This window comes from Streptomyces sp. NPDC028928, from assembly GCF_055564915.1.
Window position 1 is genome coordinate 668,426 of the sequence record NZ_JBVHVI010000002.1, and the last position, 50,087, is coordinate 718,512.

Sequence of the window (50,087 nt, forward strand, 5' to 3'; positions counted from 1 at the left end):
GGCCGTGCCCGGGAGCGTTCCGGTGTCCGCTGCGGACGACGGCCTGGTGGCCGCGCCGCCCGACACCAGCCTCTCGGTGCCCGCCGCCCCGGACGCCAGCCTCTCGGTGCCCGCCGCCCCGGACGCCAGCCTCGCGGCGCCCGCCGCCCCGGACGCCAGCCTCGCGGCGCCCGCCGCCCCGGACGCCAGCCTCTCGGTGCCCGCCGCCCCGGACGCCAGTGCCTCGGCCGTCGTTGTCTCCGATGCCGGCAGCCCGGCCGCAGCCGTCCTCGACATACGGGTCGCTCGTCCCGCCGAGCTGGACCAGGTCGAGGCGCTGTGGCTGGAGGCGAGTCGCTGGCTGGCCGGTCGGGGGCTCGACCAGTGGCAGTATCCGCCGCGTCGGTGGCGCATGGCGGAGTCCATCGAGGCGGGGGACTGCTACCTCGCCTTCCGGGGCGGCCGGCCCGTTGCCACCATCACCGTCCACGAGCGGGGGGATCCGGAGTGGTGGCGTCACGACGACCCCGCCTCCGCCCTCTACGTGCACGACCTCGCGGTCGGCAGGGCCGTCGCCGGCCAGGCGCTCGGCGCCCGGCTGCTGGACTGGGCGGGCGCGCTGGCGGCCCGGCGGGGCAAGCGCTGGCTGCGTCTGGAGGCCTGGAAGACCAACCGCGAGCTGCACCGCTACTACCTGGAGCAGGGTTTCGAACTCCTGCGGATCGTGGACCTGCCGCACCGCAACTCCGGTGCCCTGTTCCAGCGCCCGGCCACCGCGTCCCCCGAACCGGAGGAGAGCCGACGATGAGCAGCACGGTGCGTCCCGCCGACGCCGGGGACGACCTGTATCCGACGCGCACCCCGGGGCCCACGGCGCCGTTCCCGCGCCGCCACCCGGTCGTCTGGGCCCCCGACGCGGACGGTCCGCTGTCCGCCGCCGAACTCACCGCCTACGACCGCGACGGATGCCTGCACTTCGAGGCGCTGCTGTCGGCGGGGCAGACGGCGGCCTGCCTGGCGGAGACCGCACGGCTGACCGCCGACCCCGCGCTGCGCGACGCGGGGCGGGTGGTGCCGGAACCCGACGGCGACGGCATCCGCTCGGTGTTCGAGGTGCACGCGCTGAGCGAGACGTTCCGGGAGATCGTCCACTCCGCGAGGCTCGCCGGCATCGCCCGCCAGATCCTCGGCTCGGACGTGTACGTCCACCAGACCCGGGTCAACCTGAAGTCCGCGTTCGAGGGCTCCGGTTTCGGCTGGCACTCGGACTTCGAGACCTGGCACTCGGAGGACGGCATGCCGGCGCCGCGCGCCCTGAGCCTGTCGGTCGCCCTGACCGACAACGCCCCGCACAACGGCCCCCTCATGATCATTCCGGGGGCGCACCGCACCTTCGTGCCGTCCGCCGGTGAGACACCGCCCGACTACCATCAGACGTCCCTGCGCGGAAAGAACCTGCCCGCGGGCCCGGCGGACCGCCGCGCGGTGGCCGCGCTCGCCCGGAAGCTGGGCATCCGTCAGTTCACCGGCCCGGCGGGCTCGGCGGTGGCCTTCGACTCCAACAGCCTGCACGCCTCCGCCCCGAACGTCTCGCCGTTCGCGCGCACCAACCTGTTCGTCGTCTACAACAGCGTGGAGAACGCCATCGGGACGCCGTACGCGGCCCCACGCCCGAGGCCCGCCTACCTGGCGAGCCGCACCTTCACGCCGGTGCCGCGCGGCGACTGAAGGGCCTTCACGCCGCCGGCGCGGGGAACCAGGAGACCATCTCCTCGTACTCCCGCGGGACGTCACCGGCGGGGGAGAGCCAGTCGGTCTCGCCCTGGCGCCACTCGTAGGCGTGGTGGCGGGCGCCGAGTTCCTCGACGAGTTCGGCGGCCAGCCGGGAGGCCTCGTACAGGTCCTGGTCGGTGGTCTGGGAGCTGGCGGCGACGATCAGGCCGCGCACCTCGGCCGAGTGCCCGTAGCGGAAGGCACCGGTGCCGAGCAGGTGCGGGTCGGTGTGCACCGAGGTGCCGTTGTCGCCGCCGAGGCGCCGGTGGGCGGCCGCCTTGGCCGCCGCCTTGGGCAGGAAGCGGCGCGCGTCCTGCCCGACCGTGATCGCGCCCAGCACCGCGTCGGCGGGGGCGGTGCCCGCCTCGGCCGTCGGGTCGAGGACGACGAAGCCCATCGCGGGGCGCGGGTAGGGGCCGCGCGGGGCCTTGCCCTCGGGGGCGGAGTGGTTGCGCAGGATGCTCTCGGCCCGGCGCCGGCCGAGGTCCGCCAGCAGGTCGGTCAGCTCGCCGTCGGTGAGCATGTACGTGTAGGGGTTGCGGCGTACCGCCGCCTCGACGCGGAGTGTGCCGGCCGTGCTAGTCACGCCTGATCCTCCTTGCTGGACATGCCAGTTGGGCGTTGCCCGGAGCACCGTAGCCGCCGGATGATCAACGCGCTATAGGTCTGGACCAATTTTCTGATCACTGTTGACCTCGGCGCGCGGGGCCCCGTAGATTCCCGTCCCGTCTTGATCAATGGTCCAGACCAAGCTTTCGACGGTGTGCTGGGCTTTCCATTCGACGATCCCCCTTCTCGGGGTGCGCTGTGCTCTCAGGCTGCTGGGAGAAGGGGCGAAGGGGATGTTTGTCTTGACGACGCAGGTGCTTTCCGACCTCGCGCAGAAGTTCACGGCCGACGGATTCGCCGCCGTCGGAGAACTCGTATCCCCCGGTGAACTCGCGGTTTACCGGGACATCTACGACCGTTTCCTCAGCGGGGACATAGAGGCGGGCGACAAGCGCTCCGACCTCGGTTCCCACGTACCGCGCAAGGACGGCGTACGCGAGAACATCACGCAGATCATGTGGCCCTCGGCCCTCCACCCGCCGCTGCGGGAACTCCCCCTGCACCACAAGGCGCTCTCCGTCGCCCGCGAACTCATCGGCGACGACGCGGAACTCGACTTCGACATGATGATCCACAAGGATCCGCACACCGCCGTCCCCACGCCCTGGCACCAGGACGCGGCCTACTGGATCGACATGCCCGACCACCGGGCCGTCTCCGTCTGGGTGGCGCTGGACGACGCGGACGTCGACAACGGCTGCATGTGGTACGTGCGCGGCTCGCACCGGCAGCCGCTGCGCCCGCACCGGCCCACCAGCGACGGCAAGAACATCGAGTGCGACTGCTCCGAGGACGAGCCGGGCGCGACCCCGGTGCCACTGCGGGCGGGGGAAGCAGTGGCCCACTCCGGCTTCACGCTGCACTACTCGCGGGGCAACACCACGGACGGCACGCGACGCGCCTACATCCTCAACTACCGGCCCGCCGCGATGATCCGGCACGAACGCGCACAGGGCGCGGACCACGGACTGGGCGAGAACGTACGGCAGGTCCGCAACGCGGGCTTCGCCGAGGACTGACCGACCGGGCCGCCGCCACCTCCACCGCCGGGCCGGCCCCACCACCGGCCCGGCCCTCCAACAGCCAGACGGGAACGCTGTGAACGCTGTCATTCTGACTGGTGCCGTGATGACCCACCCACGACGCCGCGCGGCGGCCGAGGCCATCGCGGCCAAGGACCCCCGAGGGCGCGTCCGGGTCGTCACCGACCCCGACCCCTCCGGCCCGCCCACCGCGCTGCGCACCGCCAACCCGTCCTGGGCCTGCGTCGGGACGGACGCCACCCATCACGTGGTCTTCCAGGACGACGTCCTGATCGCCGAGAATTTCTTCCCCTACGCCGAAAAGGTCGCCGCCGCCGTACCCGGCGAGGCGGTCGCCTTCTACGAGGGCTGGGAAGGGAGAAACAGCGGTGTCGTACGCCTCGGGGCACTCACCGGCGCACAGTGGGCCTATGCCATCGACGAACACGTCCCCTCGCTGGCCCTCATGCTCCCCGCCGAAGCCGCCCGCGGATACGAGCGGTTCGCGGCGGAACACGGCGGCGGCTGGCCGTACGACGTGGTGATCCAGCGGTATCTCAAGGCGCTGGACATTCCGGTGCGGCTCGCCGTCCCCAGTACGGTCGACCACGACGACGTGCCGAGCATCGCCGGAAACAGCACCCACGGCTGGCGCCGCGCCACCTACTTCACCGACCGGGCGGAATTCCTCCCCGAACGGCAGCAGTGCGCCGCATTCCCCGTGGTGCCCTTCTACCAGTACGGCGAGTCCAAATGCGCGGTACGGCAGGGGGAACGCCGGGAGTACCTGGACACCGACCGGTATCTGCGGCGCGTCGGACTGCTCGACCGCTGCGAGGCCGGCCTCGCGGAAGCGGACCTGCCCGAACTGCCCGGCACCGTCTGCCGGCAGGTGTGGCTCACCGCCTTCGCGACCGGCGCCGTGGTGGCCGGCCTGACCGACCGCGAGCCCGAACCCTCCGTGGCCGCCGCCGTGTTCGACGCGCTCGGCCCCGGCGGCCTGTGCGAGGAGTACACCGGCGCGGAACTCCTGCCGATGATCCCGCTCGTCCGCGACCTCGCCCTGGCCGCGTTCGCCGCCGGCCGGGCCGCCCACCGCGCCACCGCCCACGCCCCCCGCCCCGCCCCCGTACCCGGCGTCGTCGTCACCGGCGGCGACCCCGCCTTCGGCGCCCAGCTGGCGCGGCTGCTGACCGACGCGGGCCGCGCCGCCGTCCACACCGAGCGGCTCGACCCGGCGGCACCGGGCCTGCCGCAGGCACCGGACGCCGTGATCCACCTCGGCACCCCGCACGACACCCGCTACCCGCTGGCCGACCTGCTCGCCGACGCCGAGAAGCTCGGTGCCCGGCGGCTCGTCCACGCCGGTTCGGCCGCCGTCTACCGCGGCGGCCCCGCCGAGGACCGCACCGAGGACTCCGTCACCGAGCCGCCTGAGGACGCCGAGGCACGGCTGTGGTGGGACGCGGAGCAGCAGTGCCGCGCCTGGGGCCGGCAGAGCGGGACACCCGTGCAGATCGTGCGGTTCGCCGAACCGGTGGGGCCGCACGCCCCGCTCACCGGGGTCCTCGCCGACTGGATGCTGCGGGCCTGGACCCGGCGCCCCATGCCCCTGGTCGAGGGCCGCCGGCACCAGATCACGGACTACCGCGACATGGCCGAGGCCCTCGCCGCGCTCCTCGCCCGCCCGGCCGGGCCGGAGATCTGCAACGTCGCCTCCGCCGGCTACGACGAGACCGCGTTCGCCGAGCTGGTCACCGAGACCGCCCGCCGCACCCCCTGGGAGCAGGCACCCGCCGCCACACCGCACACCCCGCTCATGTCCACCCGCCTGATCACCGCCGAGACCGGCTGGCGGCCCTCGGCACCCGTGCTGAGCGGGGCGCGGGCCCAGGCCCAGTGGCTGGCCTGCGACACCCATGACGACCTCGTCGGACTGTGGGCCTGACGATGGCGGAGAAGCAGGCGGCGCCCGAGTCGGCGAGCACCACGGAAGGCGGGATCTTCGCGCCTGCCCACCTCGCCGCCACGCTGACGTTCGCCGTGGTGATGTTCCTGACCGGGTTCGCCGCGCTCGCCGTGGTGCCCACCCTGCCGACCGCGGCCCGGGAACTGGACGGCGTGTCCCTGTTCCCGGTCGTGGCGGGCTGCTTCGTCGCCGCCAGCCTGTTCGGCGGGGTGCTGGGCGGCCACTGGGCGGACCGGGCGGGCGCCCGGCGGCCCCTGGCGCTCGGCATGGTCCTGTCGGTGCTCACCCTCCTGGTGTCCGCGTCCAGCGTCTCCGTCTGGCAGCTCGCCGCCGGCCGGTTCGTGGACGGACTGGCCGCCGGCATGGTCGCCGTGTCGGTGACCACCGCCATCGGCCAGGCCTACCCCGAGCACCTGCGGCCCCGGATGCTCGCCATGATGAGCGCCAGCTGGGTCATCCCGTCCCTGCTCGGCCCGCCCCTCGCCGGCCTGGTCGTCCAGTGGTGGTCCTGGCGCGCGGTCTTCTACGGCCTCGCCGCCCTGACCGCGCTGCCCGCCGTCGCCCTCGTCGTCGTCCTGCGCAAACCGTCGGCCGAGGGCGCGGAGCCCGCCGGTGAACGGGCCGCCCGCCCCCCGCTGCTGGTCGCCGCCATGCTCAGCCTGGGCGCGGCCCTCGGCCAGTACGGCGTCTCCGACTGGGACCCGCGCCACCTGGCGTTCGTCGCCGTCGGCATCGTCCTGCTCGCCGTGTTCGCCCCGCGGCTGCTGCCGCGCGGCACCTGGCGCAGCGCCCGGGGCCTGCCGACCGCGGTGCTGCTGCGCGGCCTGACCTCCGGGACGTACTTCACCATCGAGGCCCTGGTGCCGCTGATGCTGATCACCGAACGGCGGGTCGCCGCCGTCGTGGTCGGCGTGGCGTTCACCGCCTCCGCGGTGCTGTGGGCGGGCGCCTCCTGGGTGCAGGGCAAGGCGCTCCAGCACGTCGCCCGGCACCGCCTCGTCACCGTGGGCGCCCTCGTCATGACCGCCTCCGCCCTCCTCGCGGTGGCCGGCTGCTCCGGCGGGCTGCCCGCGGCCACGGCCGCCGCGGCGATGCCCCTGTCCGCCATCGGCATGGGCCTGCTCGACCCCTGCGTCACCGTGCTCTCCCTGAAACACAGCGAGCCGCACCGGCAGGGCCACACCACCAGCGCCATGCAGACCAACATGAACCTCGGCCAGGTCGTCGTCCTCGCGCTCGCCTCCGCGGTCCTCAACGCCTGCCTGGCCGCCGGCGCCGGCCCGCTCGGCGGCTACCGCGTCGCCTTCGCGCTGCTCGTCCTGCCGACCCTGCTGGTCGCCCTGCTCGCCGTCCGCGCCCGCGGCGACTGAGCCCCCTTCCGCTTTCCTTCCGTCCGCACCCTCCCACCCGAAAGGGACCGTTGTGCGCAGTGACCTTGTCGTCATAGGCCTCGGCTACGTGGGCCTGCCCCTCGCCGTGGAAGCCACCCGTGCCGGGATGACCGTCGTCGGCCTCGACAAGAACCCCGAGATCGTCGCCCGGCTCGACCGCGGTGTCTCGCACGTCGACGACATCGACGACGCCACCGTCTCCGGCGTCCGCGCCCAGGGCTTCACCGCGACCACCGACGAGAGCGCCGTCGCCGAGACGGACACCGTCGTGATCTGCGTGCCCACCCCGCTGTCCGAGCACGGCGGGCCCGACCTGACCATGGTCGAGAGCGCGTGCGCGGCGATCGGCCGCCACCTGCGGCCCGGCACCCTGGTCGTCCTGGAGTCGACCACCTACCCGGGCACCACCGATGAGATCGTCCGACCCCTCCTGGAGAAGTCCGGGCTCACCGCCGGCCGCGACTTCCACCTCGCCTTCTCACCGGAACGCGTCGACCCCGGCAACAAGGTCTACGGCATCCGCAACACCCCCAAGGTCGTCGGCGGCCACACCCCCGCCTGCGCCACCGCCGCCGCCGCGTTCTACGGCAAGTTCGTCGACACCGTCGTCCAGGCCACCGGAACCCGCGAGGCCGAGATGGCCAAGCTCATCGAGAACACCTACCGGCACGTCAACATCGCGCTGGTCAACGAGATGGCCGTCTTCTGCAACGAACTCGGCATCGACCTGTGGGACGCCATCTCCTGCGCCGCCACGAAACCCTTCGGCTACCAGGCGTTCCGGCCCGGCCCCGGCGTCGGCGGCCACTGCATCCCCATCGACCCCAACTACCTCGCCCACAAGGTCCGCACCCTCGGCTACCCCTTCCGCATGGTCGAACTCGCCCAGGAGATCAACACGCGCATGCCGCGCTACGTCGTGGAACGCGCCCAGCACCTCCTGGACCGGGCCGGGAAGACCCTCACCGGCGCCCGCGTGCTGCTGCTCGGCGTCACCTACAAGGCGGACATCGCCGACCAGCGGGAGACCTCCGCCCGTGACGTCGTCAAACGGCTGCGGGCCCGCGGCGCCCACGTCACCTACCACGACCCCTACGTGCCCGAGTGGTCCGTCGACGGTACGGCCGTCCCCTCGGCCGCCGACCTGCCGGCCGCCCTGGAGGCCGCCGACCTCGCCATCCTCCTCCAGCAGCACCGGATGTTCGACCTGGACGAGATCCAGCGGCGGGCCCCGCTGCTCCTCGACACCCGCGGCGCCGCCCGCCCGCAGCCGCACGTCGAACGCCTCTGACCGACGGCCCCGCCACCTCCCTCTCTCACACCCCAGGAGTGCTTCCATGTGCGGTATCGCCGGGTGGGTCGACTTCGCCCGCCCCGTCGACCACGACCTCGCGCGCGCCATGACGGACACGATGGCCCGGCGCGGCCCCGACGCGGAAGGAGTCTGGACCGACGGCCACGTCGCCCTCGGCCACCGGCGGCTGTCCGTCATCGACCTCGAAGGCGGCTGCCAGCCGATGGCCGCCGACGAGGGCCCCGGCGCCCGCGCCGCCCTCACCTACAGCGGCGAGACCTACAACTTCCAGGAACTGCGCACCCAGCTCACGGGCCTCGGCCACCGCTTCACCACCCGCAGCGACACCGAGGTGGTGCTGCGCGCCTACCTGGAGTGGGGCCCGGCGTTCACGGACCGGCTCGAAGGCATCTACGCCTTCGCGATCTGGGACCGCGACCGCGAGGAACTCCTCCTCGTCCGCGACCGCATGGGCGTCAAGCCCCTCTACTACGCCGAGACCCCCTCCGGTGTCCTCTTCGGCTCCGAACCCAAGGCGATCCTCGCCCACCCCGCGTTCCGGCCCGTGCTCGACGCGGACGGCCTGCGGGACATCCTCTCCGTCGCCAAGGTGCCCGGACACGCCGTCTTCCGCGGAATGCGCGAGGTCCCGGCCGGCTGCCTGGTCCGCGTCAACCGCACCGGCCTCGCCGAGCAGCGCTACTGGCAGCTGCGGGTCGCCGAGCACACCGACTCCCTGGACGACACCATCCGCACGGTGCGCGAACTCCTCGCCTCCGTCGTGGAACAGCAGATGGTCTCCGACGTCCCCCTGTGCACCCTGCTCTCCGGCGGCCTCGACTCCAGCTCGCTGACCGCGCTCGCCGCGCACACCTCCCGCACCAAGGGCCACGGCCGCATCCGCTCCTGCTCGGTCAGCGACCCCGACCTCGACGGCACCGCCGGCCCCGACGCCAACGAGGACCACATCTACGCCCGCCTGCTCGCCGAACACGTCGGCTCCGACCACAGCGAACTCCCGCTCAAGGCCCCCGACCTGCTCGACCCGGCGCTGCGCGCCTCCGTGCTGCGCGCCTACGACCTGCCCATCGCCAAGGGCGACGAACACGCCTCGCTGCACCTGCTGTTCAGCATCGTCCGGCAGCACTCCACCGTCGCCCTGTCCGGCGAGTGCGGCGACGAGGTGTTCGGCGGGTACCGCTGGCAGCGCGACCCCGACGCGGTCTTCTCCACCACGTTCCCCTGGGTCCACGAGGGCCGCCACAACTACCAGGGCAACGAGGTCGTCTTCACCCCCGACCTGCTCGCCAAGCTCGACCTCGCCACCTACGAACGGGACTGCCACAGCGCCGCCGTCGCCGAGATCGACGCCCACCGGCACCTGGACGACCCCGCCGAGGCCCGCTACCGCGAGGTCACCTACCTCGCCCTCACCCGCCACGCCCAGGTCCTCTTCGACCGCAAGGACCGCATGAGCATGGCCTGCGGCCTGGAGGTCCGCGTCCCGTTCGCCGACCACCGGCTGGTCGAGTACACCTTCAACATCCCCTGGGCGATGAAGGGTTTCGACGGCCGGGAGAAGAGTCTGCTGCGCGCGGCCATGAAGGACCTGCTGCCCGCGGCGGTCGCCCAGCGCGTCAAGACGCCGTACCCGTCGATCCGGGCCGAGGCCTACAACCGCACCCTGCGCGAGCGCCTCGCCGACCTCGTCCGCACCGGCACCGGCCCGCTCGACCCCTTCTTCTCGCCCGACCTCAGGACACGGGTACGGCGGGACGGAGCCGCGGCGCTGGAGGAGGGCATGAGCCGGGCCGCGCTGGAGACGACCCTCCAGCTGGACGAGTGGCTGCGCGCGTACGACGTGGACATCGTGCTCTGAGCCGTACGGCCGCCGGACCCGGGCCGTACCCCGGCTGGGCATGGACGGGCCAGGTCCGGCGGCCATACTTGTCCGCATGGAACGCATCGGGGGATACCTCGTCGAGCGCCGGCTCGGCGAGGGCGGCATGGGCACGGTCTATCTCGCACGGACGCGCGGCGGGCGGGCCGTCGCGCTGAAGGTGGCCAAGGCCGAACTGGCCGCCGACCCGGTGTTCCGGGAGCGGTTCCGCAGCGAGGTCGAGGCGGCCCGCGCGGTCGGCGGCTTCCACACGGCGCCGGTGGTGGACGCCGACGTCGACGGCGACCTCCTCTGGCTGGCCACCGCCTACATCCCCGGCCCCACCCTCGCCGAGCGGCTCGCCGCCGAGGGCGCCATGGACGAGCCGCGACTGAGGTCCCTGGGCGCCGCCCTCGCCGAGGCGCTGGAGTCCATCCACTCCTGCGGCCTGGTGCACCGGGACCTCAAGCCCGGCAACATCATCATGGCCGACGACGGGCCCCGCGTCCTCGACTTCGGCATCGCCCGAGCCGTGGAGTCCACCCGCCTCACCGCCACCGGCACCGCCTTCGGCACCCCTGGCTTCCTCGCCCCGGAACAGGCCCTCGGCCACGATGTGACCGGCGCCGCCGACGTGTTCGCCCTCGGTGCCGTGCTGGTCGCGGCGGCGGGCGGCGCGGCCTGGGGCGAGGGCACGCCGATGGGGCTGATGTACCGCTCGGTGCACGAGCCGCCGGACCTGTCCGCCGTACCGGCCGCGCTGGCGGACCTGGTCTCCGCCTGCCTGGCGAAGGAGCCCGCGGACCGGCCGACGCCCTCCGCGCTGCTGGACCGGCTGACGGGCCAGGCACCGGCGCACCCGCCGACCGTCATCGCGCCCCCGCAGCGAGCGACACCCCCGCAGGGAGTGACGCCCCCGCAGATGGCGACCCCACCGCAGCCGATGACACCCCCGCGGGCGGTACCCGCGCAGGCGTTCACCCCGCAGGCGTTCACCCCGCCCCCACCGCCCGCCACGCCCCCGCACCTGCCCGCGCAGCCCGCCACCCCGCCGCCCGGCTTCGGGCCGCCCATGCCGTACGGCGGCCACGGCGGCTACGCGGGCCACGGCGTACCCGGCGGCCCCGGCGGCTACGGCAGTCCGGAGGCCGTGCTCGCCGACGCGCAGTCCGGCGTGGTCGTGGGCGCCACCGGAGTGCTCCTCGAAGTGGCGGGCGCCGCCGCGGACTTCCCGTGGGAGGAGATCGCCCACGTCGAACGCCACTGGCGCGGCAACCGCCTCACCATCACCGTGCGGCTGTGGGACGGCGGGGTGTACTCCTGCGAGCTGAACGCCCGCCGCAGGGCCCGGCTGACCGCCTGGCTGGCCCAGCTCGACCCGGTCCTCGCCCGGTACCTGACCCGCTAGGGGCGCACGGCCAACCTCCGTGACGCCTTCACGACTTGGCCCGTACAGGCTTGAACCGGCCGGGTCCTGGGCACGCACCTCCTACCGGCGTCCAGCCGGGCGGTGTCGGCACGAGGAGGGCGTCATGGACCGTCGGATCCGGGTACGTGTCAGCCGGCGGCCGGCCGCGCCGCGCGGGCAGGAGATCGACCGCAGGACCCCCTCGGGGCGCATCCTGCCGTACTGACCCGGCGGGCCGCCGCGGCCAGGGCCGTGCCCAACGGCTCCGGCGGGGCCGGGCCGTCCGGCGCCGCGCTCGCCGTGACCGCCGAAGCCACCCGCCGCAGCTTGGTGTTGCACCGCTGGGACGCCTCCCGCAGGATCTCCCACGCCTGTTCCGGGGTGCACCCGTGCGCCGCCATCAGGATGCCGCGGGCCTGGTCGATCACCGGCCGCGAGTCCATCGCGTGCCGCAGCTGCTCTATCTCCAGGCGCAGCACGTCCAGTTGCTCGGCGCGCTCCTGTGCCACCGCGGACGCGCCGCGGTCGGGCACGTCCGCGGGCGGTGCGGCGCCCAGCGGGTCCGCGGGATCCAGCCCCACCAGCTCCAGCACCCGGCGCGGCTGCCCCTGCCAGCCGGTGACCCGTACCGGTACGCCGTGCCGGCGGCCGTACGCGCTCAGCGTGTCCAGGACCGCCAGCCCCGCCGTGTCCAGGAAGGTGATCCCGGACACGTCCAGCTCGACCCCGGCGGCGCCCGCCGGCAGGGCCGCCAGCGCCCCGGTGAGGGCGTCCGTACAGCCGTGGACCAGCTCGCCGCGCGCGGTCAGCAGGGCCCGGTCGCCCTCCGTACGGCCGTCGACGGCCAGGGGGGCCGGCCGTCCGGTGTACGAGGCGCGTGCCGCTGAGGTCATGTCTCTCGTTCCGCTCCGCCGTTCGTCCTTCGACGCTCGCCTGCCCCCGGTGCCGGTACCTACACCCGGCCCGGGGAAGCAGGGCGCATACTGGTCACTCAAGTACCTGTGCGCTGGGAGACGACGTGAGCGGACCCGAGCCGGCGTGGCCCCTGCCGGCCGTCGCCGTGCCACAGCCCGCGGTGCCGCGGCTCGACGTGCAGCCGCTGACCGGGCGGACCGGATTCCGGGCGGCGGGCGAGGTGAGCCTGCCCACACGCGGCATCTGGGAGCGCGCGCTGGAGCGGGCCGTTCGCGAGGGCGAGGACGTGTACTACTTGGAGCTTTCCGCGCTGACCTTCATCGACGTCGCGGGCGTCGGCGCGCTGGCGGACGCCGCTCGCGGCCTCGGTGGACGGCGGCGCATGGTGCTGGAGCGGCCGCCGGACACCGTGCCGCGCATACTGGAGCTGCTGTGGCCCGGCGTGCCCGGGATCGAGGTGGCGCCGTCATGACCCGGACGGCCGAACCCCTGGAGCCCGCCGACCCGTTCGTGCACCCCGCGCTGTTCTACGGCGACACGCGGGAGTACCTGGCCGGCACCGTGCCCTTCGTGCGGGCGGCGCTGGCGGCGGACGAGCCCGTCGCGGTCGCCGTCCCCGGCGAGAACCTGCGGCTGATCCAGGACGAACTGGGCGCCGACGGTGCCGCCGTGCGCTTCCTGGACATGCGGGAGGCCGGCCGCAACCCCGGCCGGATCATCCCCGGTGTGCTGCGCGCCTTCGCCGACGCCCAGCCGCCCGGCCGGCGGGTCCACATCATCGGCGAGCCGGTCTGGGCGGGCCGCAGCCCGGCCGAGTACCCGGCCTGCGCCCAGCACGAGGCGCTGATCAACGCCGCGTTCCGGGGCCGCGAGGTCACCATCCTGTGCCCGTACGACACCGCCCGCCTGGACGAGCGCGCGCTCGCCGACGCCTACGCCACGCACCCGGTCGTCATCCCGGCCGGCTCCGGCGGCGAACGCGCCAGCGCGGCCTACGACCCGGACGGCGTGGTCGCCCGCTACAACGAGCCGCTGCCGCCCGCCCCCGGCCCCGCCCCGGACGTGCTCGGGGTCGCCTTCGACCAGGAGTCCCTGTCCGCGGTCCGGCACCTGGCCACCGACCACGGCGCCCGCCTCGGCCTGTCCGGCCTGGCCCTGGAGAACCTGGCCCTGATCACCGCCGAGCTGACCACGAACAGCGTGGTGCACGGCGGCGGTACGGGCGCGTTCACGGTGTGGCCCGAGGACGGGTACGTGCTGTGCGAGGTCCGCGACAAGGGCCGCCTCACCGACCCCCTGGCCGGCCGCCGCCCCGCGAGCCGGGACCAGCGCGGCGGACGCGGGCTGCTGCTGGTCAACCTCCTCGCCGACCTGGTGCGGACGCACAGCGGACCGGAGGGCACGACCATCCGGTGCTACCTGCGCCGTTGAGGCACCCGTGCGCGGGGCCGTTCAGGCCGCGAGCGGGTTGAGGACCAGGGGTTCGATCCGGCCCTCCAGCATCGCGCCCAGGCCCTGTGCCGCGCACACGTCGGGCCGCTCGGCGATGTGCACCGGCATCCGGGTGGCCTCCCGCAGCATCTGGTCGAACCCGGGCAGCAGCGCCGAGCCGCCGACCATCATGATCCCGCGGTCGGCGAGGTCGGCCACCAGATCGGGCGGGCAGTCCCGCAGCACCTTGCCGATGCCGTCCAGGACGGCCGTCAGCGGGGTCTGGATCGCGTCGCGCACGGCGGCGGTGTCCACCCGCACACTGCGCGCCAGCCCCGTCACCACGTCCCGGCCGTGGATCTCGGTGGACGCCGGGCCGTGCGGGGTGAGCCCGTTGCCGGACAGGGCCAGCTGCAGCGGCCGTACCGCCTGGCTGGGCAGCATCAGCTCGTGCTCGTGCCGCAGGTGCTGCACGATCGCGTGGTCCACGGCCTCGCCGCCCACCGGGATCCGCTCCGCGGCGACGATGGAGCCCAGCGAGAGCACCGCGACCTGGGTCGCCGCCGCCCCGCACACCATGATCATGGTGGCCTCGGGCCGCTCTACCGGCAGCCCGCACCCCACGGCTGCGGCGATCAGCGTGTCGACCAGCTCCACCCTGCGCGCCCCCAGCCCGACCAGCGTCTCGATCGTCGCCCGCTGGGCCAGCGGATCCGCGTCGTGCGGGGCACAGGCCGCCGCCCGCAGCCGGGGCTTGCGGCGCAGCGCCCGGCGCATCTTGTCGCCGAGCAGATGCCGCAGCATCCGCTGGGCCATCTCGATGTCCACCACCGTGCCGCCGGAGATGGGCCGTACGACCCTGATGTAGTCCGGGGTGCGCCCCGTCATCTTCTCCGCGAACTCGCCCACGGCGATCAGCCCGCCGGTGCGCGTGTTCACGGCGGCGACCGAAGGCTGGTCCACGACCAGACCGGCACCCTTCACGTACACCCGGGTGCGGGCCGCCCCCAGGTCGACGGCGAAGTGGCAGCGGCGCAACTGCTCCAGGCTGACGGTCACGGTGGATCCTCCCGAGTGCGGTGGCCTTGGGGCCCCGCCCGAATCGGCGGGCTCACTGGCATCCTGCGCGGGGCCGGGAGCGGGCGCCCGCTGTGCGCGCCCGGGCGGGGCGCCGCTGAACGGGCGTATTTCCCGGCCCCACCGGTGTGTCGGCGGGTCACAGGGCGCGGGCGGCCTCCAGCAGCGGCTCCAGCGACGAGACGGTGACCTCGCTGCCGCCCTCCCGCAGGCTGCGCCGCCCGGCCGCGCTGGGCGCGTACCCGACGAAGCGCAGGCCGAGCTGCTGGGCGGCGGTGAGTTCGGCGACCGAGGAGCTGATCAGCACCCCCGTGCGGGACGGCGTGCCACGCGCCCGCAGGGCGCGCAGCAGACAGTCCGGATGGGGCGTCAGCAGGCTCAGGTCGTCGCGGCGGCCGTGGATGCCCGCGAGCGGCAGCCGGTACGGCTCCAGGTAGCGGTGGACGGCCTGCGTGCACACGTCCGTCACCACGCTCACCCGGCGGCCGGACCGGTGCAGGGCACGGACGAGCGCGAGGGAGCGGTGCGTCGTCGGCGCGTCGGGCACGGCCCGCAGCTCCAGTTCGTCGAGCCGCGCCCGCAGCAGCGGTCCGAGCCGGTCGTGGGCGAAGGCCCGCAGCAGGTCCAGCGGATGCGTGAACGCCTCCCGGCCGGGGGCGCTCACCACGGGCAGCGGCCGGCCCGCCAGCGCGTCCTGCGGATCGCGGTGATCGGCCACGACCGACAGCAGGTCGAGCACGGCCTCGCGCGCCGTCTGCGCGGGGAACAGCCGGGCCAGGGGTCCGTCGAAGCCGATCAGCACCGTCTCCGTGTCGGCGAGCAGCGCCGACAGCCGCCGCCGCGACGGCACCGGTGGCTCCGCCGCCGGCGCGGGCGCCCACTCGGGGACCAGCTGCACGGTGTACGACACCGCGAGCCCCGGCACCGGCCAGTCGTCCACCCCCGCGTTCACCACCCGCTGGGCCGCGCCCGCCCGGCGCAGCGGATAGCGCCGCGTGACCGGGGCCGCCGCGGCCCGCAGATGCTCCAGCAGCAGCCCGCAGACACCGCTGACCTCGGCACGGACGAACGCCACCGGGTCCTCGACCCGCCAGGACAGCTTCACCGCGGCCTGGAACGCGCCCTTCCCCGAACTCGGCAGGGACACGATCTGCCGGGTCTCGTGCGGGGCGAGATCCACCGCGTAGTACGTCTCCGGACGCGGCGGGCGCGTGCCGTAGGGCTGGATCGGGTCGAGCAGCGTGAGCGGGCCGTCGGGCCGCGTGTGCACCACCGCCGTACGGCCCGGTGTGGGCACGCCCAGCTCCCGCAGGTCGGGCGTGATGAACGGCCCCTGGACCAGGTCGCGTTCCCCGGGCTCGGCGGACCCCGCGCCGAGCAGGCAGTACCAGGCGGCCGGCGGGCTGTCCGGCGCGCTGTCGCCGAACACCGGCCGGAACCGCTGGGAGCGCCGGGCGGCGGAGCTGGCGGCGAAGTCGTCGTACAGGGCGGGCGGTACGACGACCACGACGTCCGCGGCTGCCTCCGGCGGCCCGGCGGACGGCTGCCCGAACGTCACCCGCAGCCGCGGCGGGTCGGTCAGCCGGGTGAGCGCGTGGGGGAGTTCCCGCAGTACGGCGACGAGAACGGGCAGCAGATAGGCGCCCGGCTCGGCCCGCACCAGGTAGCCGTCTGGGCGGACGTCCACCTCGTACTGCCGGGTGCTGAGCGATCCGCGCGAGAGGATCTCGTGCACCGCTGCTTCGAGGGTGATGCGCGCTTCCGGGCGGCCGGTGAGGTCGTCGGCGGCGAAGCGGATCTCGGGGCGGTTCTCGGCGGGTTCTTCGAGCAGGACGACGAGCCTGCGGTGCAGGGCGACCAGATCGGCCCGGGCGCTCCGGGCAGCCGGGCCGGGGACACCGGCCAGGGGTTCGCCTCGCCACATCCCCAGTGCGCCTGCCGCGGCTTCCCGGGCCCGCGCCGGGTTCCCGGCGGCCCGGGCCCGCTCGGCCTCGGCGGCCAGCCGGCGGAAGCGGAAGACGTCGACGTCGTAGGGGGTGTGGAGGGCGTCCCCGCTGTCGTCGGTGGTCAGGACGTCCGGGCCGAGGATGTGGCGCAGGCGGCGCAAGGCGGCCGGGTCCGACTCGGCGGCGGGCCGGCCCTCCCGCAGCAGCAGCGTGCACAGGACGGCCTGATCGCGGGGGTCGTCGATGACGATCGGGTGGCCGTCGCGCGTGACCTGGAGCGGGCCGAGAAGGGAGAAGCGCAGGGGGCTCGGGCGGAGGAGTGCGGCGACCTGCTGCTGGACGTGAGGGAAGTCGGGGAGGAGCGCGGCGACGGCCGTGTCCAGCTCTGCCCTGAGCCTGTCGGAGCCGTTGCGGAGCAGGGCACGCATGATCTCCCCGAACGCCTGCAGGACCTCCTCACCGCTCCCGTGGACCAGCGGCGCGGAGTCCAGGCAGGTCAGCACCGGCCCGTCGGGAGTGAGGACGACAGAGCGCGTGTCCAGCACGCCACGCGGCCCGTCCTGCGCGTGCAGGGCCAGCACCGCATCGGTCAACTTCGGGAACAGGGCGGTGACTTCCTCGGCGGGCAGTCCGCCCCCGGCGTCTTCGAGGCGCTGTTGCAGCGTCCGGCCGTCCACGAAGTCCCGTACCAGGTAGGGGAGGCCGTCGGTGAAGCCGTAGTCCCGGACCCGCGCGATCCCGGGGTGGCGTACCGCGCTGAGCTGCCGGCACAGACCTGTGAAGGCGGCGGGGGACCGCCCCGGCGGATACCGGCGCAGTACGACGAGGGCGTCACCTTCCCGCACGTCCCGGGCGATCCACCCCCTGTCCTCGGTCCGCCGCACCAGCCGGTACCGCCCCGCGAACAACCCCTCCGTGCCGTCCGCCGACAGCCGCCGCACGCTGTCCTCGCTGAGCGTGGCGAACGGGTCGCCCTCGGCCGCCGTGCCCGCCCCGCGCGGGGACGGCACCACCGCCCGGAACTCACCCGGGGCACGGCCTGCCCGGCGGTCGATGAACTCGCCCATACGGTCGAGGAGTTCACTGGTGCGGTGGCGGTCGGTGCGGGGCAGGCCGAGGAAGAGCAGCTCGCGGACGCCGTCCCGGAAGGCGTAGGAGCCGGGCGGCCCGCCGGGGACGGTGGTGAGCATGCCGCTGAGGATGACCTCGGCCAGGTGCTGGGGCCGCGGATCCGGTTCGACCGCCGCCTGGACCAGGCGCATGACCGGCAGGTCGGGGCGGCCCACCGCGAGATGGCCGGCCAGCCGGAACGCCTCCGGGGAGGCGGTCGCCCGGAACCGCAGGACCAGTTCCTCGGCGGACAGCAGTCCGACGTCCGTACGGTCCTCGGCGTCGGCCGGCAGCGGACGGCCCAGCCGGGCGGCGGCGCCGGGGATCTCCGCGCCGCCCTGCGTGGTGAGCAGCGCCGCCCAGTTCGCCAGCCACCTCGGCTCCGGTTCCAGCACGGGGAGGGGGACGGCACCGCCGGGCGCGGCGAACTCGTCCGGCACGGGCTGTTCGTACGGCGTGAAGGTGAGCGCGGCCGTGGGCGCGGCGGGGTGCGTGGCCGACAGGGTGCCCGGGCTGGTGGGCAGGGCCGTGTTCCGCCACAGGTGCTCCGGGAGCGGCTGTACGACGGCCAGGGGCATCCGGCGTGCCCAGCGGTGCAGGGTGGCGTACCACAGGGTGCCGGCGGGGCCCTCCCGCCACTGCGGGCCCATGCAGTCGCTGATCAGCAGGGTGACGGTACGGCCGTCGGCGGGGGCGTGCGCGTCGGGCCCGTGCACGGTCCCGTCGGCGGCGGCCCGGTACAGGGTGACCGTGCGGAAGGCGCCCGACTGGGCCAGCACCGTGTGCAGTTCGCGGACCAGGGGGCGCCAGACCGGCATCGTGGGCCCGGCGTCGTACACCAGGTTCAGGCGCAGCCAGCGCTCCCGTGCGGGGCGCAGCACCGGCAGCCACCACGCGGGGTCGGCGCCGAGGCGGGCGATGCGGTCGGCGGTCGCCGGCTCGTCCAGCTCGTGGCCCACGGGCGCGTCGATCCGGCGTGCCAGCGGGCGCAGCGCGCGTTGCAGCGCGAGCGGGTGGCGCAGCATCGGGGGCGCCGGGGCCAGCAGCGGGCTGTGGGAGCGGTCCGCCGCCAGGGCGGGACGGCGGGAGGGGAGGTGCAGGGGGACGCGGGAGGGCGGCCGGGCGGTGCGGCGGGGCTCGGGCGGACGGGCGCCCTCCTCCGGGGGCCGGGCGGGCTCGGGCTGGGGCTCGGGTGCCGCTTCCCGGGGCGCCGGGGGAGCCGGCTCCTCCGGGGGCGCCTCGCCGGTGTTGTCGGGCGCGTCGGCGTCCGGCTCCATCTGCCGTGCGAGCCACAGGACTTCGGCCAGTTCCCGTGGGCCCGGACGCACCCCGTGGGCCGCCGCGGCCAGGATGTCGGCCAGGCGGACCAGGGGATCCGGGGAGCCGGACGGCCCGGCGGGCTCGGCGGGCTCGGAGGGTTCAGAAGACATCGGACTGCGCGGTCGGCCCCAGGTACGGCATCAGCTGCTCGGCGAGCCGGTCCAGGGACTCGGCGTCCAGGTCGGCGGAGCGGGCCAGGTAGATCGCGTTGAGGAGCTGGTCCGTGGCCAGGTCGCCGACGCCCGACCGGGCCAGGAAGCGCTCGATCAGGGTGCGGGCGTACGGGTCCGGCTCGCCCAAATGCGCCCGGACGATCTCGGCGAGGTGCCGGTCGTCCGGCTGGCGCAGGTGCAGGGTGACGCAGCGGCGCAGGAAGGCGGGCGGGAACTCGCGCTCGCCGTTGCTGGTGAGGACGACGAACGGGAAGGCCCGGCAGCGCACCCGGCCGCGGGCCACCGGGACCCGCTCGTCGGTGCCGTCGGCCAGCACCTCGGCGACGCCGTCCGGCGTGAGCCGGGAGGCTCGCACCAGCTCGGGGATCTCGTACTGGCCCTCCTCCAGCACGTTCAGCAGGTCGTTGGGCAGGTCCAGGTCGCTCTTGTCGATCTCGTCGATGAGCAGCGCGCGGGGACGGTCGTAGGGCAGCAGGGCGGTGCCGAGCGGGCCCAGGCGCAGATGGTGCTCGATCCCCGACCGGCTCTCCGTGCCCTCCGCCCGGTCCGGCCGGCCGGCCTCCTGCCGGGCCGCGTACAGCCGGGAGAGCGGGTCGTACTGGTAGAGGCCGTCGTGGAGGGTGCTGCGGCTGGTGATGTTCCAGCGGAGCACCGGGCCGAGCCGCAGCTCCCGGGCGACCGCGTACACCAGCGAGGACTTGCCGGTGCCGGGCGGCCCGGTGACCAGCAGCGGACGGCGCAGGTACAGGGCCGCGTTGACCAGCTGGACCGTCTCCCGGGTGGCCTGGTACGTCTCGGCGCGGTGGGTGCGGTCGGGGGAGACGGCGGAGGCGTCGGCGGTCGCGTCCGGCGCCGCGAGCACCGGTCCGCCGTCGAAGGCCCGCCAGGGCGGCGGCGGGGGCAGCTTCGTGATGCCGTCGTGCGGCTCGTTCGTACCGGTGTAGACGGGCCACAGGGGCATGGGCTCTTCTTCTCCGTGGGGGGCGGTCGGTCGTGCGGTCGGTCAGGCGACGGGCGAGTGCAGGCTCGCGGTGGTCTCGGGGAAGCAGCGCGGGTCGTCCCAGAGCAGCTGGAGGTCTCTCGCCCAGTGCCGGTCGGGTTCGTCGTCGGCGTCCGCGGTCAGCCGCAATGACAGGACGTGCCGGGGGAGTTCGGCGGGCGGGACACCGGTGACCGAGGCGGTGAGCTGGTCGAGGAACGCGGTGCCGGGGCAGGTCGGCTCCCCGGCGGGGGTGTCGGGGCAGGGGGCGTCGTCCTCGTGGCCGGGGCAGGGCGAGCCGGTCCGGGGCCACAGCAGGACGGGGACGGGTACGGTCAGGCCCACCTCGAAGTGCTGCCGGGCCGCCGTGGGCGGGGTCGCGAAGCCCGCCAGCCCGGCCTCGCCGTCCCACAGCCGTTTGCGCAGGCTCGGCGGCCGCTCCCGGGTGCCGCACTCGACGCGGTGCACCTCGACCGCGCCGCCCGAGTCCAGCTTCTGCCACTTCTTGCGCAGCTGGTGGCGCAGCCGGCCGCTGTGGTGGCGGGCGCGGTCGGTCACCACCAGGGGATAGGCGCAGCCGAGGGGCGTGCTGTCGTCCGCGCCGCACTCCCAGTGCGCCACCGCTTCGTTGAGCCACTCGCGGGGCAGGACGAACGTCACCAGCTCGTCGGCGTCCGGGGCGAGGTGGGCCACGGCCTCGTCGATGCGGTTCTGGACGTAGGCCCGCACCGCGTTCCGCGGCAGCCGGCGGGCGCCCACCGGCCGGCGCCGGCCGTCGCGGTACGCGGACACCTCCACGGTCACCTGGTCGGGACCGGCACCGCTGTGGTCGATCTCCACGACGACCGGGGACCAGGCCGGCGCATCGGCGGACGACGGGGCCGAGGAGGCCGCCGCCGGGGCCGCCGGGGGTGGTAACGCCGGTTCACCGTCCAGCAGTTCCCGCAGCCGGCCCGCGAACCGGCTGACCGCCTCCGGGTCCGGGACCTCGCCCTGCACATAGGCGGCGGCCGCCCACAGGGAGGTGAAGCCGCCCGGGGGCAGCGGCGGCCCGAAGGCGCCGACCGCGTCGACGTACAGCCGGTTGGGGTCGCACACCCGCTCGGGCTCGGCGGCGGCCCGGCGCAGCAGGTCGTACAGCCGCTCGCGCGCGTCGTCCCGGTGGCCGGGGCCGGGGCGGGGCACCAGCTCGCCCAGTCCGGGCCAGTACCGGGCCATCACGTCCAGCGGCAGCATGCGGCCCTTGCGCACGTCCGGCGCGTCGGAGGCCGCGGTGACCATGCCGGCCACCCTGCCGTCCGGCAGCGTCGCCGCCGCCCCGCTGAATCCGGCCACGAGCGGCTGCCCGTGCCCGTTCCACGCCACCAGCTCCAGCCACTCACCGGCGATCAACTGGCCCGACACCGCCTGGTACTCGGCGAGCGTGCCCTCGTCGTAGCCCTCGGGGAAGCCGTACGCGATCAGTTTGGGGTACGGCTCGGTGTAGGCGGCCTGGGGCGGCGCGAAACCGGCCGGGGCGAGCGGGACGTCACGGTCCAGTTCGAGCACGGCGACATCGCCGGGGTCGGTGACCTCGCCCGCCCAGCCGCCGTGGACGACGACCGACGCGGACAGCTCGCCCAGCTCCCGGGCGTTCGGGAAGGAGACGGTCACCGCCGCCCGGTCGCTGCACCGGACGACGTGGGCACAGGTGAGCACCCGGCGGCCGGTGACCAGGAATCCGGCCCCCACCTCGTCGCCACAGGCGATGCGGGCGTGCCAGGCGGCGCTGTGCATCACCGGTCGGCGGGCTCCGGGCCGGGCACGGCCGGCGCCGGCACGGTCTGCCCGGGAACGGCCGGCACCGGCACGCTCTGCTCGGGGAGACCCGCGCCGGTCGCGGCCTGCTCCGGCTGCTGCTGCCCCGGCGACCAGCTGAGCTTGACGACCAGGTGACCCTCCGCCGAGCCCTTCGCGATCACCGCACCGGCCTCCGCGGACAGCCGCACGCCGAACTCGATCTCCACCGCGTCGGGGCGCAGGCTGCCGTCCCGGAAGACCCGCAGCGCGGCCGCGGCCGCGGCGCGTACGCCGTCCAGCGCGCCCTCGAAGGTGCGCGCGGCCTGCGCGGGTCCGTCACCGCGCGAGACGAGGCGGGCCCCCGACCGGGTGGTGCCGGCGCCCTCCACCACGACGAGCGCACCGTCCTCGGTCCTGAACTCCACCAATCCGTCCATCGTGGCGCTCGCTCCCCCGTCGTACCTGACCCAGTGACACCGACCATGTTACGGACGGTGCTACCGGAGTCACATATTCAGCGGTGTGCGGCGGGACGTCCACCGAGGTTGGCGAAAACCCGCCAGGGCGCCTTTCCGTCAGTCCCGGTCAATCCCCGTGCGGGAAACGGCACATCACACTCGTCCCAGCACTCGACGCGCTCGACACTCATGAGAAGAGGCGTGGATGAGCACAGGACCAGTCAGACGCGGGGCGGCCCTGCTGGCGGCGGGGCTGGTGAGCGCCCTGCTCCCGGCCGGCCCGGCGGCGGCCGCGGCCCGGCACACCCCGGGCCCCGGACCCGGCAGCCGCGACACCACCACCGTCACCCTGGTCACCGGCGACAAGGTGACCGTCACCGACCTCGGACACGGCAGGCAGACCGTCACCGTGCGGCGGCCGCGCGGGGCCGGCGGTGCCGTACGGACGCGGAAGAGCGACGGCGAACTCACCGTCGTACCGGACGAGGCGCTGCCGTATCTGCGCGCCGGCACCCTGGACCGGCGGCTGTTCGACGTCAGCGGGCTGATCCGGCAGGGACTCACCGACGCGAAGGCCGACGCGCTGCCGCTCATCGTGACCTACGACAAGGGCGCCCGGGCCGCGGTTCCGGCCGGTGCCGAGCGGACCCGCGCGCTGCCCAGCCTGCGCGGGGCCGCCGTGACGGCCGGCAAGGGCCGGACCTTCTGGCGGTCGTTCACCCGGACGTCCGGCATCGGCAAGGTGTGGCTCGACGGGCGGGTTTCGGCCGAACTCGCCGAGACCAACGCCCAGATCGGCACGGCGGCGGCCTGGGACACGGGGCTGACCGGCAAGGGCGTCACCGTCGCAGTCCTGGACACCGGCGCCGACCTCGGCCACCCCGACCTCGCGGACCGGGTGAGCGCGACTCGGAGCTTCGTCGAGGGGCAGGAGGTCGCCGACCGCAACGGACACGGCACCCACGTCACCTCCACCGTCGGCGGCAGCGGCGCCGCCTCCGACGGCAAGGAGAGGGGCGTCGCACCCGGCGCGGCCCTCGCCGTCGGCAAGGTGCTCAGCGACCAGGGCTCGGGCAGCGAGTCCCAGATCATCGCCGGGATGGAGTGGGCCGCCCGGGACGTGCACGCCCGGATCGTCTCCCTGAGCCTGGGCTCCACGGAGCCGAGCGACGGCACCGACCCCATGGCGCAGGCGGTGAACACCCTCTCGAAGGAGACCGGCGCCCTGTTCGTGGTCGCGGCCGGCAACACCGGCGCCCCCTCCTCCATCGGCTCGCCCGGCGCCGCCGACGCCGCCCTGACCGTCGGCGCGGTGGACTCCGCCGACCAGGCGGCCCCCTTCACCTCGGCCGGCCCCCGGTACGGCGACAACGCCCTGAAACCCGACCTCTCCGCCCCCGGGGTCGACGTCCTCGCCGCCCGCTCGGGCCTCCTGCCCGGTACCGGCCCCTACACGTCCATGAGCGGTACGTCGATGGCGACCCCGCAGGTCGCGGGCGTCGCCGCGCTGCTCGCCGAGCAGCACCCCGACTGGACCGGCGCGCGGCTGAAGGACGCGCTGATGTCCACCTCGAAACCCCTGGACGCCTCCGCCTACGCGCTGGGCGCGGGCCGGGTGAGCGTGCCGGACGCGGTACGCGCGACGGTCACCGCCACCGGCAGTGCCGACCTCGGTTTCCACAGCTGGCCGTACGACGGGAACCAGCCGGTCACCCGGACCCTCACCTACACCAACTCCTCCGCGGGACCGGTGGAACTGAAGCTCTCGGTGCGGGGCGCCCCGGCCGGCGCCGCCGCCCTCGCCGACGACACCCTCACCGTTCCCGCGCACGGCACCGCCTCCACCACCGTCACCGGCGACGGCGCGAAGGCACCGGTGGGCGAGACCAGCGGACGGATCGTGGCCACCGACCCGGCCGGCGCGACGGTCGCCCACACCGCCTTCGGGCTGGTCAAGGAGGAGGAGCGGTACACCCTCACCGTCCACGTCAAGGACCGTACGGGCGCGCCCGTCGCCGCCGGCCTCACCGTGCAGCGGCTCGCCGAGGGCGCGGACCCCGAGCCCGCCCACGTCGGCGACTCCGGCACGCTCAGACTGCGCCTGAGGCCCGGCACCTACTCCCTCGCCTCCTTCCTCGACGTGCGCGGCAGCCACGGCGCCGACTCCCTCGGCCTCGGCTTCCTCGCCGCCCCCGAGATCACCCTCGACCGGGACCGCGAGGTCACCCTGGACGGCCGCGCGCTGCGGGAGATCGGCGCGGACGTCGACCGGCGCACCGAGACCCACCAGCTGGTCATGGAGTACGACCGGAAGGCGGACGGCGCCGACCTGTTCGAGGCGGTCCAGGTGCCCCTCGCCTACGACAGTGTCTTCGCCGCGCCCACCCCGGAGGTCACGCGGGGCGGCTTCGAGTACCGGACCGTGTGGCGGCTGGCCAAGCCGCTGCTGGAGGTCGAGGGCGTCGGCGAGGCCACCGTCCAGCCGGGCGGCACCCTCATCGAGGGCCGCAGCAGGCTCCCGCTGGTGGACGTGGGCGACGGACCCGTCACCGGGGTGTCCGGCAAGGCCGTGCTCGCCCGCCTCGCCGACGGCGCCGACCCGGCCGCGCTCGCGCGGGCCGCGCAGGACGCGGGCGCCCGGGCCCTGTTCGTCACGGACGACGCGCCCGGCCGGCTGATGGCCTGGTGGGGCACCGACGACAACGCCGGCCGGCCGCTGCAGATCGCCACCGTGAACCGCGCGGACGCGGCACGCCTCAGGGCGGCGGGCCGGGTCGACATGACCGGCACCGCCGACCCGCCGTACGTGTACGACCTCTCCGAGGGCCACCGGGGCGCGATCCCGGACCGGGACCTCACCTACGCGCCCGGCCACCGCCGACTCGCCGCGCTGCACGTGAAGTTCCACTCGGCCCGGCCCCGGCACGGCGGCGAGTTCCGGTACTCCCTCACCGACACGTTCCCCGTCGGCCTCGGCTTCCGGGAACGCGTTGCCCTGCCCGCCGAGCGCACCGACTACGTCTCCACCGGCCCCGGCCAGCTGTGGCACGAGTCCGTCACCACCGCCGACGGCGCCCTGGAGGAGCGCGGCGGGCTCGTCCGCCACACCGGCGGCACCCGCCCGGCGCTGAACTGGTTCCGGCCGGTGTGGCACCCCTGGCTGGGCACCGGGCTCGGCTGGGGCCAGCAACGCGCCGGGAACCGGATCCAGGTGAACGTGCCCGGCTGGGGCGACTCCGGACCCGACCACACCGGCTTCGGCGACGTGTGGAGCGAGGACAGCGGAATGCGCCAGACCACCGCCGTCCACCTGGACGGCACCCTGGCCGACAGACGGACGGGTTCCGCCGCCTACGTCTGGGACGCGCCCGCCGACGAGCACACGTACCGGGTCGTCACCGACACGGAACTCGACGCAGGCCGGTGGCCGCTCGCCACCCGGGGCCACACCGAGTGGACCTTCCGCTCGGCCGCCACGCCCGAGGACCACTGGACGTACCTGCCGCTGATCAACCTCGCCTACGACCTCGACACCGACCTCACCGGCGCGGTGCCCGGCGGGCGGCGGACGACGGTCGGCCTCAGCGCGCGGTACGTGGCCCGGGCCGCCGGAACCGGCACGCTCGGCGGGGGCCGGCTGGAGGTGTCGTACGACGACGGCACGACCTGGCGGACGGTCCCCCTGACCGCCGGCCGGGGCGCCTCCTGGCGGGGCACGCTGACCGTGCCGCGCGGCGCCGCGTCCGTCTCCCTGCGGGCCTCGGCCCACGACGACAGGGGCGGCTCGGTGACCCAGGAGACCGTCCGGGCCGTGGCGGTGAGGTGACCTACGGCCGGGAGTGGTCCACGCGGTCCGCGATGCCCCGGACCACCCCCAGCTCCACCAGGTCCTGTGGGCGGATGCGGAGCTGGTCCGCGGTCGGCCGGACCTCCTCCGGCCGGCGCTTCAGGATCGCGGCGGCCAGTTCCGGGGCGATCACCGAGAAGTAACTGTCCGGCGTGGCCCAGGTGTTGCCCGGCGCGGCCAGCGCGAGCGCGCCGCCGGAGCCGCCCTCGCCGATGACGAGGGTGGTGACCGGCACCCGGGCGGCGGCCACCGCGCCGAACACCTCGGCGATGGCCGCGCCGGCGCCCTGCCGCTCCGCCTCCGCGTCGTTCGCGGCGCCCGGGGTGTCCACCAGCGTCAGCACGGGGATGCCGAGCCGGTCCGCGAGCCGGATCAGCCGGGCGGCGGTGCGGTACCCGGCGGGGCGGGTCGCCGTCCCGGTCTGCGCCGCGTACGCCACGGTACGGCCGTCCCGCTCACCGAACCCGCACAGCATCCCGTCGGGATCGGTGCCGCCGCACCGGTCGCCGCTGATCGGCAGCCGGTGGCCGAAGTAGGCGTCCAGGTAGGCGTGCGCCCGTGGCCGCCCGGCCGTCCGGGCCCGCTCGACGGCCTCCCACCCGCTCCCGGGCAGCCCACCCCGCCCGAGCGCGCCCGGCACGGGGGCGGGCTCGGTCCCGGCTCCTGCCGACGCGCCGGCCCCGGCTCCCGGCGCACCCGCTCCCGGCGCGTCCGCCCCCGCCAGCAGCCGCAGCCACCCCCCGAGCACCTCCTTCAGCTCGGCCTGCTCCACCACCGCGTCCGCCGAACCCGCCGCCAGCTGGGCCTCCGCCGTGTACGCGGCCGGGTCGGCGTCCGGTGGGCGGACGCGGGAGCCGGCGAAGCCGACCTGGGCGCCGGTCAGGGCGAGGACGATGTCCGCGCCGGCGCCGAGGGTGGCCCAGCCGCCGCCGGTCGTCGGATCCCGCAGGACCGCGATCTGGGGCAGGCCGGCCTCCCGGGTGAGCGCGGACTGCCGGGCCACCCGCTGCAGCTGGGTCAGCGCGAGCATGCCCTCCTGCATACGGCTGCCCCCGGTCGCGATCAACGGCACGACCGGCAGCCGCTGTTCGCGGGCATGGCGGTACGCCGCCTCCAGCCGGTCCCCGGTGCGCTCGCCCAGCGAGCCGCCGAGGAAACCGAACTCGAAGGCGATCAGGACGGCCCGGGTGCCGTCGACGCTCGCGGTGCCGCAGACCACCGACTCCTGCTCGCCGGTGCGTGCGGCGGCACGGGCGCGCGAGGCGTCGTAGCCCTGCCAGCCGAGGGGGCCGTCCGGGCGCGACCGCCCTGCCGGAGAGGGGAGTTCACGGAAGCTGTCCCGGTCCGTGACCAGCGCCAGCAGCTCCCGTGCCGAGAGCCGTTCAGGCATCGGCGAGGGCCCGCTTCATGATCTTGCCCATGTCGTTGCGGGGGAGCGCCTGGAGGTAGCGGACGACCCGCGGGCGCTTGTGCGGGGCCAGCCGCCGGGCCACATGGTCCGCCAACTCCTCCGCGCCGGGCGGGTTCCCCGGGTCCGCCGGGACGATCCAGGCCACGATCCGCTCGCCCAGGTCGGCGTCCGGCTCCCCGGTGACCGCGGCCTCCCGCACCCCCGGATGCTCCAGCAGCGCGTTCTCGATCTCACCGGCCCCGATCTTGTACCCACCGCTCTTGATCAGATCGGTGGCCTTGCGCCCGACGATGCGGACATAGCCGTCCGGCTCGCGCACCGCCATGTCCCCGGTGCGGAAGAACCCGTCGGCGGTGAACGCGGCGGCGGTCGCGTCGGGCCGGTTCAGGTACTCCGTGAACAGGTTCGGGCCGCGCACCTGGATCTCCCCGACGCTCTCCCCGTCGTACGCGGTGATCTCCGTACCGTCCTCCTCCACCAGCCGCAGCTCCACGCCCGGCAGCGGCACCCCGACCGTGCCGGCCCGGGCCTCGCCGTCGGCCCGCACGCTGGTGTTCATCAGCGTCTCCGTCATGCCGTACCGCTCGATCACCCGGCGCCCGGTGGCCCCAGCGATCCGCTCGTGGTCGTGCACCGGCAGCGCGGCCGACCCCGACACCAGCAGCCGGGCCCCGGCGAGCGCCTTGGCCAGCTCCGGATCGGCGGGCAGCGCCTCCGCGATCCGGTGGTACATCGTCGGCACCCCGAACATCATGGTCGCGCCGTCGTTCAGCTCGCGGGTGACGCCCTCGGTGCTGAACCGGCCCAGGTGCCGGACCGAGCCGCCGCGGCGCAGCGGGCCGAGGACGCCCAGCACCAGCCCGTGCACATGGAACAGCGGCAGCCCGTGCACCAGCACGTCGTCCGCGGTCCACTGCCAGGCGTCGGCCAGCGCGTCCAGGGTGGTGGCGAGGGCCCGGCGGGGCAGGACCGCGCCCTTGGGCGGGCCGGTGGTGCCGGAGGTGTAGACGACCAGCGCCGGGTCGCCGTCCGACGCCCGTTCCCCGGGGACGGCCCCGGAGGCGGACGCGTCCACGTCGACACGCGGCAAGTCACCGAAGACGGGCGGCAGTTCCGCACCGGGCGCGGCGAGCACGAGGGCCGGCGCGCTGTCGGACAGGATGTGCGCCAGTTCCTTCTCGCCCGACTTCGGGTTGAGCGGCACCGCGGCCACCCCGGCGAGCAGCGCACCGGTCACCGCGACGGCGGTCTCCAGCTCCGGGGTGGCCCACACGGCGACCCGGCCGGAGCCCTCGATCCGGGCGGCGAGGGCACCCGCGGCGCCCGCGAGCGCGCCGTACGTCAGGGTCCGTGGTCCGAACCGCAGGGCGACCTTCCCCCGGACCTCGTCCGGGGGGACCCCCGTCTCGCTGCGCTCACCGGGACCGCTCGCCAGGGCGGGGAAGAGGGAGGACACGCGGCGCACTCCTTACTGTCGACGGTGCCGACCGCTGGGGACGACAGCACCCTTCCTACACCAGGAGCCGCGTCCCGACGACCGTGCTCAGATCGGCCGCGAGCCGCAGCTCGACCGCCCGCAGCGCCGGATGCTCCAGCCAGTGCAGCCGGGCCCGGTCCGGCCGGCCCTCGTGCAGCGGGGGCCAACCAACCGCGGGCGTGAAGTCGTCCACGACGACCGTCCCGCCGGGCACCAGCAGCCGCTCGACGTCGGCGGGCGGATCCCCGGGCGCCTTGCCCTGCCCGCCCCCGTCGAGGACGAGCAGGTCGTAGGGGCCGTACTCCTCGATCCGCCGCCAGTCGCCGGTGAGCACGGTGACCTCGGGGCGGCCCGCGAAGACCTCCGCCGCACCCCGCGCCCGCTCCGGATCCCGCTCCACGCTGTACAGCCGCACGCCCGCCGCGGCCCCCGACACCAGCCAGGCCAGGCCGACGCCCAGGCCGGTCCCGGTCTCCGCGATGCGCAGCCGTGCGCCGCCCGCCAACGCGTGCAGCAGGCGGCCCTGTTCGGGACGGCAGGAGTGCGGGAAGCCGCGGGCCCGGGCGGCGGCCAGGGCGGCGCGGACCAGGGGCGGCAGATCGGGCAGGGCGGTGTGGGCGTCCGTACCGGCGAGGGACATGGAGGTGATCCTGCCCGAAACCCGGCCGGTCGCGGGGCCGTTCCGGAGCGGTCCGAACCGCTCCGGGCCGTTGCGGGGCGGGAGTTCACCCGCGCTTGTTAGCCTCGCAGCCGCGCCATCCCTCGAACCCCCGTACGACAGGAAGCCCGCCGTGCCCCGGATAGCCCTCGCCACCTACGACCCCGGAACCGAGCCGAGCAAGGACGCCGATCTGCCGCTGCTGGTGCGGGCGCTCACGGACGCCGGTGCCGAGGCGGAGGCCCGGCACTGGGACGACCCGGCGGCGGACTGGGGCGGCTACGACCTCGTCGTCATCCGCTCGACCTGGGACTACAGCTGGCGGGCCGCCGAGTTCGGTGCCTGGGTTGACCGGGTCGGGTCGCTGACCCGGCTCGCGAACCCGGCGCCCGTGGTGCGCTGGAACGCCGACAAGCGCTACCTCGGAGACCTCACGGCGGCCGGTGTGCCCACCGTCCCCACCCGCTACACGGCGCCCGGCGAGCCGGCCGACCTGCCCGCCGGCCGGGAGTTCGTGATCAAACCGACGTCGGGCGCGGGCGCCCGGTTCGCCGCCCGCTACACGCCCGCCGAGCAGGACACGGCGGTACGGCACCTGGCCCGCATGCACGCGGAGGGGCTCACCGCGATGGTGCAGCCGTACATGCCGCGCATCGACGTGGCCGGCGAGCGGGCGCTGCAGTTCTTCGGCGGGCGGCTGCTGCACGCCAGCCGCAAGGGCGCCGTCCTGTCGCCCGGCACCCCGTACGACGCCGACAAGGTGGCCCACCCCCGCCTGGAGCCCTGGCAGCCCACCGACGCCGAACGCGCCGTGGCCGAGAAGGCGTTGGCGGCCGTACCCGGCTCACCGGGGTTGCTGTACGCCCGCGTCGACCTGGTCGACGGCGACGACGGCGAGCCCCGCCTGATGGAACTGGAGCTGGTGGAACCGAACCTGTTCCTGTGGCTGCACCCGGAGTCGCTGCCGCGTGTGACGGAGGCGATCCTCGTGGCGGCCGGGGACACCGCGCCCTGATCGGTTAGGGTCCGTCAAGACATCGGTTCCGACGGGGAGTTGACGTGAGCAAGGTATGGCTGGTGACCGGGGCGAGCAGCGGCTTCGGGCGGGAGATCACCGAGGCGGCCGTCGCCGCCGGCGACCTGGTGATCGGCGCGGTCCGCCGTCCGGAGGCCCTGGACGACCTGGTGGCCGCCCACCCCGGCCGGGTCGAGGCGGTGCGTCTGGACGTCACCGACCTGGCCGCGGTCGACATGGTGGTCCGGGATGTCGTGGACCGGCACGGCCGGATCGACGTGCTGGTCAACAACGCGGGCCGCACCCATGTCGGCGCGGTCGAGGAGACCACCGACGCGGAGCTGCGGGACCTGTTCGACCTGCACTTCTTCGGTCCGGTGGCGCTCGTGCGGGCCGTGCTGCCGCACATGCGGGAGCGGCGCTCGGGCGCGATCGTGCAGATGAGCAGCATGGGCGGGCAGATGTCCTTCGCGGGCTTCGGCGCCTACAGCGGCACGAAGTTCGCGCTGGAGGGCATCTCCGAGGCGCTCGCGGACGAGGTGGCGGAGTTCGGCATCAAGGTGCTGATCGTGGAGCCGGGCGCGTTCCGTACCTCCCTGTTCGGCGCCGGCCGGTCCGGGGCCAGCCAGGACAGCGGGGTGTACGCCAAGGTGAGCGAGACCCGCTCGGCCGTGTCCGGCGGCGACGGCTCCCAGCCCGGCGACCCGGCCAAGGCGGCGGCCGTGATCCTGGCCGCGCTGGAGGCCGAGCGGACCCCGCTGCGGCTGCCGCTCGGCGACGACGGGGTGAGCGCGGTCCTGGCCCACCTCGACCAGGTCCGCGGGGACGTCACGGCGTGGGAGAAGCAGACGAGGGCGACGGCCTTCGACGCCTGATGCCCCTCAGGGCAGGACCGCCGTCCGCTGGAGCAGCCCCCAGGTGAACTCGGCGACGACCTCCCGTCGTACGCCCTCCCGGTCGGGGGCGGTGAGGGCCAGCCCCCACCGGGTGGGGGCGGTGCCCTCCAGCGGGCGGGCGGGAGGGAAGGCGCGGGCGGCCTCGTCCACCGTGCAGGACCAGGGCGTCAGATCCTCCAGGGTGCGCAGCTCGGGCGCGGGCGCGCCGGGCGCCCGTACCAGCCACTCGTTCCAGACCCCGCCGTCGGGTCCGACGAGCACCTCGAAGCGCAGCTCCGGCCAGAGCGGCAGCGCCCACCGCCGGGCCTCGCAGTCGACGTCGCCGAGGCGGCGGGGCTCGACGGATTCCGGCTCGCCGAGGACGGAGCGGTACCGGGCCGCCGCGCCCCGGGTCCGCGGCGAACGGACCATGGCCTGCCACCGTTTGTTGGCCTCCCGCATGTCCGCGGCCGACGCGCCGAGCCGCCGCCGGGCCTCCTCGGCCAGCTCCGGGTTGTGGTCGGCCATGCGCCGCAGCAGCACCAGCTGGAAGTCCAGATCCATGGCCTCCATGGTGCCCGTGACCACGGGGCCGTTCCCGACCCATTGCCCGCACCACCCACCATGACTAGCCTGTGTTCGTCATGCCGATCGTCTGTTGAAATCTCGAACGCAGACGCTAGACCAAGGGAGGGGGCCGGACGTGGGACGCCTCGTGCCTGCCGTGACCCGAGCTCTCGACATTCTTGAGCTGTTCCTCGACGGGGACGGGACGCTCTCCGCCCCCGACATCGTGCGCCGGCTCCAGCTGCCGCGCACCACCGTGCACGAGCTGGTCACCACGCTCGCCGCACGGTCGTACATCGTGCCGGTGCCCGGGCAGCCGGGACGGTACCGGCTCGGCGTACGCCCGTACCAGCTCGGCAGCCGCTACGCCGAGCAGCTCGACCTCGCCGCCGAGGGCCAGCAGGTGGCCCGCTCGGTCGCCGAGACCTGCGACGAGACCGTCCACGTCGCCCTCCTCGAAGGCACCGACGTCATCTACATCGCCAAGGTCGACTCCACGCACGCGGTCCGCATGGTCTCGGCCGCCGGCCGCCGCCTTCCGGCCCACTGCACCTCGGTCGGCAAGATGCTGCTGGCCTCCCTGCCCGAGGCGGAGCTGGCCGCGCGGATCCCGGACGGCGCCGAGCTGACCGCGATGACGCCCAACAGCATCACCGATCCCGCCGTCCTGCGCGAGACCCTGGCTCAGATCCGGCAGCGCGGGATCGCCGTCGAGAACCGCGAGTCCAACCCGGACGTCAGCTGTGTGGCCGCCCCGGTCCGCGACCGCACCGGCCAGGTCGTCGCGGCCCTCTCCATCTCCGTCCCGATGATCCGCTGGAGCGAGGAGCGCCGGGCCGAGCTGGAGCAGCTCGCCGCGAAGGGCGCGGCGGAGCTGTCGGAGCGGCTGGGCCACCGGAGCGCGGTATGACGCCGTACGAGGTCGCGGTACGGGCGGAGGCGGCGCTCGGCGAGGGCCCCACCTGGGACCCGGCGACGGGCCGGCTGATCTGGCTGGACATCCTGGGCATGCGGCTGCACACGTACGACCCCTCCTCCGGCCGGCGCACCCTCCGTACGACGCCGCAGCACATCGGCGCCGCCAAGCCCCGGGCGGGCGGCGGCCTGGTGCTGAACCTGCGGGACGGCGTCGGCCTGCTGGACCCCGACGACACCTTCCGCTGGCTGCACCACGAGCCGGTGCCCGGCCGCCGCGCGAACGACGCCGCGGTGGCCCCCGACGGCTCCCTCTGGGCGGGCACCATGCGCTACGACGAGGCGCCGGCCGGCGGCACGCTCTCCCGCCTCACCGGGGACGGCACGGTGACGACGATCCTCCCCGACGCCACCGTCAGCAACGGCACCGGCTGGAGCCCCGACGGCCGCCTCATGTACTACGTCGACTCCCCGACCCGGCGCGTGGACGTCTTCGACCACGACCCCGACGGCACGGTCCGCAACCGCCGCCCTCTGGTGCGGATCGAAGAGGGCGCCGGCTTCCCCGACGGCCTCACGGTCGACGCGGAGGGCTGCGTGTGGGTCGCGCTGTGGGACGGGGGAGCGGTACGCCGGTACACGCCCGCCGGCGACCTCGACCGCGTGATCACCTTGCCGGCCCCGCGCACGACGGCGTGCGCGTTCGGCGGCCCCGGGATGACCGACCTGTACGTCACCACAGCCCGCACGGGCCTGTCTGCCCCGCACCCCCTGTCGGGCTCCCTCCTGGTGATCCCCGACGCGGGCCAGGGCCTGCCCCAACCGGCGTTCGCAGGCTGAGGGGCGCGGGGACCGCGCGACCAGCCACCGCGGACCCGCAGTCGGCAGCCGGCGTCAGCCACCCTCACTCAGAACCGTGACCGTCTCCGCCGGGACGGCCGCCGCACGGACCGCCGCGATGTCGGCGGGACGCCGCAGCGCGCGGGAGACGGCGCCGATCTCGCGGAGCAACTCCGCGGGGTCGGGCCCCCCGGCCGGCTCCGCCGGTGACGGCATCCGCGCCCTGGTCCCGACCGCGTCGAGAACGGTCACCGCCGCGGCCAGCGCGCGGGCCCGCTCCGGCGGGTGGCCGAGGCCGAGCGCGGCGTCGTACGCGCGGCTGCCGAGGCCGGTGTCGATGTGCCGGGACAGCGCCAGCAGCACGTCCCGGATGAACGTCTCGCGCCGGGTGAGCCGCAGCTCGGGCGTGGCCCGCAGCACGAACGGCACCCCCTCGCCGCTCGCGGCACACAGCACCCGGTACAGCGGCCGCAGTTCGCGGTGGGCGCGCCGGATCCGCCGGCGGTCGCGCAGGTACTGGCCGGCGTGGGGGAGGACGAAGCCGGCCGCGATGAGGATGGCGGAGAGGGCCGCCACCGGCGGGGCCAGGTCGGTGCTCAGCCAGTCCAGGTCCCGCCCGCACCAGCGCGCGACCACGGCGGTCAGTTTGACCGCGCCGAAGACCAGGTTCAGGACGTAGCCCGCGCCCAGCAGTTCCAGGCCCCGGCGCAGCCACGCGTCCAGCCCCGCGGCCCGCACCCAGTCCCGGATCAGCCGGAAGGTGATCACACAGGCCACGGCGTGCGCGACCAGGTAGAGCAGGATCTCCTCGCGCATGAACGGCGTGGTGGCGTAGTAGGTGTCCAGGTCCCGCAGCCGCTCCTCGGGCGCGTCGGCGAGCAGGAACAGCGCCCACAGGGCGACGATCACCCCCGAGTAGGAAGAGATCACCCACCGCGTGGCGCGCCGGGTGGCGGCCGAGCGGCCGGACGGGCCGTTGCGCCAGGTGACGAGGAGCAGCAGGCAGGAGCCGCAGAACGCGGTGATGAGCGAATAGCACCAGGGCGCCGAGAAGTTGGGCACACCGGTGACCCGGTTGACCCGGGCGATGGTGGACGGCGTGCAGAACACGAACACCGCGCAGGCGAGCAGCAGCAGCCCGCCGACCGCGCGCAGCAGGGGGTCCCGCCACAGCCGGATGATGCTGGGCAGCTTGATCACCAGGGCGGCGGTGAGCGCGGCCGTGGGGATCCAGAAGGAGATGTAGAACGCGCTGAGGAACCCCGAGGGGTTCTCCGCCGCCAGGGTCACCGAGCCGTTCCTCCACGCCCGCGGTAGCCGAGGGAACGCTGCACCGGGTCCAGCGGGGCGGCGCCGCTTCCGGAGAGGTGGCCCCGGAACAGCGTGGCCAGGCGGTGCCCGAAGTCGTCGGCCTCGGCCTCGTCGGCCTCCCGGGAGCCGTTGCGGGCGGCCACGGTGAGGGCGGCCTCCCGCCAGCCGGGGGTGTCGGCGAGGGCCCGGGCCGCGGCGGCCCCGGCGAGATGGTGGTGCCGGTGCCCGGCGTGCAGATGCCACAGCTCGTGCCCCAGGATGACCAACTGCTGTACGGCCTCGGCCCGTTCCTCCACGATGACCAGGTCGAAGTCGGCGAACTCGACCCACAGCCCGGTGACCTCGATCTCGTCCGGGAAGCGTTCGAAGCGCAACTCGACCGGTCGCCCGCCGCGCAGCGCGCTCATCTCCTCGCACAGGGCCCGGCACAACGGCCGTACCCCCTCGGGCCGTTCGGGCCGGGCGCGGACGGCGGCGGCGAGGTCGCCGGCCAGGGTGCGCATGGCCGAACCCGGGCGGGAGCGCCGCAGTCGTGCGGCCAGGCGTGCCGCCTGCTCCCGCGCGCCCCCGAAGCTCATCTGTCTCCCTTCCCACCGCCGGTCGCGGCTGGTCCGAGCGTACGCGCCCGGATGTGCCCACGTCATGCGATCCGACGGCCGTCGTTCACCGGGGAACCGCCTGTGAGCTTGTGTCCAACCCATTGACGTGGACGCGCTTCGAATCTACGGTCCCGTTCGAAGTTACGAGCGCTATCCGATATATCGAACGGTGGGGGCAAGGTATGGGACAACCTGGCCTGAATCGCAGGCAACTCCTCGGCGCTGCGGGCGGGTTGGCGGTAGCCGCGAGCTTCGGCTTCGCGGCCCTCGGCAGCGGAGCCGACGCACTCGCCTCCAGCGCCGGCACCCGGGTCCGCTACTGGAACCTCTTCAGCGGCGGCGACGGCGCCAACATGATCGCGATGCTGAACGCCTTCCGTGCGGCGCACCCGGACATCGCGGTGAAGGACTCGACCCTCCAGTGGGGCAACCCCTTCTACACCAAGCTCGCCATGGCGGCGGCCGGCAACCGCGCACCGGAACTCGGCGTCATGCACATGGGCCGGGTCACCGGCTTCTCGCCGGGCCGCTTCCTGGACGCCTGGGACGTCGACCTGCTCGCCGAGTACGGAGTGCGCGAGCAGGACTTCAACCCCAGGCTGTGGCAGCGCGGCCTCATCGACGGCAAGCTCTACGCCCTCCCGCTCGACGTCCACGTCCAGCTCTGCTTCTACCGCAAGGACGTGCTGAAGAAGGCGGGCCTGCTCGGCGCCGACGACCGGATCGTCCCGATCACGTCGACCGACGACTGGTTCGGGGTGCTGAAGGAGGCCAGGAAGGCCACCAGGAAGGGCCTGCAGACCATCGGCTTCTGGCACAACGACCAGAACTTCCAGTGGTGGTTCTTCGTCGCCTTCTACACCCAGCTCGGCGGCACCTGGTTCGACGACGCCCGCACCGAGGTCACCTTCGACACCGACAAGGCCACCCAGGTCCTGGAGTTCCTGCGCCGGCACATCACCGACGGGTACGCCGACCCCGGCTACGGCGGCGGCGCCGGCGCCGAGCAGTTCGTCAACGGCTCCCCCTTCTGCTGGGAGGGCAACTGGTCGGTGCCCGTCTTCGCCGGTGCCGAGGTCGACTACGGCGCCATCCCGCTGCCGCCCGTCTTCGGCAAGCAGGCCACGCACGCCGAGTCGCACACCTTCGTCCTGCCGCACCAGTCCGACCGTGGCGGCGCCACCAACGAGGCGGCCCACCAACTCGCCGCCTACGTGGTCACGCACGCCCGGCAGTGGGCGGCGGGCGGCCACATCCCCGCATACACGCCCACCCTGTCCACGCCCGCCTACCAGAAGCTGTACCCGCAGAACGAGTACGTGTCGGCCATGGACCACCAGGCCAACGAGCCGAAGGTGTGGTTCGCGGGCTCCACCGGCATCCTCGCCCAGCGCGTCGGCCCGATCGTCGTCTCCTCCACGATGGGCTCCGCGGGGCCCGACGCGGCGGCCCGCCGGATGAAGAGCGAGCTGAGCACGCTGCTCGCGATGAAGAACCCCATGGACGGCAAGACCGCCGCGCAGGGAGGTACGGCCGCATGACCACCGCCGAGACCGTCTTCGCACCCGCACGGACCACGTCAGCCGCCGCCGGCGTCGCCGTCCGCCGCAAGCAGGGCTTCCAGCACGGCGGCTGGTTCGTCGCCCCGTTCCTCGCCCTGTTCGCGCTCTTCGTGATCTGGCCGCTGCTGCGCGGCATCTACCTGAGCTTCACCGACGCCAACATCTCCGGCCAGGGCGAGAGTTTCATCGGCCTCGACAACTACCGCGAGGCCCTCGAGGACCCGCTGATGTGGGACGCCCTCGGCCACAGCGCGTACTTCACGCTCCTGGTCGTGCCCTGCATCACGGTCCTCGCCTTCCTCCTCGCGATGCTCGCCCACCACATCGAGCGCGGCAAGTGGCTCTGGCGCCTCTGCTTCTTCGCCCCGTTCCTCCTGCCCTCCACCGTCGCCGGCAACCTGTGGCAGTGGCTGTTCAACCCCGGCACGGGAATGATCAACCACGTCCTCGGCATCGACACGCCGTGGCTGACCGACAAGTCGTACGCGATGCTCGCGGTGGTCATCTGCACCCTCTGGTGGACGGTCGGTTTCAGCTTCCTGCTCTACCTCGCCGCGCTCCAGTCCATCCCCGACCACCTCTACGAGGCCGCCAAGCTGGACGGCGCGAACGCCTGGCACCGCATGGTCCACATCACCCTGCCGATGCTGCGCAACATCACCGGCCTGGTCATCGCCCTGCAGATCCTCGCCTCCCTCCAGGTCTTCGACCAGGCGGTGGTCATGATGGACTTCGGCCCCGGCCCGGAGAACGCGACCCGCACCTTCGTCCAGTACACCCTCGAAGAGGGCTTCACCAGCTACCGCGTGGGCTACGCCTCCGCGATCTCCGTCATCTTCTTCGTGATCATCGCGGCCGTCGCCCTCGCCCGGATGTGGCTGCTGCGCAACCGTGAGGAGGCAGCCCGATGAGCATGACCACCCAGCCCCGCAAGGCATGGACCCCCAGCCAGATCGTCCTCACCCTGCTCGGCACGGCCGTCTCCGTCGTCTTCCTCGCCCCGCTCGCCTGGGGCCTGTTCACCTCCCTCAAGTCGGAGACCGAGGCCGTCGAGGTGCCGCCGCACTGGCTGCCGAAGCACTGGACGGGCCAGGCCTGGAAGGCCCTCCTCGACACCGGCAACCTCACGAACTGGTTCGTGAACTCCCTGGTCGTCTCGGTCTGCGTGACCTCCGTCGTCCTGCTGGTGAGCGCCCTGGCCGGATACGGCTTCGCCCGCACCGAGTTCCGCGGGAAGGGTGTCCTGATGGGCGTCGTCATGGCGGGCCTGATGATCTCCCCGGCGGTCCTCGGCGTGCCCCTGTTCACCACGGTCCAGCAGATGGGCATGGTCGACACCTACTGGGGCATGATCCTGCCCCAGTGCGCGCCGGCCGCGATGGTGTACATCCTCTACAAGTTCTTCCAGGGCATCCCGCGCGAACTGGAGGAGGCCGCCTTCATCGACGGCGCGGGCCGCTGGCGGGTCTTCTTCACCATCGTCGTCCCGCTCGCCCGCCCCTCCCTCGCCGCGGTCGGCATCTTCACCTTCATCGCCTCGTGGAACAACTTCCTGTGGCCCTACATGGTGACCAACAACCCCGACCTGATGACCATGCCGAACGGCATCGCGACCGTCATGAACTCCTACGGCATCCAGTGGGCCCAGCTGATGGCCGGCGGCCTCATGGCGGGCCTGCCGCTGATCATCGTCTTCGTCTTCTTCCAGCGCCAGATCGTGGCGGGTGTCGCCCACACCGGCCTGGCCGGCCAGTAACAGGAGACCGTCCCCTTGAAGCCCAGACTCGCCGCCGTACTGGCGGCAGCCGCCCTGGCCCTCCTCCCCGCCACGGCCTCGGCCGAGCCGGCGTACCCCGACCCGCTGCCCCTCACCGGCCGGCAGATCATCCACGACCCCACCGTCCACCAGCTGAAGAACGGCCGGTACGTCGCCTACTCCACCGGCGGCATCCTCGGCGCCCGCCTCTCCACCGACCTCCACCACTGGTCGGACGCGGGCAACGCCTTCTCCACCCCGCCGAGCTGGTGGTACGACTACAACTCCACCGCCGACCCCTGGGCCCCCGACCTCAGCTACCGCGACGGCCGCTACTGGCTCTACTACGCCGTCTCCTCCTGGGGCACCAACCACTCCGCGATCGGCGTCGCCACCTCCCCCTCCGGCCTGCCCGGCACCTGGACCGACCACGGCAAGGCGTTCAGCTCGGAGAAGACGGACACCTGGAACGCCATCGACCCGGCGCTGATCCGCGCCGACGGCAGACTGTGGCTGGCCTTCGGCTCCTACTGGACCGGCATCCGCATGGTCGAACTGAACCCCGACACCGGCAAGGCGATCCCCGGAGCCACGGTCCACCACCTGGCCACCCGCCCCGACGCCCCCTACGCGGTCGAGGGCCCGTCGATCCTCCACCACGGCGGCTACTACTACCTCTTCGCCTCCTACGACACCTGCTGCGCCGGAGTGAACTCCACCTACAAGATCCGCGTGGGCCGCTCCACATCGGTGACCGGCCCGTACGTCGACAGCGAGGGCCGCTCGATGCTCGACGGCGGCGGCGACCTCCTCCTGGCAGGCCACGGCCGCTACGTGGGCCCCGGCGGAGAGTCGACGTTCCGCGCCCACGGCAAGACGTGGCTGGCGTACCACTACTACGACGCGGACGACGACGGCACCCCGAAGCTGGGCCTCAACGAGCTTCGCTGGCGTGCGGGTCGGCCTGTTCTCAAGTGACACGGAAGGAATCCATGAGCAAGCGCACTGCCCGGTTCACGCTCGACCCCGCATTCACCGTCGGCGAAGTCAACCCCCGTATGTTCGGCTCCTTCGTGGAACACCTGGGGCGCTGCGTCTACACCGGCATCTACGAACCGGACCACCCCACGGCCGACGCCGAAGGCCTCCGCACGGACGTACTCGACCTGGTCCGCGAACTCGGCGTCACCGCCATCCGCTACCCCGGCGGCAACTTCGTCTCCGGGTACAAGTGGGAGGACTCCGTCGGCCCGGTGGAAGACCGCCCCCGCCGGCTCGATCTCGCCTGGCACTCCACCGAGACCAACCGCTTCGGCCTGTCCGAGTACATCGCGTTCCTCAAGAAGGTCGGCCCCCAGGCGGAACCCATGATGGCGGTGAACCTCGGGACGAGAGGCGTGGCCGAGGCGCTCGAACTCCAGGAGTACGCCAACCACCCCGCCGGCACCGCCCTCTCCGACCTCCGTGCCGCCCACGGCGACAAGGACCCCTTCGGCATCAGGCTCTGGTGCCTCGGCAACGAGATGGACGGCCCCTGGCAGACCGGCCACAAGACGGCCGCCGAGTACGGCCGTGTCGCCGCCGAGACGGCACGGGCCATGCGCCAGCAGGACCCCGCCGTGGAGCTGGTCGCCTGCGGCTCCTCCAGCCAGGCCATGCCCACCTTCGCCGAGTGGGAGGCGACCGTCCTCGAGGAGACGTACGACCTGGTCGACTACATCTCGCTGCACGCCTACTACGAGCCCGTCGACGGTGACGTGGACTCCTTCCTCGCCTCGGCCGTCGACATGGAGTCCTTCATCGAGAACGTGGTCGCGACCGCCGACCACGTGGGCGCGAGGCTGAAGTCGAAGAAGAAGATCAACCTCTCCTTCGACGAGTGGAACGTCTGGTACCTCTCGAAGTGGGAGGAGTACGCGAAGACCATCGACCGGTCCGACTGGCCGGAGGCCCCCCGTCTGCTGGAGGACAACTACAGCGTCACGGACGCGGTCGTCTTCGGCTCGCTCCTCATCGCCCTGCTGCGGCACGCCGACCGCGTCACCGTCGCCTGCCTCGCCCAGCTCGTCAACGTGATCGCCCCGATCATGACCGAGCCGGGCGGCCCGGCCTGGCGGCAGACGACCTACTTCCCGTTCGCGCAGGCCTCGAAGCACGGCCGGGGCCAGGTGCTGGACGTGCGCGTGGACTCGCCGACGTACGAGACGAAGAAGTACGGCGAGACGGACCTGCTGCACGCCACCGCCGTCCGCGCGGACGACGGCACGGTCACCGTGTTCGCGGTCAACCGCAGCCGCACCGACCCCCTGCCCCTGGAGGTCGCGCTGAACGGGCTGGAGCTGACGTCCGTCACCGAGCACAGCGCGCTCGCGGACGCCGACCCCGACGCCCGCAACACCCTGACCGACCCCGACCGTGTCACCCCGCACCCGGTCGAGGGCACCGCTCTGACGGACGGCACCCTCACCGCCGTACTGGAGCCGCTGTCCTGGAACGTGATCAGGCTGGCGTGATCAGACCGGCTCGACCGGCACGCCGCCCGTCGCCCTGCCGAGCAGCGTCAGGCTCACCTCGCCCGGCCCCGACAGCGTGGTGAACTCCGAGAGGACCGCCAGCGCCAGGGTGTTGGTGCCCCGCGTGCGCAGGATGCCGTTCGGCAGGACGAAGGTGTGCTGCGGGCCGACGTTGTTGATGTACTGGCCCAGGTTCCAGCCGTTGAGGAAGATCTGGGCGCGGTAGGCGCGGTACGGGTCGTCGTCCAGGGTCAGGCCGATCGACGCGTCGATGCCGGCCGGCACCGACAGCCGGAACGCGGTCCGGTACCAGGTCACGCCCTGGTACCGCTCCGCGCGCGGGAAGGTCACCCGCTCCCAGTCCCGGTCCCGGAAGCCGGGCAGGTGCCAGCCCTCCCGCTCGCCGTACAGGCCGCCGTTGTTCATCGGCCCGCGCACGGGGTCGGGAGCGCCCGCGCCCTGGATGCGCCAGCGCACCTTCGGCTCGGCACCCTTGAAGGTGACCGCCGTCAGGCCCCGCGCCGCCTTGTGCGTGTCGAGCGCCTTGCCGTCCTGGTCGTGCTGCATGCGCCGGACCAGGACCGACAGCACATGCCGGCCGGGGGAGCGCAGCCGCTCGCGCACCGGGAAGACCGCCGTCTCCGCCCAGCTGCCCTTGCGGATGGTCACGGTCTTGTCCGGCACGGGCATCCGGTGGGTGCCCAGCGGCTCGCCGTCCAGCCAGGCCATCAGCAGGCCCTGCGTGCCGGTGCTGTAGGCCAGCGAGACCTCCTCCACACCGCTCGTGTCGGAGAGGGTACCCCGGTACCAGACGTCGCCGTAGTGGAAGCCGTAGTCGTCGGCGAAGAGGACCGGCTGTCCGTCCGGGACGGCCGTGGTGCTGTACGACGTCGTCTTGTCGGCGAGCTGCCACGACGAGTCGTCGAAGCTCGGGCCCGCCTCCGGGTTCTCCGTGCGCATCCGCCAGCCGCCCAGCTCGGGCAGCCGCACCTCGGGTGTGTCCGGCAGCATCCCGGTGGTCATCAGGCTGCCGGAGAGGGTGACCCGGGTGGGCAGCTTCCGCCCGTTCCACACCAGGGTGTCGATCCCGCGCGGGCCCCACACCTCCAGGCTGGTCCGCTCGGTGATGTCACCGGTCAGACGGACCTCCGAGCCGTGCAGCTCCGCGTGCCGCAGCAGCGCGGGGCCGTAGACGAGGAGGGTCCCGGACGGGGTGTCGTACGGGAAGAGGCGGACGGCGGTGGCGTCGTCGGCGAAGAGCAGCAGCAGCGGGGTGTCGGTCTCGCCCTTCTGCACCAGCACCCGGGTCAGCCCGCCCTGCCCGAGGGGGGCGTTCACATGCAGCTCGTTCTGGTCGTAGGCCCAGCCGGCCTCCGGGTCCAGGCGCTGCACGAACGGCTCCTCGGGGCACTTCAGCACCAGCTCGGCCATCTCGCCGCGCCGGCCCGCGAACACGGCGATGTCCTGCCGGCCCGCCGTCAGGCACGTCATCGGCGCGGCGGTGGAGTACTTCAGGGTCCGCCGGCCCAGCGGCAGCCCGGTGGTGAGCAGCTTGGCGTCCTTGCCGGGCACGGTGACCGGCAGGCGGCCGACGTCGGTGGGCAGGTCGGTGGTGACCGGGTCGGTGCCGTCGTTGCGGGCGATGTACACATGGCTGCCGGTGTCCGGGTTGGTCAGGTGGTAGACCTTCAGCCCCTCCGCCGTCACGTCCGCCGCCCGGTCCAGCTTGGCGAAGTCGGGCACGCGCTGGAGCAGATGCCCGAGCTGGTGCATCGGCGCCATCTTGTCGGTGACGTTCCGCGCCTCGTCGATGGCGGCGCCGTAGTCGTACGACGTGTAGACGACCGGTGCCGGCAGCCAGCCCCACGAGGTCCCGCCGAACGTCATGTACACGTTGTGCAGGGTGAGCCCGTTGGCGAGGTTGGTCAGATAGAACCGGCGCTCGTACGCGGCGTCCCGGGTGCGTCGCGACTCGGCGTACCCCTTGCCGTCGAACCAGGCCCCGCCCCACGGGTCGAACCAGCCGCCCCCGAACTCGGGCACGAACCCGGGCGTGGACGGCGAGGCGGTGGCCCCGCCCTTCGGTCCGCCCGGGCCGTAGTGACCCCAGTCCGGCGGGGTCTGGGACGGCGACGGATACCCGTCGAACCCGTACAGCCAGCCGCCCCTCTCCCCGCCGGTGTCGAAGGACCCGGGGACCCAGTACCCGTTCCGCCCCTTGTCGTTGTGGAACAACGGGACATCGATCCCGTCATTCCGCACCTTCCGGTACAGATGGGACATGTAGTTCCGCCCGGCGGCTTCTTCCACATGGGCGTCGTACTCGTTCTCGATCTGGTACAGCAGGACCGTGCCGGTGCCCTGTGTGAACAGATGCCGGCGGACGATCCGGTTGACCTCGGTCAGCCACTCGTCCACGTACGACAGATAGACCGGATCGTCGGTCCGGGCCGTGCCCTTGGTGGTGGTCAGCCACCCGGGGAAGCCGCCCCCGTCGACCTCTGCGTTGATGTACGGCCCGGGTCGCAGGATGACGTACAGCCCGGTCTCGGCGGCCGTCCGCAGGAACAGGTCGAGGTCCCGGACGCCGCTGAAGTCGTACCGGCCCGGCGCGGGGGAGTGGTAGTTCCAGGCCACGTAGATGCTGACGGCGTTGAACCCGTGCGCCCGCATCTTCTGCAGCACGTCCCGCCACAGGGAGGGACTGGGCAGCCGGAACGGATGCATCTCGCCCGACCACACCACCAGCCGCCGCCCGTCCACGAGCAGCGAGTAGCGGTCGTACCCGATGGTGTGCCGCCGGCCGTCGGCGCTCGGCGGGACCGGTGCCGGACCGGTCGGCGCGCTGCCGCCCGCGTACGCCGAGGGCGCCCCGGGGCCGCCGCTGCCGCCCAGGGCGAGCCCGAGCGCGGCGGAACCGGCCAGGGCACTGAAGGTACGTCTGCTGAGCGCCAAGGTGGATCCTCCCGGGCGATCTTACGGGGGCGCGGTCCGGCCATTCTCCACACGGGCACGCCCCACAATGGACCCATGAGGATCTCGGCGCGGGCGGATTACGCGGTACGGGCGGTACTGGAGCTGGCCGTACGGCAGGGTAACGGCCCGGTGAAGGCAGAGGAAATCGCCGCCGTCCAGGCCATCCCGCACAAGTTCCTGGAAGGGATCCTCGGCGACCTGCGACGGGCCGGGATCGTCGAGAGCCGGCGCGGCGGAGGCGGCGGCTACCGCCTGGCCCGGGACGCGGCCTCGGTCACCGTGGCCGACGTCATCCGGGGCGTCGACGGCCCGATCGTCTCGGTACGCGGCGAACGCCCGACGGACGTGACCTACACCGGCGCGGCCCAGCCCCTCCTCCCCCTCTGGATCGCCCTGCGCGCAGGTGTCCGCCGCATCCTGGAGGGCGTCACCCTCGCCGACCTCGCGGCGGACGCCCTGCCCGAACCGGTCCGCGCCCTGGCCGCGGAACCGGCGGCCTGGGAGAACCCGTAGCGGACCGCCGCTCGGCCGGCCGGGGGACGGGGAGGTTCCCCCGCGTGGCCTCGGTCGTTAGTGAGGTCATGATCAAGAAGCTCACCTGCGTCACCGTCCTGGCCGCCGCCCTCCTGGCCGCCGCCCCCACCGCCGAGGCCGCCCAGCGCCCCGCCCCGCCCACCACCGTCCCCGGCGGCGCCCTGCTGAACGGCCTCCTCGGCTCCCTCGAAGTGGGCCACCCGGTCACGTCCCTGCGCACCCTGCTCCCCGGAGGGCTCCAGGGCGAGTAGGGGCGCGCCCTCGAGGCCGTGAAAAGCCCGGTGTGAATGGCCGGAGTTCACTCTCCCACCCCTGGGCGGGGCTACCTACGCTACCCACGCCTCCACCCCGGCTTCACAGGTGGAACATGTGTCCTTCACCTTTGAACCGCCGCGGGCGGGGGCGGTACCCCCCACTCGACAACCGGGAGAAACGATGGCTGGTGGACTCCTCATGGGCGGCGCAGTGGCCGCCCTGCTCACCACCGCACTAGCGCCCGCCCAGGACTCGTCCCCCTTCGACGACCCGCCCCCGGACAAGATCGTCATAGACGTCGCCACGGTGAACGGTTCCGGCTGTCCCGCCGGTACGGCCGCCGTGGCGGTGTCACCGGACAACACGGCGTTCACGGTCACGTACAGCGCCTACCTGGCCCAGGTCGGCGGCAACTCCGACCCCACGGCCTTCCGCAAGAACTGCCAGCTCAACCTGGTGGTCCACGTCCCGCAGGGCTTCACGTACGCGATAGCCAGCGCCGACTACCGGGGCTTCGCCTCGCTCCAGCGGGGCGCCACCGGCACGCAGAAGGCGTCGTACTACTTCCAGGGCTCGTCCCAGACCGTGCCCAGGTCCCACCCCTTCAGCGGCCCCTACAACGACGACTGGCAGGCCACCGACTCCACCGACTGGGCCCAACTGGTCTGGGCCCCCTGCGGAGTCCTCCGGAACTTCAACATCAACACCGAACTCCGCGTCAGCGCGGGCACCGCGACCCCCGACAAGGTCAGCTTCATGACGATGGACTCGACGGACGGGGACATCAGCACGGTCTACCACCTGGCCTGGAAGGAGTGCCGCCCGACCTCCTGAACGGAGTCGGCAAGCGGCCGTGCTGCCGCGATTCCCGGGGAGAGCCGCCTGGCCGGCCCGGCGCGCCGGCCAGGACGACCAGGCGGTGGGTGCCGGGGTGGATCGTCGTCAGCCTCGCCACCCCGCCGGCGTCGGTGAGGGCGCCGCCGCTTGGTGCGTCATGTGGGTTCGTGTGAGAACCGTTGACGCGCGAACCATTCGACTCTACCGTCCCGTTCGATTCAGCGACTCGAGTTCGAAATGTCGAACAGGAGATCCCGCGTGAAGCGCGCCCGCACCGCACTCCTCACCCTCCCCGCCGCCCTCCTGCTCGCCCTCGTGCCGAGCAGTGCCTCCGCGTACCCCAACCCCGGCACGGTCACCGGAAGCGTCGTCGTCCACGACCCGACGATGATCCGCACCTCCGCCGGCCGCTACCTGCTCTACGCCACCGGCGGCGGCCTGGCCTACAAGACCTCCACCGACCGCACCGCCTTCACGGCCGGCGCCGACGCCTTCACCGCCAAGCCGGGGTGGTGGTCGTCGTACGCCACCGAGGCCTGGGCGCCGGACATCTCGTACCACGGCGGCAAGTACCTGATGTACTACGCCGTCTCCAAGTTCGGGGAGAACACCTCGGCCATCGGCCTGGCCGGCTCCACCACCGGACTGCCCGGCTCCTGGACCGACTACGGCATCGTCTACACCTCCACCTCCAGCAGCGACTACAACGCCATCGACCCCAACCTCTTCGTGGACGACGACGGCAAGTGGTGGCTGTCCTTCGGCAGTTGGTGGACCGGCATCAAGATGATCCGCATCGATCCGTCGACCGGGAAGCAGTACGCCGGCGACACCAGGCGGTACTCGCTCGCCTCCCGCCCGACCGGCAGCAAGGCGGTCGAGGCGCCGTACATCGTCAAACGGGGCGGCTACTACTACCTCTTCGCCTCCTACGACGTCTGCTGCCAGGGCACCAGCTCGACGTACAAGGTGAAGGTCGGCCGGGCGACCTCGGTCACCGGGCCCTACTACGACAAGAACGGGGTCGCCCTGACGAACAACGGCGGGACACCGGTGCTGGAGTCCCACGGCCGTGTCATCGGGCCCGGCGGGCAGTCCATCATGAACGACGCCGACGGCGACCTGATCGTCTACCACTACTACGACGGCAACGACGGCGGCACCCCGAAACTCGGCATCAACCTGCTGAACTGGTCGACGGGCTGGCCGGTGGCCTACTGAGCGGGAGTGAGATCTCGCCGATATCGGGGCGAACCTACCAAGCGCGCCGGGGAAGCGGGCGGACCGGCCGGCCCGCTGCGCCGAACGGGTGCATCCTTCATCCCAACGGCCGTGCCTCGGCCGCTCAGGGCGCCCCCGCCGCCGTCGCGCCGCCAGGATGGCGGGTGACCGACGCCATGGCGTGGGCGGACGGCGAGCATCGGGAGACGGACGACCTGTGAGCATCCTCAACGAACCCCAGGACGGGGCGACGGCAGCCGAGGACTCGTACGAGAACGAGCTGCCGCTCCGGCGCAAACAGCCCGGCAATGTCGTGGTGAAGTGGCTGACCACCACCGACCACAAGACGATCGGCACGCTGTATCTGACGACGTCGTTCGCGTTCTTCCTGGTCGGCGGCGTGATGGCGCTGATCATCCGGGCCGAGCTGGCCCGTCCCGGCCTGCAGCTGGTCTCGAACGAGCAGTACAACCAGATGTTCACGATGCACGGCACCGTGATGCTGCTGATGTTCGCCACCCCGCTGTTCGCCGGGTTCACGAACTGGATCATGCCGCTCCAGATCGGCGCCCCGGATGTCGCCTTCCCCCGGCTGAACATGTTCGCCTACTGGCTGTACCTGTTCGGATCGCTCATCGCCGTCGGCGGCTTCCTCACCCCGCAGGGCGCGGCCGACTTCGGCTGGTTCGCGTACACCCCCCTGTCGGACGCGATCCGCACCCCCGGACTCGGCGGCAACCTGTGGATCCTGGGCCTGGCGTTCTCCGGCTTCGGCACCATCCTCGGCGCCGTCAACTTCATCACCACGATCATCTGCATGCGCGCCCCCGGCCTGACCATGTTCCGCATGCCGATCTTCACCTGGAACGTGCTGCTGACCGGTGTGCTGGTCCTGCTGGCCTTCCCGGTCCTGGCCGCCGCCCTGTTCGCCCTCGCGGCGGACCGTATCTTCGGCGCCCACGTGTACGACCCGGCCAACGGCGGATCCCTGCTGTGGCAGCACCTCTTCTGGTTCTTCGGCCATCCGGAGGTGTACATCATCGCCCTGCCGTTCTTCGGCATCGTCACCGAGATCATCCCGGTGTTCGCCCGCAAGCCGATCTTCGGCTACATGGGTCTCGTGGCCGCGACCATCGCGATCGCCGGTCTCTCCGTCACGGTGTGGGCCCACCACATGTACGTCACCGGCGGTGTGCTGCTGCCGTTCTTCGCCTTCATGACCTTCCTGATCGCGGTCCCGACCGGGGTGAAGTTCTTCAACTGGATCGGCACGATGTGGAAGGGCTCCCTGAGTTTCGAGACGCCGATGCTGTGGGCCGCCGGCTTCCTCGTGACGTTCCTCTTCGGCGGACTCACCGGCGTCATCCTGGCCTCGCCGCCCATGGACTTCCACGTCTCCGACACGTACTTCGTGGTGGCCCACTTCCACTACGTGGTCTTCGGCACGGTCGTCTTCGCGATGTTCGCCGGATTCCACTTCTGGTGGCCCAAGTGGACCGGCAAGATGCTGGACGAACGCCTCGGCAAGATGACCTTCTGGACGCTGTTCATCGGCTTCCACACCACCTTCCTCGTCCAGCACTGGCTGGGCGCCGAGGGCATGCCCCGCCGGTACGCCGACTACCTCGCGGCCGACGGCTTCACCGCGCTGAACACGGTGTCGACCGTCGGTTCCTTCCTGCTCGGCCTGTCGATGCTGCCGTTCCTCTACAACGTGTGGAAGACGGCCAAGTACGGCACCCCGGTCGGCGTGGACGACCCGTGGGGCTACGGCCGCTCGCTGGAGTGGGCGACCTCCTGCCCGCCGCCCCGGCACAACTTCCTCACCCTGCCCCGGATCCGCAGCGAGTCCCCGGCGTTCGACCTGCACCACCCGGACATCGCCCTGCGGGAGCAGGAGGCCTACGCCCTCCCGGGCACGAGCGACCGGGGACACGGGTGAGCGGTCTGCCCAAGCAGGGGGCCGGCGCCGGCGGCGACCTCGGCAACGAGGTGGAGGGCTATCTGCTGTGGCAGGCCCGGATCGCCGAGGCGGAGCGACGGGCCCGGGAGTTCACCGGCCCCCTGGACTGGCTGACGACGGCCCAGCGCGAGCAGATCGAGCAGCACTACGTCGCCGACAGCCTGCAGCGGGCCCGGGCCGACCTCGAACGCATCGCCGCCCGCTGCGTGTCGCTGCGCGCCGAGTACGAGCAGCGCTACCAGCAGCTGCGCCGACGCTGCCTAGGCGTCGCCCTGGCGGTGTGCGCCGGCCTCACCACCGCCCTGGCCACCCTGCTGCTGGTCCTGTGACGGCGGGGGGGGGGGGGGGGGGGGGGGGGGGGGGGGGGGGGGGGGGGGGGGGGGGGGGGGGGGGGGGGGGGGGGGGGGTGGGGTGGGGGAGGGGGGCTGGTGTAGTGCAGGTGG

Annotated in this window: 40 protein-coding genes; 26 read left to right on the forward strand and 14 right to left on the reverse strand. The window is 73.5% G+C overall.

From position 1 onward, the window contains the following. Nucleotides 1–787, forward strand: a 787-nt coding sequence (locus ACZ4U1_RS08845) for a GNAT family N-acetyltransferase (RefSeq protein WP_467901365.1), incomplete at its 5' end; no start/stop codon positions are given. Continuing rightward, nucleotides 784–1,707 (forward strand): ectoine hydroxylase, encoded by a 924-nt coding sequence (gene thpD, locus ACZ4U1_RS08850; RefSeq protein WP_467901367.1) that lies wholly within the window; start codon nucleotides 784–786, stop codon nucleotides 1,705–1,707. The genes ACZ4U1_RS08845 and thpD, both read left to right, overlap by 4 nt. Nucleotides 1,708–1,714: 7 nt before the next feature. On the opposite strand, the gene ACZ4U1_RS08855 is transcribed toward thpD, so the two are convergent. Further along, entirely contained in the window at nucleotides 1,715–2,338 is a 624-nt protein-coding gene (locus ACZ4U1_RS08855; protein ID WP_467901368.1) for a hypothetical protein, read from the reverse strand. A 256-nt stretch (nucleotides 2,339–2,594) separates the two neighbouring features. On the opposite strand from ACZ4U1_RS08855, the gene ACZ4U1_RS08860 reads away from it, so the two are divergent. The 6 genes from ACZ4U1_RS08860 (at nucleotide 2,595) to ACZ4U1_RS08885 (ending at nucleotide 11,324) form a co-directional block, all read left to right on the forward strand. Beyond that, nucleotides 2,595–3,380, forward strand: a complete 786-nt coding sequence (locus ACZ4U1_RS08860; RefSeq protein WP_467901370.1) for a phytanoyl-CoA dioxygenase family protein — start codon at nucleotides 2,595–2,597, stop codon at nucleotides 3,378–3,380. A 109-nt stretch (nucleotides 3,381–3,489) separates the two neighbouring features. Continuing rightward, nucleotides 3,490–5,331, forward strand: a complete 1,842-nt coding sequence (locus ACZ4U1_RS08865) for an NAD-dependent epimerase/dehydratase family protein (RefSeq protein WP_467901372.1) — start codon at nucleotides 3,490–3,492, stop codon at nucleotides 5,329–5,331. Nucleotides 5,332–5,333: 2 nt separating this feature from the next. Further along, complete coding sequence (locus ACZ4U1_RS08870; RefSeq protein WP_467901375.1) at nucleotides 5,334–6,722, forward strand: MFS transporter; 1,389 nt, start codon at nucleotides 5,334–5,336, stop codon at nucleotides 6,720–6,722. Between the two features lie 52 nt (nucleotides 6,723–6,774). Next, nucleotides 6,775–8,034, forward strand: a complete 1,260-nt coding sequence (locus ACZ4U1_RS08875) for a nucleotide sugar dehydrogenase (RefSeq protein ID WP_467901377.1) — start codon at nucleotides 6,775–6,777, stop codon at nucleotides 8,032–8,034. Between the two features lie 46 nt (nucleotides 8,035–8,080). Continuing rightward, nucleotides 8,081–9,916, forward strand: coding sequence for an asparagine synthase (glutamine-hydrolyzing) (asnB, locus tag ACZ4U1_RS08880; protein ID WP_467901379.1), 1,836 nt, complete (start codon nucleotides 8,081–8,083; stop codon nucleotides 9,914–9,916). A 76-nt stretch (nucleotides 9,917–9,992) separates the two neighbouring features. Beyond that, nucleotides 9,993–11,324, forward strand: coding sequence for a serine/threonine-protein kinase (locus ACZ4U1_RS08885; RefSeq protein WP_467901381.1), 1,332 nt, complete (start codon nucleotides 9,993–9,995; stop codon nucleotides 11,322–11,324). Nucleotides 11,325–11,473: 149 nt separating this feature from the next. Here ACZ4U1_RS08885 and ACZ4U1_RS08890 read toward each other — a convergent pair whose 3' ends face one another. Continuing rightward, the gene (locus ACZ4U1_RS08890; protein WP_467901383.1) at nucleotides 11,474–12,217 is read right to left on the reverse strand and encodes an ANTAR domain-containing protein; all 744 of its coding nucleotides are present in this window, start codon (nucleotides 12,215–12,217) and stop codon (nucleotides 11,474–11,476) included. Between the two features lie 125 nt (nucleotides 12,218–12,342). On the opposite strand from ACZ4U1_RS08890, the gene ACZ4U1_RS08895 reads away from it, so the two are divergent. Beyond that, nucleotides 12,343–12,711: an STAS domain-containing protein gene (locus tag ACZ4U1_RS08895; protein WP_467901385.1), complete on the forward strand. Its 369-nt coding sequence runs from the start codon at nucleotides 12,343–12,345 to the stop codon at nucleotides 12,709–12,711. Continuing rightward, the gene (locus ACZ4U1_RS08900; RefSeq protein WP_467901387.1) at nucleotides 12,708–13,670 is read left to right on the forward strand and encodes an anti-sigma factor RsbA family regulatory protein; all 963 of its coding nucleotides are present in this window, start codon (nucleotides 12,708–12,710) and stop codon (nucleotides 13,668–13,670) included. Before ACZ4U1_RS08895 ends, ACZ4U1_RS08900 begins: the two co-directional genes overlap by 4 nt. 21 nt (nucleotides 13,671–13,691) lie before the next feature. Here ACZ4U1_RS08900 and ACZ4U1_RS08905 read toward each other — a convergent pair whose 3' ends face one another. The 5 genes from ACZ4U1_RS08905 to ACZ4U1_RS08925 all read right to left on the reverse strand — a co-directional run bounded on the left by ACZ4U1_RS08905 (nucleotide 13,692) and on the right by ACZ4U1_RS08925 (nucleotide 22,491). Then, nucleotides 13,692–14,729, reverse strand: a complete 1,038-nt coding sequence (locus ACZ4U1_RS08905) for a rod shape-determining protein (RefSeq protein ID WP_467901389.1) — start codon at nucleotides 14,727–14,729, stop codon at nucleotides 13,692–13,694. A gap of 157 nt (nucleotides 14,730–14,886) precedes the next feature. Next, nucleotides 14,887–19,233 carry an SAV_2336 N-terminal domain-related protein gene (locus ACZ4U1_RS08910; RefSeq protein ID WP_467901391.1) on the reverse strand — a complete coding sequence of 1,449 codons (4,347 nt, stop codon included), beginning with the start codon at nucleotides 19,231–19,233 and terminating at the stop codon, nucleotides 14,887–14,889. Continuing rightward, complete coding sequence (locus ACZ4U1_RS08915; protein ID WP_467901393.1) at nucleotides 19,223–20,257, reverse strand: AAA family ATPase; 1,035 nt, start codon at nucleotides 20,255–20,257, stop codon at nucleotides 19,223–19,225. The genes ACZ4U1_RS08910 and ACZ4U1_RS08915 overlap by 11 nt, the downstream gene beginning before the upstream one ends. 42 nt (nucleotides 20,258–20,299) lie before the next feature. Next, nucleotides 20,300–22,051, reverse strand: a complete 1,752-nt coding sequence (locus ACZ4U1_RS08920) for a VMAP-C domain-containing protein (RefSeq protein ID WP_467901478.1) — start codon at nucleotides 22,049–22,051, stop codon at nucleotides 20,300–20,302. Then, on the reverse strand, nucleotides 22,051–22,491 hold the full coding sequence (locus ACZ4U1_RS08925; protein WP_467901395.1) for a CU044_2847 family protein: 441 nt from the start codon (nucleotides 22,489–22,491) through the stop codon (nucleotides 22,051–22,053). The genes ACZ4U1_RS08920 and ACZ4U1_RS08925 overlap by 1 nt, the downstream gene beginning before the upstream one ends. A 226-nt stretch (nucleotides 22,492–22,717) precedes the next feature. Here ACZ4U1_RS08925 and ACZ4U1_RS08930 point away from each other — a divergent pair, with 226 nt between their 5' ends. Next, complete coding sequence (locus tag ACZ4U1_RS08930) at nucleotides 22,718–26,338, forward strand: S8 family serine peptidase (protein WP_467901397.1); 3,621 nt, start codon at nucleotides 22,718–22,720, stop codon at nucleotides 26,336–26,338. 1 nt (nucleotide 26,339) lies between these two features. Here ACZ4U1_RS08930 and ACZ4U1_RS08935 read toward each other — a convergent pair whose 3' ends face one another. The 3 genes from ACZ4U1_RS08935 to ACZ4U1_RS08945 are packed head-to-tail and all read right to left on the reverse strand — an operon-like array spanning nucleotide 26,340 to nucleotide 29,887. Next, the gene (locus tag ACZ4U1_RS08935; protein WP_467901399.1) at nucleotides 26,340–27,749 is read right to left on the reverse strand and encodes a carboxyl transferase domain-containing protein; all 1,410 of its coding nucleotides are present in this window, start codon (nucleotides 27,747–27,749) and stop codon (nucleotides 26,340–26,342) included. Next, nucleotides 27,742–29,226: an acyl-CoA synthetase gene (locus ACZ4U1_RS08940; RefSeq protein ID WP_467901401.1), complete on the reverse strand. Its 1,485-nt coding sequence runs from the start codon at nucleotides 29,224–29,226 to the stop codon at nucleotides 27,742–27,744. The genes ACZ4U1_RS08935 and ACZ4U1_RS08940 overlap by 8 nt, the downstream gene beginning before the upstream one ends. A gap of 55 nt (nucleotides 29,227–29,281) precedes the next feature. Continuing rightward, entirely contained in the window at nucleotides 29,282–29,887 is a 606-nt protein-coding gene (locus tag ACZ4U1_RS08945; RefSeq protein WP_467901402.1) for an O-methyltransferase, read from the reverse strand. A 151-nt stretch (nucleotides 29,888–30,038) separates the two neighbouring features. Here ACZ4U1_RS08945 and ACZ4U1_RS08950 point away from each other — a divergent pair, with 151 nt between their 5' ends. Both ACZ4U1_RS08950 and ACZ4U1_RS08955 read left to right on the forward strand, forming a co-directional pair. Next, nucleotides 30,039–30,920, forward strand: coding sequence for an ATP-grasp domain-containing protein (locus ACZ4U1_RS08950; protein WP_467901404.1), 882 nt, complete (start codon nucleotides 30,039–30,041; stop codon nucleotides 30,918–30,920). A gap of 44 nt (nucleotides 30,921–30,964) precedes the next feature. Beyond that, on the forward strand, nucleotides 30,965–31,795 hold the full coding sequence (locus ACZ4U1_RS08955) for an oxidoreductase (RefSeq protein ID WP_467901406.1): 831 nt from the start codon (nucleotides 30,965–30,967) through the stop codon (nucleotides 31,793–31,795). 6 nt (nucleotides 31,796–31,801) lie between these two features. On the opposite strand, the gene ACZ4U1_RS08960 is transcribed toward ACZ4U1_RS08955, so the two are convergent. Then, entirely contained in the window at nucleotides 31,802–32,359 is a 558-nt protein-coding gene (locus tag ACZ4U1_RS08960) for a hypothetical protein (protein WP_467901408.1), read from the reverse strand. 139 nt (nucleotides 32,360–32,498) lie between these two features. Between ACZ4U1_RS08960 and ACZ4U1_RS08965 the strand changes: the two genes are divergently transcribed. Together ACZ4U1_RS08965 and ACZ4U1_RS08970 are read left to right on the forward strand one after the other, a co-directional pair. Then, nucleotides 32,499–33,272 (forward strand): IclR family transcriptional regulator, encoded by a 774-nt coding sequence (locus ACZ4U1_RS08965; RefSeq protein ID WP_467901409.1) that lies wholly within the window; start codon nucleotides 32,499–32,501, stop codon nucleotides 33,270–33,272. Beyond that, complete coding sequence (locus ACZ4U1_RS08970; protein WP_467901412.1) at nucleotides 33,269–34,117, forward strand: SMP-30/gluconolactonase/LRE family protein; 849 nt, start codon at nucleotides 33,269–33,271, stop codon at nucleotides 34,115–34,117. The genes ACZ4U1_RS08965 and ACZ4U1_RS08970 overlap by 4 nt, the downstream gene beginning before the upstream one ends. Nucleotides 34,118–34,171: 54 nt before the next feature. Here ACZ4U1_RS08970 and ACZ4U1_RS08975 read toward each other — a convergent pair whose 3' ends face one another. Continuing rightward, the gene (locus ACZ4U1_RS08975) at nucleotides 34,172–35,407 is read right to left on the reverse strand and encodes an MAB_1171c family putative transporter (RefSeq protein ID WP_467901413.1); all 1,236 of its coding nucleotides are present in this window, start codon (nucleotides 35,405–35,407) and stop codon (nucleotides 34,172–34,174) included. Further along, nucleotides 35,404–36,006, reverse strand: a complete 603-nt coding sequence (locus tag ACZ4U1_RS08980) for a toxin-antitoxin system, toxin component family protein (protein ID WP_467901414.1) — start codon at nucleotides 36,004–36,006, stop codon at nucleotides 35,404–35,406. The genes ACZ4U1_RS08975 and ACZ4U1_RS08980 overlap by 4 nt, the downstream gene beginning before the upstream one ends. 203 nt (nucleotides 36,007–36,209) lie before the next feature. Between ACZ4U1_RS08980 and ACZ4U1_RS08985 the strand changes: the two genes are divergently transcribed. Genes ACZ4U1_RS08985 through arfA form a run of 5 tightly spaced genes read left to right on the forward strand, consistent with a single transcriptional unit; the run spans nucleotide 36,210 to nucleotide 41,858 of the window. Beyond that, nucleotides 36,210–37,568, forward strand: a complete 1,359-nt coding sequence (locus ACZ4U1_RS08985; protein ID WP_467901415.1) for an extracellular solute-binding protein — start codon at nucleotides 36,210–36,212, stop codon at nucleotides 37,566–37,568. Next, a complete protein-coding gene (locus ACZ4U1_RS08990; RefSeq protein WP_467901416.1) occupies nucleotides 37,565–38,500 on the forward strand; it encodes a carbohydrate ABC transporter permease in 936 nt (311 codons plus the stop codon). Before ACZ4U1_RS08985 ends, ACZ4U1_RS08990 begins: the two co-directional genes overlap by 4 nt. A gap of 2 nt (nucleotides 38,501–38,502) precedes the next feature. Next, entirely contained in the window at nucleotides 38,503–39,345 is an 843-nt protein-coding gene (locus tag ACZ4U1_RS08995; RefSeq protein ID WP_467901480.1) for a carbohydrate ABC transporter permease, read from the forward strand. A 15-nt stretch (nucleotides 39,346–39,360) separates the two neighbouring features. Next, nucleotides 39,361–40,323, forward strand: coding sequence for an arabinan endo-1,5-alpha-L-arabinosidase (locus ACZ4U1_RS09000; protein ID WP_467901418.1), 963 nt, complete (start codon nucleotides 39,361–39,363; stop codon nucleotides 40,321–40,323). A 14-nt stretch (nucleotides 40,324–40,337) separates the two neighbouring features. Continuing rightward, entirely contained in the window at nucleotides 40,338–41,858 is a 1,521-nt protein-coding gene (gene arfA, locus ACZ4U1_RS09005; protein WP_467901420.1) for an arabinosylfuranosidase ArfA, read from the forward strand. Here arfA and ACZ4U1_RS09010 read toward each other — a convergent pair whose 3' ends face one another. Beyond that, nucleotides 41,859–44,813: a glycoside hydrolase family 35 protein gene (locus tag ACZ4U1_RS09010; RefSeq protein ID WP_467901422.1), complete on the reverse strand. Its 2,955-nt coding sequence runs from the start codon at nucleotides 44,811–44,813 to the stop codon at nucleotides 41,859–41,861. Nucleotides 44,814–44,888: 75 nt separating this feature from the next. Here ACZ4U1_RS09010 and ACZ4U1_RS09015 point away from each other — a divergent pair, with 75 nt between their 5' ends. From ACZ4U1_RS09015 to ACZ4U1_RS09040, 6 genes are all read left to right on the forward strand, one after another. Then, on the forward strand, nucleotides 44,889–45,347 hold the full coding sequence (locus tag ACZ4U1_RS09015; protein WP_467901424.1) for an RrF2 family transcriptional regulator: 459 nt from the start codon (nucleotides 44,889–44,891) through the stop codon (nucleotides 45,345–45,347). A 44-nt stretch (nucleotides 45,348–45,391) separates the two neighbouring features. Continuing rightward, entirely contained in the window at nucleotides 45,392–45,619 is a 228-nt protein-coding gene (locus tag ACZ4U1_RS09020; protein WP_467901426.1) for a hypothetical protein, read from the forward strand. Between the two features lie 184 nt (nucleotides 45,620–45,803). Further along, complete coding sequence (locus ACZ4U1_RS09025) at nucleotides 45,804–46,457, forward strand: DUF4360 domain-containing protein (RefSeq protein WP_467901428.1); 654 nt, start codon at nucleotides 45,804–45,806, stop codon at nucleotides 46,455–46,457. 240 nt (nucleotides 46,458–46,697) lie between these two features. Beyond that, nucleotides 46,698–47,681, forward strand: a complete 984-nt coding sequence (locus tag ACZ4U1_RS09030; protein WP_467901429.1) for an arabinan endo-1,5-alpha-L-arabinosidase — start codon at nucleotides 46,698–46,700, stop codon at nucleotides 47,679–47,681. 217 nt (nucleotides 47,682–47,898) lie between these two features. Then, nucleotides 47,899–49,623 carry an aa3-type cytochrome oxidase subunit I gene (gene ctaD / locus ACZ4U1_RS09035; protein ID WP_467901431.1) on the forward strand — a complete coding sequence of 575 codons (1,725 nt, stop codon included), beginning with the start codon at nucleotides 47,899–47,901 and terminating at the stop codon, nucleotides 49,621–49,623. Continuing rightward, the gene (locus ACZ4U1_RS09040; RefSeq protein WP_467901433.1) at nucleotides 49,620–49,973 is read left to right on the forward strand and encodes a cytochrome C oxidase subunit I; all 354 of its coding nucleotides are present in this window, start codon (nucleotides 49,620–49,622) and stop codon (nucleotides 49,971–49,973) included. Before ctaD ends, ACZ4U1_RS09040 begins: the two co-directional genes overlap by 4 nt. Nucleotides 49,974–50,087 lie beyond the last annotated feature (114 nt).

Coding starts and splice junctions, on each gene's coding strand:
- ACZ4U1_RS08980 (WP_467901414.1), bottom strand. CDS start 36,006: ATGAGCTTCGGGGGCGCGCGGGAGCAGGCGGCACGCCTGGCCGCACGA.
- ACZ4U1_RS08985 (WP_467901415.1), top strand. CDS start 36,210: ATGGGACAACCTGGCCTGAATCGCAGGCAACTCCTCGGCGCTGCGGGC.
- thpD (WP_467901367.1), top strand. CDS start 784: ATGAGCAGCACGGTGCGTCCCGCCGACGCCGGGGACGACCTGTATCCG.
- ACZ4U1_RS08970 (WP_467901412.1), top strand. CDS start 33,269: ATGACGCCGTACGAGGTCGCGGTACGGGCGGAGGCGGCGCTCGGCGAG.
- ACZ4U1_RS08925 (WP_467901395.1), bottom strand. CDS start 22,491: ATGGACGGATTGGTGGAGTTCAGGACCGAGGACGGTGCGCTCGTCGTG.
- ACZ4U1_RS08945 (WP_467901402.1), bottom strand. CDS start 29,887: ATGTCCCTCGCCGGTACGGACGCCCACACCGCCCTGCCCGATCTGCCG.
- ACZ4U1_RS09015 (WP_467901424.1), top strand. CDS start 44,889: ATGAGGATCTCGGCGCGGGCGGATTACGCGGTACGGGCGGTACTGGAG.
- ACZ4U1_RS08860 (WP_467901370.1), top strand. CDS start 2,595: ATGTTTGTCTTGACGACGCAGGTGCTTTCCGACCTCGCGCAGAAGTTC.
- ACZ4U1_RS08995 (WP_467901480.1), top strand. CDS start 38,503: ATGACCACCCAGCCCCGCAAGGCATGGACCCCCAGCCAGATCGTCCTC.
- ACZ4U1_RS08930 (WP_467901397.1), top strand. CDS start 22,718: ATGAGCACAGGACCAGTCAGACGCGGGGCGGCCCTGCTGGCGGCGGGG.
- ACZ4U1_RS08870 (WP_467901375.1), top strand. CDS start 5,334: ATGGCGGAGAAGCAGGCGGCGCCCGAGTCGGCGAGCACCACGGAAGGC.
- ACZ4U1_RS08920 (WP_467901478.1), bottom strand. CDS start 22,051: ATGCACAGCGCCGCCTGGCACGCCCGCATCGCCTGTGGCGACGAGGTG.
- ACZ4U1_RS08910 (WP_467901391.1), bottom strand. CDS start 19,233: ATGTCTTCTGAACCCTCCGAGCCCGCCGAGCCCGCCGGGCCGTCCGGC.
- arfA (WP_467901420.1), top strand. CDS start 40,338: ATGAGCAAGCGCACTGCCCGGTTCACGCTCGACCCCGCATTCACCGTC.
- ACZ4U1_RS09030 (WP_467901429.1), top strand. CDS start 46,698: ATGTCGAACAGGAGATCCCGCGTGAAGCGCGCCCGCACCGCACTCCTC.
- ACZ4U1_RS08935 (WP_467901399.1), bottom strand. CDS start 27,749: ATGCCTGAACGGCTCTCGGCACGGGAGCTGCTGGCGCTGGTCACGGAC.
- ACZ4U1_RS08900 (WP_467901387.1), top strand. CDS start 12,708: ATGACCCGGACGGCCGAACCCCTGGAGCCCGCCGACCCGTTCGTGCAC.
- asnB (WP_467901379.1), top strand. CDS start 8,081: ATGTGCGGTATCGCCGGGTGGGTCGACTTCGCCCGCCCCGTCGACCAC.
- ACZ4U1_RS08890 (WP_467901383.1), bottom strand. CDS start 12,217: ATGACCTCAGCGGCACGCGCCTCGTACACCGGACGGCCGGCCCCCCTG.
- ACZ4U1_RS09025 (WP_467901428.1), top strand. CDS start 45,804: ATGGCTGGTGGACTCCTCATGGGCGGCGCAGTGGCCGCCCTGCTCACC.
- ACZ4U1_RS08885 (WP_467901381.1), top strand. CDS start 9,993: ATGGAACGCATCGGGGGATACCTCGTCGAGCGCCGGCTCGGCGAGGGC.
- ACZ4U1_RS08990 (WP_467901416.1), top strand. CDS start 37,565: ATGACCACCGCCGAGACCGTCTTCGCACCCGCACGGACCACGTCAGCC.
- ACZ4U1_RS08960 (WP_467901408.1), bottom strand. CDS start 32,359: ATGGATCTGGACTTCCAGCTGGTGCTGCTGCGGCGCATGGCCGACCAC.
- ACZ4U1_RS08915 (WP_467901393.1), bottom strand. CDS start 20,257: ATGCCCCTGTGGCCCGTCTACACCGGTACGAACGAGCCGCACGACGGC.
- ACZ4U1_RS08865 (WP_467901372.1), top strand. CDS start 3,490: ATGACCCACCCACGACGCCGCGCGGCGGCCGAGGCCATCGCGGCCAAG.